The following is a 57,671-nucleotide window of genomic DNA, read 5'->3' on the forward strand; positions in this document are numbered from 1 at the left end:
GTTATTTGCTAATAGCCAACGTACTCACTAGAGATTGACCACTATTTGGTATTTCTGAATCACTCAAAAAAAGACCAACGCAAGGCTGGCAATATTAGGGAAATGATGTGGTTACGAACACAACAGCAATAATCTTACCACAGATAATTCATAACTGATCATATTTCAACACATAACAATGTGTGCTTAGGCTATCTGTTTTTGAATGAGGATAAATAAACATGATTACTTTAGCGGAATGGAATGCAAGGAGGGATAGACCAAGAAGAATGGACACAGTCAGGGGTTGGGTTAGAAATGGGCTAATTCAACCTCCCCCCATCAAGGATGGAAGAGAATATTTAGTTGAAGAGAGTGCAATCAAAGTTAACAGCATTAACGAAGTTAGTCAAAAAAGTATGTTGCTGCAAAGGATAGGCCATGACCAGAATCAGAAAAACAAAAAATCGGGATTTGCCCCCTAACCTATACAAAAGAAACGGGTATTATTCCTATAGGGACCCACGTACACGTAAGGAATACGGTTTGGGTAGAAACAAAGCCTATGCAATTAACGAGGCTATTAGTGCAAATCAGTTATTGATGAAAGCAGAGAAAGTAAAGCCACTAACAGAAAGGATCGACGGGCAGGGAACTGTCTATTTTCATGAGTTTTTAGATAGATATGAGGAAATTCTATATTCCAGAGGTTTAAAAGAGAAAACAATGAAAGATTATAAGCAAAGAATAGGTGTGATCAGAAAAGGATTTGTTGATGCGCCGATTCAAAACATAACCACGAAACAGATTGCAGATTTTCTTTATACCTTTATTCATGAAGGAAAAATAACTACAGCGAAAATATTGAGAATATCTTTGATTGACTGCTTCAAGGAAGCATCGGCTAGTGGTTTAATACAATCAAATCCTGCTGAGCTAACAAAAACACCAAAAATAAAAATTCAGAGAGCAAGATTGTCTCTAAATGACTTTAATACTATTTTGAGTTTAATAAATGACGATCATCACTGGTTGAGTCAAGCAATGAAACTTGCTTTAGTTACTGGGCAAAGAGTATCTGATATTGCAAAATTGAAATGGAAAGATATATATGATGGGAAATTATGGATTATTCAACAAAAAACCGAAACTAAAATAGCAATTCCATTGGATCTAGAAATTGAATGCATAAAATTAATCAATATTTTGACGAACATCAATCAAGTAGCTGACTTTGTTATCACAAAAAATAAAAAACAAATTACAGCAGTAAGAATATCAACCGAGTTTACAAAATTTAGGGATAAAACAAAATTAGCATGGGAAGGATCTCCCCCATCATTTCATGAAATACGAAGTTTATCTGCAAGATTATATACAGAGAAAAATGGAAGTGAATTTACGCGTAAATTATTAGGCCATAAATCAGCAGAAATGACAGCTAAATATCAGGATGACAGACAGAATAGTTGGATTGAGATCTAAAAACATAGTGAGCAGATTGTGAATTATAGCGATAATATCCTTTTATCTATATGATAATAAAGGAATTTAAATTTAGGTAACTATTCCTAAGATAGTTTTGCTCTGTTCAGTTGATGTACGTCGTTTTATAACAAAAATTTTAGCCACCCATTATCCTGGTTTTAATGTGCTCTCTTTTGCTGAGATCACCGAAGGAACTGAGGTCAATATCATAAAAACAATTTAATTAATTCAAGGACTGAATTATGCAAATGGATCTTGCTTCACTTGTCACAGATGCAATCAAAACAATGGGGAAACCGGATTTATTTCCCCAAGGGCATCAACTTAATAATCATTCTACTATCACGCTCGAATTAGAAGAGTTACCTGATATTCATATCGCTATGGTAAATGATTTACCCACCATTTGGGCTAACCTGGGATATATAGAGCCAAATGTTATTCGACAGCTAAGTGAACCCTTATTAGCAACCATTATTAGTAACCATTTGCCTTTTTTTTATCCCGGGCAACCCACTTATTTTCTTAATGATGAAAATATACTTGAGTTACGGGCAACCTTCTCTATCACAGCGCTAGAAAATGCGACCCAATTTGCCGAAGCAATCGACAGTTTTTTTCAATATATGCTCAATATCAATAAATTATTGATTGGTTAACTAGCAATGAACAACAACTTTATGCCCTTTTATCCAGTTGCCTATCCGGTACGCATTCAGGGAAACATTATAGAGGCACCATTAAGAAAAGTGTTTATCGGCGAGGTTTGCTTATTAAAACCCTATCCTGGTAGTTCACAAACGATTGGGCAAGCTCAAGTGATCGCTTTTCACCACCAACAAGCATTACTTAGCTTAATGGGTTCATCCCATGGACTCTCTTTAACGACAGCCATTGAACCCACAGGCCATACCCTTTCTATTCAATTAAGTGAAACGTTATTAGGCACCATGTTAGATGTTGCAGGTCACCCCATCTTACGCTTTGCACCATCGATAGCATTGAATGCTACTAGCTGTCGACGCTCAGTTAATACCAACGCGCCAGATTTCTTAAGTAGAAAACCTATCACTAACTACTTTGCCACTGGTATTCGGGCGATTGATGGGCTATTAACGTGCGGTGTAGGACAAAGATTAGGCATCTTTGCTGCCGCGGGTTGTGGCAAAACTATATTAATGAATATGCTGATCAATTATGCACAAGCCGATATCTTTGTTGTCGCGTTGATTGGTGAAAGAGGCCGCGAAGTTACCGAATTTGTTGATGAATTAAAGCGATCACCACGTGGCAGTCAAACGATTCTTATTAGTTCAACCTCAGATCAGCCAGCCGTTAATCGCTGTAATGCCGCTTTAGTGGCTACCACCGTGGCAGAATATTTTCGTGATCAAAATAAACATGTCGTTCTCTTTATCGATTCAATAACCCGTTATTGCCGTGCCTTACGTGATGTTGCGTTGGCTTCGGGGGAACTACCCGCTCGCAAAGGTTTTCCCGCTTCGGTTTTTGAACAACTTCCCTCACTACTTGAACGGCCTGGCAATACACAAAAAGGCGCGTTAACCGCTTTTTATACTATTTTACTGGAAAATGAAGAAGAACCTGATGCGATCGGTGATGAAATACGTTCTATACTGGATGGCCATATTTACCTTTCTCAATAATTAGCAGCACAAGGACATTACCCGGCCATCGACATTTTACTCAGTACCAGCCGTCTTTTTCAACAAATCACTGAGCAACAGCAGCAAACAGCTGCACGAGATTTTCGTCATTATCTTACCCAATTAGCATCATTAAAACTCTTACAAGAATTGGGGGAGTATCGCGCTGGAGAAAATCATGATCATGACCAACTTATCAATAAAAAAAGTGCTATTGAGCAGTTTTTGCAACAATCGTGGCAACAATCTTATTACTTTTCTCAATCGGTTAAGGAGTTTTATGACATCGTGGCGTAAATTTGAAACTCCGATCAAATTACTACAACAAAAACAAACTAGATTAGCGTCAGCCATCGGCCAAATTAAAAGAGAAATAACCAATGAACAGCAGCGACATCACCAATCTTGTTTTTTATTTACTCAACTAATCGAACAAGCCAAAACATTAGAGCCTGTCGGACAATTAGCCTATAACGCCTTGTTTGACAGTAAAAGGAAGCAAGCGATAGTAAAAGCACAAATTAATCAAGTGCAGACAGAAATAGCATTAATTGAACAGAAGATAGCCCAACTGGATCAACAAAAAAACTTACTTCAGCAACTGCAATGCAACTTGGTAAAAAAAGAGAAAAAATTACGACATTGCTACCAGCAGGCAAAAAAATGCCATCGTTTAAAAACCGCTTCGCAAGAAGAGATACAATTACAGGAATTAGCAATTTATGGTAAATATTGATACTCATCAACGTCAACAGATTATTAGTAATTCATCTTATTTACCAGATAATCTGTGCACTAGTTTTTCTTTATCAGAACGCTATGATGAACAAATAAATAATACCTATTTATCAAAAGAAATTGATGAAAGATTAACTTTATTACAATCCATTATTGTCACCGCGCTACCCACTGAAATAACGCTTTATAATCAAGAGCAAAAGCAACACGACTCGCTCGTGACGGAGTTAATTATCCCTACTAACCTACCTTTCAATAACACTGAAATACCTACAAATTTTTTTTCGACAGGCTATCAACAACATTCAGTGACCGTCAGTAGCGATCAAAAAAGCGATGCCATTAACCAGCAAGCGATAGAAAAACAGATTCAAATCAGTGAATTGGTCGAAAACCAACAAATTTGCGTAAAAATTAAATCCACCATGTTAGCCAAACATCTTGCTGACGATAAACTTGTATCAATTGAGACAGAAACCGTTACTAAATCATTGTTAAACGCTGGGGATACTCATTTGCAAAACCTTAGCCATAAAGTGATAAAAGAAGATGACTTATGGCCAACGATTACAAATGAGTTAAATAACACAGAGCTGGTAGAGCAAGAAAATTGCCAATCCCTTACCGATAGTAATAACTTAGCTAATAGCGACAGTGCATCTCATTTTACTAACTGGCCATCCCTCCAAGTAGCAACCAACTACCAAAGCGACATAACGGCAGAACTTCCGGCCAAAACAGCAACAACTACTATGCCATCTAACCATTCATCGCCTGAAGCAGAATTACGTTATACATTCACTCAATGGCAAGGTGGTACTCATCATGTTGATATTTATCGGATTGCTAATCATCATCTGCAACTTATGGCATCAAATAGCCATGTTATGTCAATACTACAGCGCCACTTAAACGAAAGGGCATCGCCATCAACAGTATCCTTAGCTGACACGCTTAATATCACACTCAATAACAGTGACGAATCAGGTGATGAATCATCATGAAGGGCAAATTATCACTTAGAGCCAGCAGGTATACAGATAAAACTCCGTTATTTCAGGCATTTGCAACGCATTATCCCAGTGAAAAAATTATTACTGATAGCTACTGCTTCGTATTATTGTTACAACAATCGAAATTGCAATTAACCGTTTATCTACCGATTGAGGTTGCACTCCGCCAATACTTAACTATGCTAGCGCCACTGCCCTGGCTTTCGATTCCTGCCAGTTATCTAATTGAATTGTTACAAGAACAACTTACCACTATTTCAATTCCGCAATTAGGTGAATTTCAAATTCAAGTCACTCAGTTTGACTGCCTGCAACAACCGATTGAGGCTATTAGAATAACGAGCTCGTTAGGCCAGATATTGATTGTTGATGCCAAAGGTAGTATGCCGTTAAAGGAGAACGGCTATGCTAACTTACCCTTACAGGTCAGATTTTCTATTGGTTATAGTCGATTAAAACAGCAACTTTTTCGCACTTTACAAACGGGAGATATTTTATTACTGCAACAATCCCAAACCTATCTTAGCGTGGAAACAATACCGTTATTTCACTACACCTGGCAACCTCAAGGAAATATTATGTTAGCTCAACCCATTGTCACTGATCAGGATGATCATAATGCCAGCTCCGAATCCTCTCCAGCTCTTTTTGATTTAAACCAGTTACCGCTGAAAGTGAATTTTATTTTACAGCGCCAAACCTTTAGTTTGAATACAATAAAATCCTGGCAAAGTGGTACACAACTCATTCTTAATAGTGATGCACATTGTGCCATAACTTTAGAAATTAATGGCCAAACTTTTGCTAAAGGGGAATTGATCCAAGTCGGTGAACAACTTGCTGTTGAATTACACACACTGTTATCTAGCGAGCAAGAAGGTTAGCCACCATGACAGATAATCCGGTTTCTATCATCATCCTACTGTCAATTGCCACGCTACTTCCCTTTTTGATTGCAGCAGGAACCTGTTATTTAAAGTTTTCTATTGTGTTTGTCATGGTCAGGAATGCCATAGGGGTACAGCAAGTACCATCCAATATGGTGTTAAATGCAATTGCTTTAATTTTGTCACTGTTTATCATGGCACCATTGGCCAAAAATTTTTATCACTATACTGTCAATTATCAAACAGAAAATCCCCATGCTTTTACTGATCCAGTGTTACTTGATCAGTTTTTAGATGAAAGTTTACAGGATTATCGTCAATATCTACATAAATATGCCGATCCAGAACTGATTAAATTTTTTGTCGCCGCGCAAGAACGTGTTCCTCAACCAGAAAACCAAATCGATAACTCGCTAGAAAATAGCTCTCTTATTCCTCTATTAGCCGCTTATGCCCTGAGTGAAATTAAAAGCGCATTTATTATCGGCTTTTATCTTTACTTACCTTTTGTGGTCATTGACTTAGTTGTATCAAGCATTCTACTCGCTTTAGGCATGATGATGATGAGCCCTATTACCCTATCGGTACCCATTAAACTGGTATTATTTGTCGCTATGGATGGTTGGTCTTTATTATCAAAGGGGCTTATTTCGCAATACTTAGATTTTATGGCAGTCAAATAATATGGACATGAGTTATGCAATGAGTAAAGGACTTTATCTGATCCTGATCCTGTCATTATTACCTGTGCTGGTCGCTACCGCTATTGGCTTGATCATTGGGCTATTACAAACCGTCACCCAAATCCAGGAGCAAACATTACCTTTCGGTTTAAAACTAGTGGCCGTTTTTATCTGTTTATTAATGCAAGCTAGTTGGTTAACGGAAAAAATTATCGCTTATGCAACTGAAATGTTTAATCTTGGTTTCAGCGCAGGGATCTGACCGCAATGATGAAACTTTATTTAGCGCTACAAAATTCATTACTCAATTATTTACTAATTTTTGCCCGTCTGGCGCCACTGTTTTTTATGTTGCCTTTTTTAAGTGATCGCATACTAACCAATTTATCCTTAAAAGGGATTATCATTTTATTACTTACCCTTTGTTTATCACCATTGATAGTCATCCCAACATGGCAATCAACCAGCCAATTTATTGCGTTATCCGTTGTTGAACTATTTATTGGTTTAACTATGGGCATCTTAATGGCTACACCTTTTTGGCTAGCCTCAGCGATAGGTGAATTTATTGATAACCAAAGGGGAGCCAGTATTGGTGATATGCTTGATCCAACGACTGGCTCTGAATCTTCCTCACTCGCGTCATTAATCAATATGTTCTGTGTTGCATGGTTTCTCAATCATGGCGGCATGATTGAATTCGTCGCAACAATAGTCGAAAGTTATCAACAACTACCTATCGGCCGCCCAATTGTTCATGTTGATTTATACGGCTTAGGGAAATGGTTAACCCATTTCATTATGTTAGCAATAACGCTATCAGCACCGATATTAATTGGACTGTTTATGTTAGAAATCGGCTTGGGTCTCTATTCATTATTCTGCCCGCAATTAAATGCATTCTCTTTATCGTTGACCCTTAAAAGTATCGTGGCTTTTAGCCTGCTATTTATTCTGTTTAATACGACGCTACCTCAAACACTTATTTCGGTGCTTCCACCTTCAATTTCATCAATAATTATAGTGGGCAATTGATGGCAGAAAAAACAGAAAAACCAACGGCCAAAAAATTACGTGATTCAGCTAAAAAAGGTCAATCTTTTAAAAGCAAAGATTTAGTCTCCGGTTGTGCCTATTTTGCTGGTACCTGTGTATTAGGGTTTTATCTCGATTTTGAGCAATTCATTTATTTTTATCAGCATATTTTATTACATCCTCACAATATTAATCCGCAAAGTTTTATCAATGCATTAATATCGTTATTTTTATCTATTGTGTTACCAGTGGTATTTATTAGTGCATTAGCAGCCATTATTCCATCACTACTCCAGTCAAAATTTATCCTGGCAACCGAAGCTATCAAGCTGGATTTTAAAAAACTGGATATCGTGCAAGGAATAAAACGTCTCGTGGATAAACGGGCGCTGAAGAATCTGCTTAAGGCATTACTATTTTTAACTATTTTTCTCAGTTGCTGTTATTTTTTTATTCAATCATACCAATCGACACTGTTATTCACCCAACGAAAAACGATTTGGCATATTATCTATGATTGGCGTATTTTAACGCTGAAATTTATCTTGTTTTTTCTGCTATTCTCACTGCCTATTTTGCTTCTTGATGCCCTATATGAATATTTTCTTCATCACAACGAGATGAAAATGGAAAAGCATGAAGTAAAACGAGAATACAAAGAAAACGAAGGTAATCCAGAAAAAAAATCGGCCCGTCGCGGTGCTCATCAAGAACTACTCAACGCTGAAACTAAACAAGCAATAGCACAATCATCAATGATATTAGCCAATCCGACTCATATTGCCATTGGTATCTATTTTGATCCTGATAACAGCATATTACCGCTGGTAGCGGTTCGCATGGCGAACCAATATGCACTGGCTGTACAAGCCTATGCCAAAGAGATAGGTATTCCAATTGTGCGTAACATCAAACTGGCACGCCAAATTTATCAGCGCTACAGATTATACGAAACCGTAGTAAAACAAGATTTACTCGATGTGATTGATATTTTTATCTGGTTAAAGCAGGTAGAAATGGCCGCCATACTAGAAAATACACCAACAGAAGCAATAAACAGTGAGCAAAAGTCTTAATATTTTTGTTAACTTGGCGGATTTTTGCAAGTTAAACCGCTTAAATTCCTTTACTCTGTCATAAATAAAGCGAGAAGATGCTATGGAACAGCAAAATACGATTAACCAAAATGATAATAACACCGATGCTCACCTGGATGAGTACACTGAACTGGTGACAGAAGCCCTCCAGCAAGGTGCCAGCTTAAAGGATTTAGAAGGCATACCCGATGAACTGATGGATGGTGTTTACCGCTTTGCATATGATTTTTATCAACAAGGTAAATTGGAAGAGGCTGAAACCTTTTTTCGTTTTCTCTGCTTATATGATTTCAATAATAGTGATTACATTATGGGGTTAGGGGCGGTTAAACAGCTACAAAAACAGTATGAAACAGCGCTTGATCTCTACGCGCTGGCTTATATACATGGTGATAATGACTACCGCCCAATGTTCTACGGTGGACAATGTAATCTTATTATCGCTGAAAAAGAGAAAGCTAAATACTGTTTTCAGAAAGTTTATCAACATAGTAGCGATCAAGAATTAAAGAATAGAGCGCAAGCCTATCTTGAACTCTTAACAACCTCTCCATCAAATGACGATAATCAAGGATGACCTAAAGATGGTAGAAATTAACCGATTAACAGCTAACAAAGCACACCCGTTTGCTGCTGTAAAGCAAGACGTAATCGCGGATAATAATCTGGTCAACCAATTAACCGCGCTACAAAAAAATATTATTCAACAAGTTAATAGTGTGATTGAAAACGAACAAAAAAAAACGGCCAGTCATAATCAATCTGATAAAAATATACCGATCCTTACTCCACCCACAGATAATTCTTTATCTAGCGTAGATAATAATGCCCAATTACTGTTATTAATGAAACAATATCAACAATTGATCGGTAAAAATGAGATTAAAAATCTACGCGAAAATCTTACCCAATGGAAAATTCAAGCCCAGTTGAATCATCAGATTCAACAAGCCAAAAAAGTTGAACAAATCTACCGGCAAGTTGAAAAAAAGCTCAATCAGCATCGAGATGATTTTATCAACAGTTGGCTACGGGTCGCCAGCGGGCTACATGAACAAACCGAAGCTGATACTAATGCGCTGGCCAACCTATTTGCAAATCAGGGACTCAGTGAGCGATTTAGGCAAGCTATCGCAGGAAAAAATCGCCTCACTGATCGGCAACAGATGAGCAAACTATTAGAGGAAGAGTTTCCATGGCTGAAGTTAGATTTAACTAATGCCAAATTGTCTGTTGATGAACTTAACCAAAAAAAACTTGCCATTAAACAATTTTGCCAAGGCATTGAACATAATCGCCCAAAACCTATCTTTAGTGATAGTACTGGTCAAACCGATAAGAAATGGCGTGATAATGGTATTATACATACACAATGGTATAACGCTGTGCGTTATTCGATGCAGGATAGCAAGCGAACATTATACTCTATCTCTTGCGCTCAAGGCGCTTATAAAAGCCTAGTGCGTGATACAGAAGATCAGCGTGATCGATTGGCTAATCTTAAAAATGACACTGACATCGCCGAGCAACTGAATGAAGCTGAAAAAAGTATTTTCAGTTTAAAGCTAGCCACCTTTAAAACATTAATCGAACTGGAATCGCAGCATCTGCAAGGCAGCGCCAAACTCACTTAACTGATGGCAAAAATGCGTGAACTGCTTGGCTCACTCACATTGGAAAGCATGAGTAGCCAACGAGAAATTTTGCAAGAAATGCAACGCATGATTGAAATCCAGGCAGAAAAACGTGCACAAGATATTGATGAAAAAATTCGTAAAGCAGAAGAAGCCCGTGAATGGATGGCGATTGGCAGTCAAATTTTTTCCTGGTTAATTGCGGCGGTCGGTGTAGTGGCCGCTGCTTTTACCGGTGGTGCCAGTCTGGCTTTAGCCGCTATTGGCATCGCCTTACTGGCTGCGGATACCATCTGTCAGGCAGCCGGTGGTGGCTCCTTTATGAATCAGGCATTAAAGCCAGTCGGTGAAGCCATGATGAAAGTGGCAGAGTGGATCTCTGACTTTCTATGCCAAATCGCGGTTAGTGAAGCTAAATTACATGGAGCATCAGAAAGTGAAATTGCCGAACTGAAAAAACAGGCCAAGGAAATAACCGACATTGTCGCCACGATTATCGTTGCAGTCACAATGGTTGCAGCCGCCATTGGCACAGCTAAATTGGCCAGTGTGGCGGGNAAAATGATCGGCAAAATTATTGCGGACAAGCTTAAACGGGCTCTAAAGCACTTACTGGACAAAATGATCAATAATCTATTGAGTAACTTAGTACGCATCGTCGGCAACGACACCAGCAAAATGATTGCTTTCACTATCAAGCAAGTATTTAACAACTTGCTGGATAAAACCATCAATAATGTATTAATTAAAAATCTGAAAAATAAACTGACTCAATATATTAATGCCTAAATGGTACAAAAAAGCTTAATTGGTCTTTCTGTGATTAATGCTAATTCTAGTGCCGGCTTAAATCTCCACGCTACAAATTTGGAAGCTGACGTTATTAAACGATTAGGCGATTTAACGGTCATTAACCAAATAATGGCTCAACTGGATAAACTGCTTAACCAAGTGATGGATAATTTTGCCAAGGAGATGGAAACCGTCACTGAGTTAATGCGTAAAATAGGCGAAATGGGCAGCCAAAGCCTACATACCGGAAAATATATTACTCATAACTTAAACACCAGGGCATAAAAAGGACTTAATCATGTCAACTATTACTCCTTCAATAACTAAACATTCTGTTTCACCAATAATTACACCGGATGTTAAAAACATCACAGAACCTAACCAAATATCTGACAAAAAGGCATCTCAGATCTTGGCTAGTAAAACAGCGCAACAGCAGATTGAACAAACAACCAAAGAGCAAATCAATCAAACCAATTTACCGCTACTCTCTCTACCAACAGTGGAAAAAGATGCCGAGGCGTTAATCGATCGTTTAGAAAAATCACCGCCTGTGGTAATGAATTTATTAGGTACTAGTGATGTGCAATTACTAGCGTTACTGAATAAGATATCAGCGACATTAAGAGAACTTAATGCCAAAAGCCGTGAAAATGGCGATAAACTTAAAATTGCCACATTACAATCCAGCGAAAAAGTCAAAGACAGTAAATACACCGAAGCGGGTTCATTGTTGACAAGTGCTATCGCCGGAAGTTCTTTAAGTCTAGGAATGACAGTTGCCGGCGCAGGGATCAGTCTTAAAGGGCTAGCGCAAACCACCAGCAACAGTATTGGCAGTCTACAAAATAGCTCATTGATAGCCGGAAATGCCGTTAGCAACTTATCAAATCCAATCAGCCAAATAACTCAACAACCGTTAGCTTCTGGGCAAATTAAAGAACAGGGTAACCAGCGTATTTTAGAAACTGAGCAACAAATTAATAATGCTACAGGCGAAACTCATCAACGGGAAGAAAATATCAATGAAGAGGTAAAGAATAAAATGATCCAAATTCTCAATAAAATGATCGAATATAGCCAACAAACTGTATCCACTATCTCAGGTAATATTAGAGCTTAGGGTTAGCACTTATTCAATGATCAATAACTAGACGAAATTTTTATGATAATTTCAACAAATTCAACACCACAAACTGCCGCATTTTCTACAGAGATAAAGCACAATAATGCTACGCATACAGTTATCAATGCTAATACTTCATTAAATAATAATGCATTAAATAATATTCCATCTATGTTACCACCAGCATTAACTACTTTATTGTCTGAGACAATAGAATATGATCTTGATTTTACTGCTAACAATCCATCTAATACATTGCAAAATAAAAAAAATGCATATCTTTCTGCCGTAGATGATGTGCTAAACGATATAAAAAATGGCAATAGAGAGATAGAAAATGGAACGCAAAATATAATAAATGGAAAAATAAATAAAGATCCAGCACTAATAAAAAAAGGTGAAGCATTAGTAGAAAAAGGTAAGGCTCTAAGAGATAATGGCCAAACGAACCTTGCTCGACTATTATCGGATAAAAATCCTCCCCCGGTTGCCAAAAGTTATTATCAGTCACGTAACGCATCATTACCTACAGCACAACAATTCACACAACAACAGCAAACTTTAGCAGAAAATAATTATAACTCATTAATAGTGGTGTTTAATGATATTCAACAAACTATTAGAGATGCCAATAAGAGTTATCTGCACTGTTATCGCGATATATTTAAAAATAGTATGGAAAAATTTCAGGAGATTAGTGGCTTACTTTCTGATGTTAGTAATTACGTCAGTGAAAGCTCAAAAGATAACTTTATTACTCTTAAACAACAGAAAATGCTGAAGGATTTACGACAATTACACGCTAAATTATCGCAAGAACCGGATGGGATCATTTATCAACAAGAAATTAAATTTATCAAACTGGCGGAAGGTGATTATCAAAAAGTTGGCGATAATAGCGGTGTGCATTACACCGAAACACAAGCATTGGCACTGATGAAAAGCTATCGCCAATCTTTTGAACAAAAAGTTACCGGCACCTTAATGAAAGCGCCAGATTTAGCTCAAATCAATGCGGAAAGTTTAACGCAAGGTATTATAATTAAAATCAAAATTGATCCCAAACCATTAGCGCGTGTTATTCAAGTAGTGGAAAATTTGCAACTACCAGCCACAGATAATCTTGAGATCTCCCAGGCACGTTTCAATCTGATCAACACTGCAATTGATACTACTAAAAAAGATTATCAAGCCATGTTAGATGAGATGTCACAACGTTACAATACGGCCAATGCGAACTATGATAACTTCGTTAAAATTCTAAGCAGTACCATCAATGCTATGCAAGATAGCGCCAAAAGCTTTTTACGTTAATCTCTGCTCTACCCTCATTTCAATAATAAAGAGTAGTTTTTTATGACTACTCTTTTATCCAACCAATTTTTCCAGACTATTATGCTAGCAATAGAACATCAGAGAATAGTTTTGTAGCTTATATTCATAATTTCTCTATAATTAGAGTGTTATATTATTTAAAACGTATAGCATCGATAACATAATTGATTTTTATTCAGGTGTCTGATGAAGGCTTTCATGAAAAATTGAACATTTATCAGGCGATTGTTTATAAAAATTTATTCATATTGGTTTATTAAGAATGCAACTATTTTGCCTAAAATTCTTTTCAGCCTTTACTCTATTTTTATCACTTACTGGCTGCTCGTCATCAACAGCAGAAACAAAACTTACCTCAACCAAAACTGCATCATCTTCACCCACAACGCTGGAAATTCTTAATCGTCATCAACCCGCTACAGAAAAAACGACTGATTTGGTAGATCGTTTTGCTAGCCAGATTTTTACTGAAACAAATCCCCAAGGGATGGCAATCGTTGTTATCGATAATGATCAGATCATAACCCGTTACTATGGTGAAACTGCACCAGGCAGCCGAAAAACCCCTGGTCCTGAGTCACTGATCCGCATTGCTTCATTAACAAAATTGATGACCAGTGAAGTAATGATCAAACTAGAAGCGGATAAAAAATTACGAATTACTGATCCACTACAAGACTATAGCTATCACGGTACGTATATTCCTACTTATAATGGCAAACAGCCAATTCGCTTATATCATCTGGCTAGTCATACCAGCGGTTTACCAAGGGAACAACCTGGCGGTAAAATCGGCCGGCCAGTATTTGTTTGGCCAACCCAAACAAATCGTTGGGCATGGTTGAAGAAGGCAAAAATTAAGTGTTTGCCAGGAACCAAAGCCGCCTATTCTAATCTGGCTTATGATCTACTAGCAGATGCCTTGGCAAAAGCGGCAGGAAAATCTTATAAACAACTTTTTGCCGAAAAAATCACCTTACCAACCGCAATGTACGATACAACTTTTACACCAACTAGCCATCAATGTTCTCGCCTAATGGTTGGTTATAAATCCAGTCCATGTATTAGTACGTTAGCTGCCGCTGGCAGTGGTGGTGTTTATTCAACACCAGCTGATATGCAAAGATGGATGCAACAATTTCTGTCAACCCATAGCCAGGTTAGTAAACAAACCGCTCAACGTGAACAAGCGATCTATTTTGCTCGCGATATGCTTACCGACATTAAAGGGATGGACGTTGCTGGCCATGCCGATGGTATTGGCCTTGGATGGGTTTATATGAATCCACGAGATGGCATTCCTGGCATTTATCAAAAAACCGGTGGCGGTGGCGGTTTTAATACCTATATGACCATGATCCCACAACAACGTATTGGTATCTTTGCTGTGATTTCACGCAAAAAAGGCAGTAAATTTAGTCGGTTAACCCAAGGTGTCAATGATTTAACCGCCGCACTCACTATCAATCACAATAACGACCCTTTCCAGCCAACTAAACAAGATTTTGCAGTAAATCTGGTTAAAAAATTGCTAGAAAGTCCTGATCAGGGCTAAGCCGAACAAGAGGAAATAAATTTTTATCAACATGGTAACGGATTGATAATATACCTAACCATAATGCTAAAGCTCATCATTGCCGCCGCATTAATAATAAAATGCTAAATCCAAGGAATAGTACACTGGGTAACATTGCTGCTATCAGTGGCGGAACACCATAAACTAAACTTAGGCTACCAAAACCCTCATTGAGCAGATAAAAAACAAATCCCCCTGAGATACCGATCAATACCCTTCCCCCCATTGCAACTCTTCGTAACGGTCCAAAAATAAATGATAGTGCCATTAACATCATGACCGCTACCGAAAGCGGTGACAGAATTTTCTTCCACATATTTAATTGATAGACTGACGCTTCTTGCCCGCTCTCCTTAAGATATTTAACGTATTTATATAGTCCTCTTATTGCTAACGAATCTGGCTCCAGAGAAACCACACCTAATTTTTCTGGGCTTAGATTGGTTTTCCAATCCATCAATAAACTTTGTGAGCCAGTAATTTCTTTTTCATTATTAATCAAAGATTTATCTACTTGTGACAAATGCCACTGGTGAGTATCAGAATTATAGCGACCTGAAGCAGCAAAAATAACCGCTTGCAGTTTCTTCTGTGCATCAAATTGGTAGATGGAGATTTCTTTTATTTCATTTTTATCGATAACACGCTGAATATGAATAAAATTATTACCATCTTTAGCCCATAAACCACTATCTGTCACCATTAACGAGCGACCGACAATTTTTTCCGCCCGATAGTTACGCGCCCACTGCTCTGCCGCAGGTGCAACCCATTCACCAATCACCATCGTTAGGATCACTAAAGGGATCGCGGTCTTCATCACTGACATCGCAACCTGTAGGCGAGAAAAACCAGCCGCCTGCATCACCACCAATTCACTACGGGTTGCCAGAGTTCCTAAACCAAGTAATGCGCCTAACAGCGCCGCCATCGGAAAAAAAACTTCAATATCTCTGGGAACGGTTAATAAAGTAAAAATCCCAGCACTCCAAGTGGTAAAGTCGCCATCACCGACTTTTCTCAATTGCTCAACAAATTTAATAATGCCCGATAATGACACCAACATAAAAAGAGTCATTAGGATCGAGGAGAGAATAGTACGCCCAATATATTTATCTAATACACCAAACATCAGGCGCCTCCTTTGGAGAACTTAGCACGTAGTCGACGCATCATAACGGTATCCCAAATATTTAATATGAGCGCTAATAGCAGAAAAGCCGCATTCACTAACCACATGGTTATCTTGGGATCAATTTCACCTTTTTCTGCATTAGAGTGCAACGTACTTTGTAATAAAAAGAAAATTAAATAAAGCAACATAGCCGGTAACATACTTAACACTCGTCCCTGTCTGGGGTTAACTTCACTTAATGGCACAACCATCAAAGCCATAATTAGTACCGCTACCACCAATGTTAAACGCCAATGAAATTCCGCTTTTGATTCAGCATCTGTGGCATGCCACAATTGCAACATATCCTTTTGCTCGATTTTATCGCCTGTCACTGCCGTTTCTTTATGATCGATCACCGCTTCATAATCTTTAAAATCTGTTATGCGGAAATCGCGTAATAACGCAGTACCTTCATAGCGAGTTCCTTTATCTAATACCACAATTTGATTACCGTTTTGATCCTCTCGGATACGTCCAGTTTCTGCAATGACCACCGAAGGGCGCTGGTTATTAGCCGGGCGTAATTGTGCCATAAAGACATCAGTAAAATTCTTACCTTTTACATTACTAATATACAGAACAATATTTTGATCCTTGGTGGTTTTAAATCGTCCCTCAACCATATGAGCTAAACTAGGATTGGCTTGCGCATCGGCTAATGCTTGTTCTTGATATTTTGCCGACCAGGGTAACATCCATGCTACATTGACTGCCGCAATGAAAGCGGTAAATAATGCCAGAATTAAAGCCGCTATCACTAATACCTTTTTACCTAAGCCACAGGCATGCATAACAGTAATTTCACTATCGATATAGAGTTTACTGTAAGTCATTAACAGTCCAAGAAACAGACTTAATGGCAAAATCAATTGTGCCATTTCAGGGATACCAAGCCCCAGCAGAGGAAAAACTAAATCGGAAGGAATATTTCCCTGAACCGCTGAACTTAATATATTGATTGTTTTTTGACTAAAAAAAATTAAAATCAGGATAAAAAGTATTGCAACTTGACTTTTCAGCGTTTCCTTAACTAAATATCGAATTATAATCACACTAATTACACCTGTGGAAAACTTGTTTTTTGCAGCAAAATAGCTAACTTCATCGTATAGTTACAGTTAAGTACAATATTTTGGTTTTCTTAATGGTTACAATGTATCATGATGATAAATGTAGCATTAACTATTGGATCAACCAACAGAATATGCTTAGTCGTAATCTATTACTATCGGTAAACCATTGGGTTAGTTTAACATAAAGCAGCTATTTCATAAGGTAAATTTATACTGTTCGTTAATTTTAGCGATAGTATCAATCTTTGTCTTTAAAATTCAGGAGAATGCATGGAGTTTAGTGTAAAAAGCGGTAGCCCAGAGAAACAACGTAGCGCCTGTATTATTGTTGGCGTATTTGAACCTCGCCGCTTATCCCCTATAGCCGAACAACTGGATACTATCAGTGACGGCTATATCAGTGCCTTACTACGCCGCGGAGAACTGGAAGGTAAAGTCGGCCAAACGCTATTACTTCACCATGTTCCTAATATATTATCTGAACGTATTCTGTTAGTTGGATGCGGTAAAGAACGTGAACTCGATGAGCGTCAATATAAACAGATTATCCAAAAAACAATTAATACCTTAAATGAAACCGGCTCAATGGAAGCCGTCTGCTTTCTAACTGAGTTGCATGTAAAAAGCCGCAATAATTATTGGAAAGTTCGCCAAGCAGTCGAAACTGCTAAAGAAACGTTATATGTATTTAACCAACTCAAAAGTAATAAGTGCGAGCCACGCCGTCCCTTACGTAAAATCGTCTTTAATGTCCCAACACGCCGTGATTTAGCCAATGGCGAGCGCGCTATTTCGCACGGCCTTGCTGTCTCTATAGGTATTAAGTCAGCAAAAGATCTAGCTAATATGCCGCCCAATATTTGCAACGCGGCCTATCTAGCTTCACAAGCACGTCAGTTGGCCGACAATTATCAAAATCTTACCACCAAAGTGATCGGCGAAGAACAGATGAAAGAGCTGGCGATGAATGCCTATTTAGCTGTCGGGCAAGGCTCACAAAATGAATCGCTAATGTCAGTTATGGAATATAAAGGAAGTAACGATCCAACGGCTAAACCGATTGTGTTGGTCGGTAAAGGATTAACTTTTGACTCTGGCGGGATTTCTATTAAGCCATCCGATGGCATGGATGAAATGAAATATGATATGTGTGGAGCCGCTACTGTTTATGGCGTTATGCGCTTTGTTGCTGAACTAAAATTACCGATTAACGTCATTGCAGTATTGGCTGGCTGTGAAAATATGCCGAGCGGTAAAGCGTATCGGCCTGGTGATATTTTAACTACCATGTCGGGCCAGACAGTGGAAGTCCTCAATACGGATGCAGAAGGAAGACTAGTGCTTTGTGACACACTAACTTATATAGAACGTTTTGATCCTGATGTGGTAATTGATGTTGCAACTTTAACCGGAGCCTGTATCATTGCCCTTGGTAATCACTATAGTGGATTAATGTCAAATCATAATCCTTTAGCCCATGAATTACTTAATGCTGCTAAGCAAGCGGGCGATAAAGCATGGCGTCTACCTCTGGCTGAAGAGTTTTATGAGCAGTTAGATTCAAACTTTGCTGATCTTGCCAATATAGGAGGACGCGCGGGTGGTGCAATTACCGCTGGTTGCTTCCTAGAACGTTTTGCCACTAAATATCACTGGGCACATTTAGATATTGCAGGAACAGCTTGGCAATCAGGAAAAACAAAAGGAGCAACAGGCCGTCCTGTGGCATTACTTGCTCAATTTTTGTTAAATCGTGCTTATATAAACTGTGACGAATAATTGACCAGTGAATTTATAATAGGGTATTGTAAACAATACCCTTTCATAAGCGTAATGCGATGAAAAAAGCAACTTTCTATTTGATAGAGCAGCTATCTTCACAAGCAGAACTTGAAAGTCATGAATGGTTAGCCTGTCAGCTAGCAGCAGAAAACTGGCGGATGGGTAAACGGGTTTTAATTGCTTGTGAAGATCAAATTCAAGCCGAAAAATTGGATGAAATACTTTGGCAAAGAGAACCTCATCAATTTGTCCCGCATAATTTAGCAGGTGAGGGCCCTCGCTATGGCGCGCCTGTTGAGCTTTGTTGGCCAACAAAACGCAGTAGCTCAGCCAGAGATATATTGATAAATCTACAATTAACATTCGCAGACTTTGCCACAGCATTCCATGAAGTGATAGACTTTGTACCAATTGATGAACATTTGAAACAGTTGGCGCGCGAACGATACAAAACTTATCGCAGTATGGGTTTTAATTTGATCATGGCAGCACCACCAACAACTTAATAAATAACGACGCAAGATGGAAAAGAAACCCGCAAATCAAACTCAGTCTGAGCCATCGCTCGACAAAACTTATCAGCCAGCGGCAATTGAACAACCTTTATATGCACACTGGGAAAAAAATGGTTATTTTGCACCGCATGGTGATAACAGCAAACAGAGTTTTTGTATCGTGATCCCACCGCCAAATGTCACGGGTAACCTGCATATGGGGCACGCTTTTCAACAAACAATCATGGATACCTTAATTCGCTACCAGCGCATGCAAGGAAAAAACACGCTTTGGCAAAGTGGAACAGATCACGCGGGGATAGCCACGCAGATGGTTGTTGAGCGTAAAATTGCCGCGGAAGAGAATAAAACTCGTCATGACTATGGCAGAGAAGCGTTTATTGAAAAAATATGGCAATGGAAAGCAGAATCAGGCGGTAATATTTCTCAGCAAATGCGACGACTGGGTGATTCTGTTGATTGGCAACGTGAACGCTTTACCATGGATGAAGGCCTCTCCAAAGCAGTAAAAGAAGCATTTATTCGGCTCTATCAAGATGATCTTATTTATCGCGGCAAACGATTAGTCAACTGGGATCCTAAACTGCATACCGCTATTTCTGATTTAGAAGTTGAAAATCGAGAAGTTAACGGTTTTATGTGGCATTTACGTTATCCCCTGGCTGATGGTGTAAAAACGGCGGAAGGCCAAGATTACCTGGTTGTTGCTACTACTCGACCAGAAACCATGCTTGGTGATACGGGCGTGGCAGTTAATCCCGCCGATCCACGCTACAAGAATTTAATTGGCAAACAAATTTTACTACCTTTGGTTAATCGTCGTATTCCTATTGTCGGTGATGAACACGCCGATATGGAAAAAGGCACCGGCTGTGTGAAGATCACCCCAGCGCACGATTTTAACGACTATGAAGTGGGTAAACGTCATCAGTTGCCAATGATCAATATTTTCGATTTCAATGGACATATCCGCCAACAAGCTGAAGTATTTGACAGCGCTGGCAACCCTAGCACGATTTATACAACGACAATCCCTGCATCCTACCAAGGAATAGAGCGCTTTGCTGCTCGTAAGGCAATGGTAAGCGAATTAGAAAAACTAGGATTATTAGTTGCCATAAAGCCACATCAACTTACTATTCCTTATGGCGATCGTGGCGGCGTTGTTATTGAACCTATGCTGACTGATCAATGGTACGTTCGTACTCTACCATTAGCAGAACAAGCCATTGCGGCGGTAAAAGATGGCCGTATTCAGTTTGTTCCTAAACAGTATGAGAATATGTATTTTTCCTGGATGCAGGATATCCAAGATTGGTGTATTTCACGCCAATTATGGTGGGGGCATCGAATTCCCGCTTGGTATGATGAAGTCGGTAATGTCTATGTCGGTCATGACGAAGATGAAGTTCGTCAAACGAACAATCTCAGTGCTGACATTAGTCTACATCAGGATGAAGATGTATTAGATACTTGGTTCTCTTCCGGTCTGTGGACCTTCTCAACATTAGGTTGGCCAGAAAATAGTGAAGCGTTAAAAACTTTTCATCCCACCGATGTGTTAGTTAGTGGCTTTGATATTATCTTTTTCTGGATAGCCCGCATGATCATGCTGACGATGTATTTCATCAAAGATGAAAATGGCCAAGGGCAAATTCCTTTTAAAACCGTCTACATGACAGGCCTGATCCGGGATGAAGAAGGGCAAAAAATGTCAAAATCCAAAGGCAATGTCATCGATCCGCTCGATATGATCGATGGTATCTCCTTGGAAGATCTAGTGACGAAACGTACTGGCAATATGATGCAGCCCCAATTAGCTAAAAAAATTGCTAAACGTACGCGTAAAGAATATCCGAATGGTATTGAAGCACATGGTACCGACGCTTTACGCTTTACACTGGCAGCATTAGCATCGACCGGGCGAGACATCAATTGGGATATGAAACGCCTTACTGGTTATCGCAATTTCTGTAATAAACTGTGGAATGCGAGTCGTTATGTCTTGATGAATACTGAAGGACAAGATTGTGGTCAGCATGGTGGAAAAATGATTTTTTCGCTGGCTGATCGCTGGATCATGGCAGAATTTAACCAAACGGTAAAACTGTATCGTGAAGCACTAGATTCTTATCGCTTTGATATGGCTGCCAATATTTTGTATGAATTTACCTGGAACCAATTTTGCGATTGGTATTTAGAACTGTCTAAGCCCGCGATTCATAAGGGAAATGAGGCAGAAATTCGTGCGACACGTTATACCTTGATTGAAATACTGGAAAACTTATTACGGCTGGCGCATCCTATTATTCCATTTATTACCGAGACTATTTGGCAGCGGGTGAAAGTGGTTAAGGGCATCTCACAAGACACTATCATGTTACAACCTTTTCCAATCTTTGAGGCCAACAAGGTTGATGAAGCCGCACGCCATGATTTGGAATGGATCAAAGAGCTCATTAACGCTATACGAAACATTCGGGCAGAAATGAATATTTCACCCGCCAAGTCATTAGATCTGTTATTACGCGGCGCTAACCCTGCAACAAAACGACGTGTGACAGAAAATCTGAATTTTATTCAAGCGATGGCTCGTCTTAGCTCAATTACTATTTTGGCTGAACTGCAACCAACCCCCCTTGCTGTGACTAAACTGATAGATGGCGCGGAAGTGTTGATCCCAATGGCAGATTTAGTCGATAAAGATGCCGAATTAGCACGGCTAGATAAAGAGCTGGATAAACTGGCCAAAGAGATAGCAGCGATTGAAAACAAATTAGCTAATGATAGTTTTGTCGGCCGAGCACCTGCTGCGGTTGTTGAAAAAGAGCGTGAACGCTTAGCAATTCAATTAGCAGCAAAACAGAAACTGACTAATCAAAAAGCAACTATTAGCTCACTATGAAGAAGTAACAACACTACTACCTAATGTAGCAGTGTTGTTTACTCACAAACTTACTCTAACCATTACTTACTCAGCTTAATCCGCATTATCAGCTGATTAATAATTCTTGTCCACTCTAACAATTTGATTCTAATGTAATGCTTTCGGTTCAACGGGCTTTTCTTCTGCATCATCATAATTAGGATCTTCAAAGAAGGTACCCCAACCATCGTAGTTAATACCAATTTTTTCCGTTAACATCATCAATTGCACAACTTGTTTATTAATTAATTCTGCATCAAGTGCACTATCTCGATAGACATCACAACACATCAATACCGTACCATCTTCAATTTCTAGCTCTTCAGCATCGTGCACTTCATAACCTAATTTAAATGCCACTATTGCCGCTTTTTCCAATAATTTAAAATCTTTGGACGAAAAGTGATGTTCAATTTCATACAGAGCGTTCGGATCACTACCATCTTCCAACAATTCTTCAATGATTGAATGCGTTTCTGCTCGCTGCTCTGCGACGGCTTTTTTATCTAGTAACAAATTTTCTGTGGAAATTTGCTGTTCTGATAAGGCTTTTTTAAACGACGCCAACTCTTCAACTGAAAGGTAATGCTCTATTTCATAAAACACATTAGGATCACTGCTATCCGTCGCTACATTTTCAACATCCAAACGGGTATCTTCCTGCTGTTCTCCTAGTACTTTTTTATTAACCATGTCGCGCTCCCTCTGTATTAATATGACAGTAACTTTTGCATTCTCCCATAGCCAACGAAGGAGAGCTACTATTACAACAAAGAAATTTATACACAGATTGATTTGGATTTTTTATGATCATGCTTTGAATCTAAATTAAATATAAAAAAATGAGTAAAATTACCAAGTTATGTTTAATGAATGACTATGCATTTATAATTATTTGAATGAATATGAACAAAAAAAGGTTGATTAATAAAATTGTTTATTGATTAGTAAATAATCAAAAACAGATCATCAACCAAATTATTAATGGCTAAGCATTATAGAGTTAATTTTGCCAAAATCGGCCTCAATACGATTAGCAAAAATTTTTTTGTTAGGTTGCGAAAAATTTTATTTATATTCAATACATTATATTTTAAAAAAATTTTATCAATTTTCTTTCCACAATCACTTGCTATACTGACAGAGCGGCGTATAATGCGCCCAAATTTTTGTGGGAGAAAAAATGCATAACCAATGCTTAAAAGAATCAATATACGCATTGCTGCCAATGGGCTATTTAGTTATTGCATTTCATCCTCGACTAACCCTATTTATTCAAGCCCCTCAATGAGGGGCTTTTTTTTGGCATAACAATTAGATATGGCACAAAGAAAGGAGGAACAACACGATGGTTAATCCGTTGTATCTTCGAGACATAATCTCGATTAATGATTTAAAACGTGAAGATCTACTCGCTGTACTTGAGGTTGCTACGTCACTAAAACAACATCCCCAACCGGATTTGCTAAAACATAAAGTGATCGCTAGTTGTTTCTTTGAAGCTTCCACCCGTACCCGCCTCTCTTTTGAAACCGCTATTCACCGCTTAGGGGCTTCTGTGGTGGGTTTTTCCGATAGCAATAATACTTCGTTAGGTAAAAAAGGGGAAACCCTGGCAGATACCATATCGGTTATTAGCCAATATGTTGATGCCATTGTTATCCGCCATCCACAAGAAGGTGCATCACGTTTAGCAGCTCAGTTTGCAGGAAAAATCCCGGTCATAAATGCGGGTGATGGTGCCAATCAACATCCTACACAGACACTACTTGATCTATTCACCATTCAAGAGAGCCAAGGCAGCTTAAATAATTTACATATTGCGATGGTTGGTGATCTGAAATATGGCCGAACCGTTCATTCATTAACCCAAGCGTTATCAAAATTTGACAATAATCATTTCTATTTTATTGCACCTGAAGCTTTAGCCATGCCGGCCCATATACTACATCTGTTAGAAGAAAAAGGGATAACTTATAGCTTACATGACAACATAGAAGCGGTGTTGCCAAAACTGGACATTCTATATATAACACGAGTACAAAAAGAGCGTTTAGATCCTTCCGAATATGCCAATGTTAAAGCCCAATTTATTTTAACCAGCCATGAATTAGCCGCTGCTAAATCTGGCATGAAAGTTTTACATCCTCTACCACGTATTGATGAAATTACTACTGATGTTGATAAAACATCCCATGCTTACTATTTTCAGCAAGCCGGTAATGGTATTTATGCACGACAAGCACTTTTAGCGTTGATACTTAACAAAACCATTAATTTCTGAGGCATACAATTATGGCAAATAACCACAAATTACAAGTGGAAGCAATTAGCTGTGGTACTGTTATCGACCATATCCCTGCCCAAATGGGTTTTAAATTACTTTCGCTGTTTAAATTAACGCAAACTGATCAGCGTATTACCATAGGTTTAAATCTACCTTCTAATCACTTAGGTAAAAAAGATCTGATCAAAATTGAAAATACCTTTCTCACACCCGAACAAGCCAACGAACTGGCAATGTATGCTCCCTATGCCACCGTTAACTGTATTAAAGACTATAAAGTGGAAAAAAAGCTATCAATTAGCTTACCTGAACAAATTGATGCTGTTTTGATCTGCCCTAACAGTAATTGCATTAGTAACAATGAGCCAGTCAAGAGCAGTTTTAACGTGAAACAGCGGCATAATGAAGTCATTCTGACATGCAAATATTGTGAAAAAACCTTTGATCGACATGCGGTAATTAATAATATGTAATGCGCTATTATATAACCCCTATATATGTAGACCACTAAGATAGTGGTGCTAGTAAATTGATGATTAACTTTTAGACTACAAGGTAATGAATAACTTATGTCATACGAAATCAAAACTGAAAACGCGCCAGCAGCTATCGGCCCTTATGTGCAAGGTGTTGATCTTAGCAGCATGATTATTACATCCGGCCAAATTCCGCTTGATCCGAAAACCGGTGAAATAGCTGACGACATTACTGCTCAAACAACACAGTCACTGGAAAACATTCAAGCTATTGTGGAAAAAGCGGGTCTCAGTGTGGCTAATATTGTTAAAACTACCGTTTTTGTTAAAGATCTGAATGATTTTGCGAGCGTAAATGCCACTTATGAAGCTTTTTTTAATAAACATAATGCGCCTTATCCTGCTCGTTCTTGCGTCGAAGTTGCTCGCTTACCAAAAGATGTTCGCATTGAAATTGAAGCGATAGCTATTCGTTAATAAATTTCACTCACTTTGGTATTATGGTTAATAAAACTTAGTCAGCGCCAATGATTTAACCATTTACTTAACTAAATCTTTATAGAAACCTTTTCTATAAAGATTTTGCCACAATTAACCACTTAAACCTCTCCGTTGTTATTAACATTTAGCCAAAAAACAAACAACATCCAATTTCTTTGTTTTAGATCAATAAAAGTCCTGCTAAATAAACACCAGGCACTATATATTGTGCTTTAATATATAGTAAAGCACTATATATAGAATTTATAGACAGATTTATCCACAAATTAATGCTGCATATTTAATTGTGATTTAATTGTGGATAACTATTAGAGGAGCCTATTGTGAAAACAGTAGTTATTAAACGCGATGGCTGTCAGGTCGTTTTTGATAAAAATCGGATCAAACAAGCCGTCATGCGTGCAGCCACTGCCAATGGGATATGCGATGATCATTATTGTGCAGTTGTCGCCTCAGTCGTCGAACAACAATTAGGCAACCGTCAAACCGTTGATATTCATGAAATCCAAGATGCGGTTGAAAATCAACTGATGGCAGGTCGTTATTAAGATCTGGCCAGAAATTATATTGCCTATCGCCATGATCGGGATATTGCCAGAGAACAACGTAGTCGCCTCACTCACGAAATTCGTGGCTTGATTGAGCAAAGCAATGTTTCGTTACTCAATGAGAATGCAAATAAAGATAGCAAGGTAATTCCAATTCAACGCGATTTATTAGCCGGCATTGTTGCCAAACATTATGCTAAACAACATATTTTGCCGCGTGATGTCGTTATGGCACACGAACGTGGTGAAATTCACTATCATGATCTTGATTACTCACCCTTTTTTCCAATGTTTAACTGTATGCTTATCGATTTGCAAGGGATGTTAACCAAAGGTTTTAAAATGGGTAATGCTGAAATCGAGCCACCAAAATCGATTTCAACCGCCACCGCCGTCACGGCACAAATTATTGCTCAAGTGGCCAGCCATATTTATGGTGGTACAACCATTAATCGTATCGATGAAGTCTTGGCTCCTTTTGTCCAGGCGAGCTATAAAAAACACTTAAAAATTGCCAAAGAATGGCAAATTGCCGACCAATTGGGCTACGCTGACAGCAGAACAGAAAAAGAGTGTTATGACGCTTTTCAATCACTAGAATATGAAGTCAACACACTGCACACCGCAAATGGTCAAACACCTTTTGTTACCTTTGGATTTGGCTTAGGAACCTCAAAAGAGTCGCGATTAATCCAAAAATCGATCTTACAAAATCGTTTAGCTGGACTGGGTAAAAATCGTAAAACCGCGGTATTCCCAAAATTAGTTTTTGCTATCCGTAAGGGGATCAATCACCAATATGGTGATCCAAACTACGATATTAAGCAACTAGCATTAGAATGTGCCAGCAAACGGATGTACCCAGATATTCTTAACTATGATCAAGTAGTAAATGTTACTGGCTCCTTCAAAACTCCGATGGGTTGCCGCAGTTTTTTAGGCGTTTATGAAGAGCAAGGCCAAGTATCCATGAAGGACGTAATAATCTCGGAGGGATCAGTATTAACTTGCCTCGGATAGCCATTGAGGCTAAAGGTAACGAACAACAATTTTATCAAATCCTAGATAGCAGATTGGCAATTACCAAAAAAGCGCTGATGACGCGTATCGCCAGACTGGAAAATGTCAAAGCGCGTGTCGCACCCATACTCTATATGGAGGGTGCCTGTGGCGTTCGTTTACAAGCGGAAGACAATATTGCTGAAATCTTCAAACGTGGTCGTGCATCGATTTCTTTAGGTTATATCGGTCTGCATGAAACAATCAATGCACTTTATGGCACGCAAAAACATGTTTTTGATGATGAAACTCTGCGGCAAAAAGCCTATCAGATCATTAAACATCTGCGGGCAGCAACCGATCGCTGGAAAGCAGCAACTGGCTATGGATTTAGCTTATATAGTACTCCCAGTGAGAATTTATGTGACCGATTTTGTCGCTAAGATATGGCTGAATTCGGTTTAATCGACGGTGTTACTGATAAAGGATATTATACTAATAGTTTCCATCTGGATGTCGAAAAACAGGTCAATCCTTACGATAAAATTGACTTTGAAGCACCTTACCCAGCGTTAGCTAATGGTGGTTTTATCTGCTACGGTGAATATCCAAACTTACAACATAACTTAAAAGCATTAGAAGATGTCTGGGATTACAGCTATCATCATATTCCCTATTATGGTACCAATACCCCGATTGACGAGTGCTATGAATGTGGATTTACCGGTGAATTTGCCTGTACTAGTAAAGGGTTTGTCTGCCCATCTTGCGATAATCATGATCCAACCCGCGTTTCGGTTATTCGCCGTGTTTGTGGTTATCTTGGTAGCCCCGATGCCAGACCATTCAATAGCGGTAAACAAGAAGAAGTTAAACGACGCGTTAAACACTTAAAAAATGGTCAACTTGGATAACATTATAAATTATCATCGATATTACCCGGTTGATGTGGTTAATGGCCCAGGAACACGTTGTACGTTATTTGTCGCAGGTTGCCTTCATCAATGTAGAGGTTGTTACAATAAAAGCACCTGGAAAATTGACTCAGGTAAACCGTTTACCCAAGCAATAGAAAATCAAATTATCACTGATCTGCAAGATCAAAGGATCGTTCGCCAAGGACTTTCTCTCTCTGGCGGCGACCCACTGCATCCACAAAATGTAGCAGCAGTTTTACAACTGGTTAAACGCATCAAATTTGAATGCCCAGATAAAGATATTTGGCTCTGGACCGGTTATACCCTTGACCAATTAACCGCTAATCAACGCGCCGTCGTTAACTATCTTGATGTATTAGTCGATGGTAAATTCATTCAAGCGCTTCATGAACCCAATCTATTATGGCGAGGTAGTCATAATCAAGTGATCCATAAATTAGGTTAAGTGTCACGATGCCAAATCAGTTTAGTGCCAAAACCTAACTTATTATTGACCATTTTGATCTGTTGTAAAGATAATTGCCAGATAGGAATACTGGCCGCCATAGCAACCGGAAATCGCCGATTATAATTTTGCCTGGCGTGCTGTTCTTGTTTGCCAGTCAGCGAATGGACTTTACCAATAAATTGTATCCCTTGAATGTTGGCTATGGTTTTGCTTTGACAACAAATAGTTCCGGCTAAAATTGGGTTTTTAAGCATTAACTCACCATGACGAGTAGTCGTTTCGGTCAGAAAATATAATGACATCGTTTGAGCTTTGAAGGTATAAAAACAGATGGCCGGCCAACTATCTGATTGAAAAGAGGTGAATAGTGAAAAAACATGCTGACGAGAAAGGTATTGTTGCATAATAGCCATTGATGATTGATCAGCAAACATAGTGGATAATATCTCTCCTTAAGTAAAAACACGCTGAAAAAATAATTATTCAGCGTGTTTTTATCAAAAATTAAAGCTGCTATCATCATCCGATAATTTATACTGCCAATTATCTATAGACAGGCGCAGTAGTTTGGCTATTACCATAGATTCTAGCATTAGCTTGTACTTTATTTTGTGTATAAGCTAAAAAGGTAACACGATAAATAGTTGCTCCTTTTTTGGTGGCTTCTTCAGCTAACTGCTGAACGGCACTAGTAGGCGTTTCTCCCGCAGCTACTGAGACAATTCCTATTGACTGCTGAGCAGGGGTTTCTATTACTTCTTTTGCCTGATCTGCCATTGCACCAAATGACAACGTACCTAAAACCAAAATTAAAGCAGCGGGTAATTTTTTCATCATAAACTCCTTAATTGATTATTATCATTCAGAAATATTATTGGTTATTCCTGTGATATAGATCATAGTATAGGCACTACTTAAAATTTTGGATTAGTTTTTTTTGTTGCTATCTTTCAAAAAAAATGAATAACATACAAAAATAATTGTTTTAACTTGGTTAAAATAGCGTTTATACGCCTTATTAGGGTAAATCATCACGACAAAATCAGTAGAGAATTTTTTATTAACTTAATTAAAAATCTAATTTAATCAATCCAATATGACGAAAAAGCCTTGGTCAATTTACCTGATCAGAAATAGACAAAATGCACTTTATACTGGCATCACCACAGATATTACGCGCCGCCTGCAACAACATCACTTAGGCAAAGGCGCTAAAGCGTTAAGAGGAAAATCGCCTCTTTTGTTAGTATACCAATGCCAGCTAGCCTGCCATTCAGACGCCTTGTCCCTAGAATACCAAATAAAACAATTAACCAAAGTACAAAAAGAACAACTTGTCGCAGACCAGCCTTTAGATTTGGCTAGTTACCTTGCCCCATTAGCACTCATCAAAATAAGACGAAAAATTAACTAGCCCTGCATAATCGGCTAACTTACCATTATCTAACGCATAAACTTGAAAATAGGCCTCCATTCCAGGCCATTTACATACAAGCCCATGCGGCTTAGCAAGCGTAAAACCAAAACGACGGTAATAATTAGGATCGCCAACCACCACTACCGCTTTATAGCCAAATTCATTTAGACTATCTAATCCGTCATAAACCAATTTTGCCCCAATACCTTGTTGCTGATAAGCGCTATCAACGGCTAATGGCGCTAATCCGACCCATTGACACTGCTTATCACCGTTGACATCGACTAAAGTAAAGCCGATATAACCAATAATTTTTCCTTTATCATCAGTAGCCACCATTCCCAATACGAATAAACCGTCCTCACGCAATTTTTGTACCAAATCAGCTTCAGCACCGGTGGGAAATGTTTGACGTAATAATTGATCAATGCCTGGCGCATCAACCGGAATTTCAACACGAATTAGCATGATAATGCACGCTCTTTATAATCAATATTTTCATTTTGTACTAGTTTAATCAAATCAGCTAATTGCAATAAACCAAAGCGTAAAATTGCTGGCATTGTCTCTAATTCAAAGGCATCCAACAGGTTTTTTACATACAGACCAAGCTCTGTATCTCCTTCTATGCGTAAGCGACGTTGGAAAAATAAGGTATCAGGATCTTCTTTCCGCGCAGCAATTAAAACTAAATCATTCGCTCCACTGCAAAAACTGACATCTGCATGTTGATCTTTACTGACGATGATCTTACCTGCCTGCTGGCTAATATACCAAACAAGCTGCACATCAATAACCTCAACTTTAAGCCATTTATTGTGCAAAAAATCCAGTTCACCATCGTTTAGTGCCTGCTGAAATTGCCAGCTTAATAATTGCTCCAGAATTTGACGTTCTAAGATAAAAGGCGTAACTTTTAAAGGTAAACACATCAATTTAGGTCCTTGCTGGATAAGCTGCTGGCGAATTTTCTTTAACACGATCCAAATTCCTCTTACACTTTTATGATATATCTTTAAGCATTAATGACAATTATCCATTCTGCCAAATTATTAATTAATATCTTTGAACCCACATCAAAATTTAACCAACAATCGATTAATACCATTCAGTTTTATGCTCCATCTAGCAAAATCAATTCACAAAAGAAAGTAATCTGGTTTAAGTCAAAACAACAATATTACACCTTGACTACAATCGATAGACATCTAACTATACGCTAGGATCACCTATGGAATTATGTCCGGCAGGCAATCTACCTGCTTTAAAAATAGCTGTCGATAATGGCGCTGATGCAGTCTATATTGGATTTAAAGACGATACTAATGCACGTCATTTTGCTGGTTTAAATTTTAGCGAAAAAAAATTAGTTGAAGCAGTCAAATATGCTCATGATCATGCTTGCAAATTACATGTTGCTATCAATACTTTTGCTCACCCTAACGGTTTTAGTCGCTGGCTATCCGCCGTTGATATGGCTGCGGAAATCGGTGTTGATGCCTTGATCCTAGCTGATCTGGCTATCTTAGAATATGCTGCTAATAAATATCCCCATATTGAACGTCATGTTTCTGTTCAAGCTTCAGTGACAAATATTGCGGCGATTCAATTTTATCAGCGTAATTTTGCCGTCCAACGAATTGTTCTTCCTCGTGTTCTATCATTACATCAAGTCAGACAGTTAGCCCAAACTAGTCCTGTCGCATTGGAAGTTTTTGCTTTCGGCAGCCTTTGTATCATGGCAGAAGGACGCTGTTATCTTTCGTCTTACCTGACAGGAGAATCACCAAATACCGTAGGTGCTTGTTCACCTGCCCGATTTGTACGTTGGCAACAAACCGATAAAGGTATGGAGTCACGTTTAAATGATATTTTAATCGATTGCTATTCGAATAATGAAAATGCGAGTTACCCAACTCTTTGTAAAGGAAGATACTGTCTCAATGGAAAAAAATATCATGTATTAGAGGAGCCTACCAGCCTAAATACACTGGAATTGTTACCAGAACTGATGCTGGCAAATATTGCCGCTGTCAAAATTGAAGGCCGCCAACGCAGCCCAACTTATGTTGGCGATGTGACCCATATCTGGCGACAAGCTATTGATCATTGCAAAAATGATCCTAAAAAATTCATCACCAATCAAAAATGGATAAATGTATTGGAAAATCTTTCCGAAGGTCAACAAACCACCTTAGGTGCTTATCATCGTAAATGGCAGTAGGATAAGGCGAAAAAATGAAATATTCCTTAGGTTCAGTACTTTATTATTGGTCAAAAGAGACATTAATTCAGTTTTATCAACAAGCGATTAATAGTAGCGCCGATATTATTTATCTCGGTGAAACGGTTTGTAATAAGCGTCGGCAAATGCAAGTAGCTGACTGGCTTGAACTGGCAAAAGAAATCACTTTGCATGGCAAACAAGTGGTAATTTCTAGCTTGTCTTTATTACAAAACGCGGCCGAACTTAGACAAATCGCTAAATTGGTCGATAATGGTGAATTTTTAGTGGAAGCGCACGATTTCGGTGTGGTTAATCAGCTTATTGAGCAAAAAATACCCTTTATGGCAGGTTATGGGCTCAATTGCTACAATGCTTATGCATTACGACTACTCTATCGCCAAGGCATGATACGCTGGTGCTTACCAATTGAACTTTCTCGTGATTGGTTACAAGATCTGCTTTATCAATGTGAACAGCTAGGATTTCGCCACAAGTTTGAAGTCGAAGTATTTGGCTATGGGCATTTACCACTGGCACTATCAGCTCGCTGTTTTACTGCCCGCTCAGAAAATCGCCATAAAGATAATTGTGAGACTTGTTGTGAAAAATATCCCCAGGGCAGAAAAGTTTTTTCCCAGGAAAATCAATTGCTCTTTACCCTTAATGGTATTCAGGCGCAAAGTGGCTACTGTTATAATCTAGGCAATGAACAAACTTCAATGAGCGGATTAGTCGATATTGTCCGCATCTCTGCCGAAAATCTAGATTCACTCACCATTTTGGAACAATTCAGAGCTAATCAACAGGGTGAGTATCCACTAACATTAACTAATGATTTAGATTGCAACGGTTATTGGCGACGTGCAGCCGGTTTATCTCTTATAGCATAAAAATTAAGAACGTTTTTTTCTTCTCAATAAACAACGGACATGGTGGCTGAACTGGCGCAGTTCACCACTACGTAGCATATTGATCAATATGCCCAGTAATGCATAAATTGTGCCTAATATTAGCATCATCACAATATCAATACCCACGTCAGATAAACTTAAATCAAGTTGGTTAATACCTGCTATCGCTTTTATTGCCCATGTTGAAGGTAAAGAATAAGCCACCATTCTTACCCAATCCGGCATTGCTTGTAATGGCCAAATAGCGCCTGAAATATAAAATACCGGCGTAGTTAGAAAAGCCAGTGTCAGATGAATCATTTCGACACTACGTAAAAATTCGGTAACAAACTTACCTAACCCCAAAACCGCCAATAAAAACGGTAAGGTGACGATCAAAAGCTGATAAAGTGGCGCTTCTTGTCGGTAACCTAATACCCAGGGCCAGAGCGCAAAAAAGATGGCCGACAGAAATAACCAAATGGGCAACAATGCTGACCATGCACCTAGATAAACAGCAGCAGAGACTTTGCCGTTTGCCACTTTGTGAACGTCAATATAGGCTTTCACACAAGCGACTAACAGTGAGTGTTGTAATAACATGACCAATAAACCTGGAAAAACAATTGCAGCGAAGCTCGGGCCTGGATTGAATAGAGGTTCTGTTATTCCTTTAATGGGTGTTAATAATGTACTAGCCTGTTGATCAGTGAACCATGCATTTCTTAGCCGTTGGATATTATACTCGTTTAACAGTTGAAGATAAGCGGAGGAAATTTCTTGCTGTATTTGTCCACTAGCAAGTCGATTAGTACCATCACCATAAACCGGTACGGTAATATTTTTACCATTTAGTAAACTTTTCTCAAAATCGATAGGAATAAGAATAATGGCAAACAATTTTCGTTCTCGCATATCAGCTCTGGCGCTGGCCAAATTATCATAACTGTGTAATTTTATTTTCGGTATTGTATTTAATCGGTCCATTAGTAAGCGACTAGCAGCGCTATGATCTTGATTAATAATCGCTACCGGCAAACCCCACAATACTGGCCGAATGTAAACCAAACTCATAATTGATAACGAAACCAACAACAATAACCACATAGGCTTTGCCAACATGCCAAGTAATACCCGATAAAAGGTTATCAAATATTGCTTTATCAAAATGCCTCCTGCACTCTTAGCCTTGTTAACAGGCGATTACGAATCAAAAAAGCGCAAATAACTGGATAAAGGAGCAATGTTAAACAGACTTGTATGACACGTAGCAAAGAAACTTCTCGTAGAAGAATATCAAACATCACATTTAATGCATGGGTAAGCGGTTGAATATTTGCAACGATCTGCGCGGGCCAAGCCGTTGCCATTATTGGCATGGCAAAACCGGAAAAAGCCAATGCAATACTGACTAACATGCCGATCAAACTATAAGCAGTAAAAATACTTTTGGTAAAAACAAACAGCAGCATACCGATACTTTGAGCAGCCGTTACATAAAAAAAGCCTACCAAAAAAAGGTAAAATGGGTTACCGGCAACCCTGGCGTCGAAGAAAAAAGAGAGTGCAGCAATTTCAATTAATAATAAGGTGGTAAAAAAAAGGGTGTAAGGCGCCAATTTGCCTAATAACGCACTGATAAATGTTTTGTGGGTTAATAATGCCGTTCCCCGCGACATAACATAGATAGTACAAGTGATAACAAACAGTTGTAACATATGGATGGTAGCGGCAAATTGCTGATAATAGATATAGTTTCCACTAGGATTAAACAAACTATCATAAGATAGCGTCACTCTGGCTAGGGGAGGTATATTACGCCCCATTGAAGAGGCTAATATCGGACGATATTTTGCATTCAGTTAAGCGATTACCCCTCTAAAATCTTGAATGGCATAACTACCAGAAGCATAAAATAAGGCATTATAATACATTCTGACTGTCGGTTGCCGACCTGTAAGAACATCCTTTTCAAAATGATAAGGAATGTAGAGTAAAGCATAATCTTTAGCGCTGCCTAAACGTAATAACGAAGTATTAAGTGTGCCATCAATCGCTTTAATATCAGCATGTGGCGCTGCATTTAAATGACGAATTAACTTTTTTGACAATAGACTATGGTCATGATCAACGACTGAAACTGGAAGATTTAACAAGGTTCCTTCAGAAAAGTTAGCGCTTACTAATATAAATAGCAGTAATGGGAATATCCAACTTAGCCAATGTAGGATCGGGCTACGAATAGCAATCTGGATTTCTTGATTAAAAGCAAACCTAAAATTAGGCCATATCGCTTTTATGGTCATAAAAACACCTATTTATCCCAAGCCCATAGAGCGCTCATTCCAGGACGCAACCCTTCAACAGCCTCTAGTGGATAAAGGCGTACTTCAAATGTTCTTAAATCAAAATCTCCTGTTGCTCGTGTTGCACGTTTAGTTGCATAGTCTCCCATCGGGGCAATATAGCGTACCTCCGCTGTAATAATTTTGTCTTGCAAAGCAGGAACACGTATCGATACCTTATCGCCTTTACGAACATAAGCCATAATATCTTCGCGTAAATTATAGATAAAGTAGGCCTGCGGTAAACGAACAAGTGTTAGCAATGGGCTATTGGCATTAAATAATTCACCAACTTCAGCCGGTATGGGGCCAACTTCACCATCAACCGGCGCTTTAACATGTAAATCATCTACTTGCACCTGTAACTCGATCATTTGTTGCTCGGTTTGTCGTAATGCAGCGGCATATTTATTCCGCAATTCAATACGATCACCATTTTTCGCTTCATCTAATTGCGCCTGAGCGCTATTTACCTGATGAAAAGCAACATCTTTAGCCCGACGTGCTTTATCTAATTCATTAGCCGAAACATAGCCTTTACCCGATAAATTATTCAATCTTATATATTCGTTATTTGCATTGGTATACTGAGATTGAGCCTGTTTTAATGCCGCTTGAACATTGCGAATGGTCTCTTCGCGAGTACCATTTAAGGATAAATCAAGTTGCGCTTTAGCTTGATCACGTACTGCGCTCAATGCCGCTAGTTGCGCTTGCAATTCCGGGCTTTCTAAGGTGATCAATAATTGGCCTTTTTTTACCATGTCACCGCGTTCAATATGATGCTCAATTACGCGTCCCCTTGCTTTATAGGTCACGATGACTTCAGGCGCATCCACTTCCCCTTGTAATAACAGGTGCTTATTTTGTGTATAAAGTAACACTGCAATCGCAACAACGATCAGCATGATTAGCACTAAAAATGATATTCTTCTTTTCATATTAACTTTAATATACCTTAACTATTTTACGTGCAACTATACTGTTTGCAATTAACAAACAATTTAGTATGCGCTTTTAAAATGTAAGTTGTTAATAAATTCGTGCGCTAAATAGCATTAAAACAGACGATATACCTTTACCACAGCACAATCTAATCTTTACCCTAGGCATATTTTGGCTGGTAACCATTCAATTTTAGTCCCGCTCATGCAGTTATGCGATACCATGAAATGTGTTTTTTACAGGATTAACTAGGTATGTTTTTGATTTATTACTATTATTACTCCAACAAATATGTGTTTTATTTAATTATTGCCTGGATACCGGAATCATTGATTTTAAAACACGATGCTAACTGTTTTGCCCGTAACAACAGAGCGAGCACCAAGAAGTAAGATGTAAAACAGATGCGGCGACCTGTGTTGGAGTACGGAACCACCGCTCACCACAGAAACTATGAGGTGTATAGTCACGATGGCCTAGAGGCAATTGTGGAGTAAAAACCCAAACAGCTAAAGATAAAGCGGCAAAATCCAGACACTATACAGTGGGTTATTCACCTAACCGCGGTAAACCCAACCCCAGTCCACAGATGGTAATTAGCGGTAACTGGCTGAATAAATTAGGGTTTACTGTCGGTAACCACTACACCCTCACCCGCCAGGCCGGACAACTTATTATCCAGCTGGCTGAGGGGGAGTGAGGGCGGTTAAGGGAGAGCCCAGTGTGCGTTGGGTCTCCTACCATTAATAAAAGTTATCATCTAATTGCCCTTCAGATTTTAATATATCTAAAAATCTTTTATAGGCAGTTTCATCTAGCTCAAGTAAATCATCTAATAATGACTCTTGGATTAAAGCCCAATGATACACACCAGAACCAGCCCCTTCATTTTGGAAGTAAACCAACTCACCATTCAGTGTTGGTTCAATTAAATTAACTTCTGACAAGTCATAAACAGATAATCCTCCATACCCTTTGGGTAAGCCAAGACATAGTGATTTATTATTTATCCAATAAATAGCAAACACATCAATAAATTCACCACTTGGTTCTTGTATTTTCATTTAACTTTATCCCTTATTGTATCTGCAACTTGTTTCGGATCTTGTTGAATCCTTTGAGATGTAATGATTTTCATATCATATGCTTTACCAGTAGTTGAATTGTACTGATAGTGTATAGTTATTGTTTGACCATCAGGAAGTCTATGTTTTGCCTCCATTTTTTGGAAACCTGCTGATGTTGGAAAACGAGGATCATTATTTAATCCAGGTAACTCTTTACCTTGCAATGGCTTGGATTGAACTGATTTCCAAAATGTTTGTTCATTTAGATCTCTCGGTACTGCTGTTTGCTGACCGGGTTTAGCCGTTGAGATTTTGTCTGCATTCTTAATCAACTGTTTATTATAAACAGAGTTAGCTTCCTTTTGACTGAGATCTTTTGCGTTTTTAGAGTTTCCACCTATTTTTTCTAAAGCTTTTTTCTCTGCTTCCACTTTAGAAGTATTGGTTTGTTTACCGGTTGTTCCCTTACCACCTTTTCCACTTCCTCCATTTATCATAGCCGGAAGTGTTGTTGCTATCATTTGTGCCGTTTCAGCATCGAACCCCATTGCTTCAAAACGCTTTGTCCAGCCATATTCAACAGTGATACCTTCCGCTTCCATGCCCAACATATAGGCTGCAGGTATATAATTACGAAACTCATCAGCCAACGATTTATCTTTTGCAAGGTTCTTAATCGTTGTATCAAAGGCTTCCCATTGCTCAACCAGGTAACCATATTTTTGCTGGCACTGTTCAGGTGATGTCGAACAAACAGCCTTGATTTCTTCCTGTTGACGAACATTGGTATCCACCATGTCTCGAATAACTTTCTGACATTCATCACCAACACAAGTCCTTGCTTTATGAGCAAAGTTTTCTAATTGATTGGTGCTTAAAAAGTTATTCTCAACCGACGCCTTCCCCGCCTGAGCTGAGTTTACTGCACTTTGGCTATCTCCTCCAATCGAACCGCCGGCAATAGCTGCCGATAGGCTGGCAAATGCGCTGACGGTCGATTTTTCGTCTTCTGTCAGTTGGCTAACCTGTTTCTTATACAGGGCGACCGACAACATACCAACCGCTTCCGCTGTCATTGCGCCCAGGGACTGGGCGCCTGCATTTTCATTTTTTGCCAACGCTAATGCAACGTTAGCAATTCCATGGGCGGCCAAACGACCGGCTTTGTTATCTTCTCCAATATGCTGGCCGATTTGATTGGCAATATAAGGGGCACTGGCATTCGCCACCGCTTGGCTCACATCACCATTGGCCAGGCCTTGAATTAAGGCGGTGCCCGCCTCCACGATGCGGCGGTTAGTGCCGCCGACACCCCAGCCTGAACTATTGATTGTTGCCTTGATCGCCTGCTCATGAAGGTAGTTATCAATTGCACTATCACTGACCGTTTTGCCTTGCTGTTCGAGCGCCTGTTTAGCCTCATTACGCTGCTCTTTTGTCGGCGGGCTGGTATTTTCATTCACCGCTTGCGTCGCCCGAATAGTGGCTTCCGTCACCGCGATATCGGTGATCTGCTGACCTAACTCTCATAGCAGCTGATTTCGTTCGATCCGTTTTTGCGCTTGCTGTTTGTCAAAAATCGGTTTCAGTTTTACATGCGCCTTGTCCACATCACGGCTTAAATCCGCCACTTCCTGTTGCTGCTTGTCCTGGTCACGAATAATGAGTTGGCCTTCCGACACCGCTGAGTGGGTGGTATTGCTCGCTTTGCCTTGGTTATTCATATTGGTCAGCAACGAACCCGCTGCATTGGTGACAAACTGCTCACCCAGCGTGGCACCACCTGAACTAAAGCCGCCACTTTAGCTATCCACCTTATATTCAGCGCGGTTTTTGCTAGCGCCAAAGCCCAATGTGCCGGTGTCGAGTTTATTTTTAGCCACCTCGGCCGTGCTGCCAATCACCGCACCATCCAATTGCGTGTGCTTGCCCACCCTAATAACAAAGCCGCCTTGACCGGCATTGATAGCGGTTTATTTATCAACCGATTGGTAATCACTGTGCAGCTCGCTTTTGTTGGCATACACATTCAGTGAGCCGCCGCCGCCCTGGCGAATACTCGCGCCCAGGCTTGAACGGGTCTGTTGGGCAGCATATTTATCGATAAGTTGTTGGCTAGTTAACCTCAGGTTACCACCAACATCCACTTTAACCGTTTCACCGCTCACTTGCGCACCGGTTAATTTAGTGTCCTGACCACTTTCAATCGTCAGCTGCTGGCCGGCATTGAGTTGACTATCAGTGAAAAACTGGCTATTTCCTTTTTCAAACCCTTGGCTTTTATTAGCCCCAACGTTAGCACTCCAACCGTCTGTGCCATAGCCAATACCCATCGACAGCCCTTGACTGGCGTTTTTACTATTTACTTTTTGCCGATTGCTGGCACTTTTCAGGTCGATATCATTTTTGGCCATCAGGCTAATGTTTTTATCCGCAGCCAACTGACTGCCTTCAACCATTAAGTGCCCTTGGCTGTTTTCTTTCCTACCCGTTGCCGTCAGTGTAAGATTGTCACCCGCACTTAAACGGCTACCCGACGCCGTGTTTTGCTCTGTTATGGTGGTGGATTGTGACGAGTGGCGACCATAAGACAGATTGATAGCCACAGCAGGCATTTTACCTTGTGCTGCCGCCAGGCGAGCCGCTTGTCCGGCCTGAATGCCTTGTAACCCTGCTTTCATCGCTTTAAGGGCAGCCAGTTGGCTATCCTCTTCCTGTTTAGCCGATTTTGCCGTGCGCACCATGCTATCAAGGGCACTGCCAGTTGTCCCCCCCAATGAAAGTGTTAAACCACTGGCTTGAGTAGTTAGCCGGCTGATATCGGTGCGGCTATTTTCTGCCGCAGTGATAGTTACATCGCTGCCGGTGACAGTGATATCTTTTGCTGCCATCAGTTCACTGCCTGCAATCGTCCCTTGCGCGCCCGCAGTTAAGCTTACATTACCGGCCATACTGCCTATCACGCTGCCTTTTTTCTGCGTGCTATCCGTATCGTGAGTGATTTTTTGCCGGTTTGCGCCTAAAGTAAAACCCATCCCCCCAGTGCTCATTAAACCTGAGTTGTGGGTTTTCGATATATCGGTTTCATGCAACGTTTCATCTGACGTGCTCACATTGAGTTGAGCACCCGCCTTTAGCGTGACGCTGTTGGTGCCAAATAGATTGCTAGCATGAATATTTATCTCATTGCCCGCCGTCGCATTGATAGAATGACCACTAAAACGGCTACTAATGGCGCGGCGTTCAGTCAGTTGATGGTGCTTTTCGGTGGTGGTGCTCGATAAAAATCCTTTATCGGTATGTTTACTGTGCTTGGCATAGTCGCTGCTTGCAATACCTGAGGTGATATGGATATCGCGCCCGATATTGAAAGAGAGCGCTCCACCGCTCGATAGATTGGCAGCACGTGCTGATAAATCCTGCCCGGCCGATAAGGCTAAATCGCCTTGCGTTTGGATATGGGTGCCAATTTCCGTGGCGTTTTCACCCCGGTAATAGTTGTTGGAATTGCGCGTATAATCGAAAGCTGAACGCACATTACGGGTAGCTAACTGAATATTTTGCCCGGCCTGAATATCCGTTTTGCCATCCGCGCCCAAATTAGCAATTTGGCTGGCAGTCAGCTTGATGTCCTGGCGGGCTTTTAACGTCAGCTGACCATTATCACCCGTTACATAAATACTGGCTGGGCGATCTAACCATGACGATTGGCCATCGCCAAGCTGCGCTGTTTCACTACGAATATCACCGCCGGCAGCTAATGAAACGCGGTCTGCGGCGCCAATTTGGCCGCCCAGGTTGTGAATATCTTTCAATGCCTTAAGCTGAACTGTTTTAGCCTGCATACGCCCACTGTGATGGATAGTTTCACTTTGCAGATCAGTCAATTGACGACTAGCAATTTCACCACTATTTAGCAGCTTAGCGGTGATATCGGCAGAAACATTGCCTCCTGACAGCAGTGCTCCATTGCCATTTAAATCCCCCTGGCGAGCGCGCACATACAGCTGTGGAACACTGACCTTCTCAATACGTCCATCTGGCAACAGCACCTCTTTATTAACCATCCACACCATGTCACTGGTGAGATTAGCCATTTGCGCTGACGATAAGACAATACCCGGTGTCAAATTATACTGCTTACCATAAGTCACCCCGCTGGTCAGGAGCGCTCGGTATTGCTGTTCATCACTTTGGTAGTTAGCCAGTCGCCGTTGACCGGTAAGTTCCATCAGTTGCTCGCGCACTAAACGCTGCTCATAATAACCATCGGCTAACCGCTTATGCAGCTGCGAGTGAGTAACAACCTCGATACTCGATAACCATTTTTTATGGTGGGTAAAACGGGGATCAGTTTCAATCAGATATTGGCTGTCGCTATCGGGTGTCAGCTTAAACAGGCTGTTATCTGGCAGTTTTATATTTGGCTCTATGGTTTTGATCACACTAGCCAAAATCGTTGGTGATGAGTCAACGGATTTATCAGTAGTAAAATCAACTTTGCTGCTGATTGCTGGCAACTGAATGACGGCTGTCTGCTGAGCCGGCAGATCCAACGGTCTGTTTGGCTGATCTTTTAAGGCTTGCTGAGCAATATTAGCAACAAAATGCGGCGGCAGATCGGCATCAGCAGTCGCATCTGTTTGTTCAGTCAGTTTATTTACCTTAACGGCATCTAGCTGGGGCTTGTTAATCTCTCCGGCCTGTTCCGTCACTTCAATTAGATTGAATGATAAACTTTGTTCGCTATTGACACCTTGATATTGAGAGCGATTACTGCGCGTTTTCCATTTACCGCCACCTTTATAACGATAGATAGTATCACCCTTTTCAGCGATGCGAAGCACACCCTGTGTTTCTTGGTTATTGAGTTCTTCACCGGTTAAAATCAAATTTTGCCCAGCCACTACTCGTGAATTTTCATTGTTAAGTTGCTGGCCATCCACGGTGAGATGCTTGCCACTTGTGATCAACGCAGGATCACGGTTAATAAGCTGCGTTTTATCAGTGATACGCTGATAGTCATATTCATAGAAATACTTGGTCCAGTTACCATTTTCAAACATGCGCCAGCGGTTAGAACTTTCATAATCAATCCCCACATCTGGGTTTAATGTGCCATCATCATTAATAGCATGACGAGTTTGATTACCATTACGTGGCGCAATTTTGTAACGTCGGCCATTACCAAAATCAAACCAATTAAAATGTTCACGACTCACTTCAAGCGGTTGATCAGAAAATTGTAAATGGATATCTTTATTTTCCAGCCGCTCAGTGGCTAATATCAGATCACCGGCGGCTTCAATATTAGCACTGTGGTTTTTGACACTCTGCGCGCGGCCGGTAGCCTGCAGTTGGTCATCTAATGCCTGGCCAATCACCAGATCACCATCGCTATAAATCAGCGCATGGTCGCGGTTTAATAAGTCAACAACCGCAATATTGACTGCATTGCGTCCGGCAATGACAGCAGATTTGTCTGCCTGTTTATCATTAATCAGGCGCGAAACAGCAAGCGCGAGCAAATCACCGTAAATTCTACCGCTGCCGATGTTATCGAGGGATTGGGCGCTGATATGGATTAATCCACCATTAATTAAGCCGCTATTACGCATATTGCCACTCACGCTAATATGGCTCTTTTGCCCATTGATTTCGCCTGACAGGTTATTAATCACCATTGGGCTGGTAAGCAGTAAATCACCTAAGCTGGATAATAAGCCATGGTTGCTAAAACCTTGTTTAAAGTTGGCCACCAGGCGCTCACCGGCTTGAATATAGCCTTGATTTTCAAACCATTGACTTAGGGAAAGGGATAACTCTTTTTGCGCGCTAAGCTTACCCGCGCCGGCTAATTGGTTAGCGATGATGGTTGCCGAGCCATCACTCACCATGACGCCTCGCTGATTGGCTAAGCGCAATTTTTGACCCTTGCCATCATCACTGATATTCAGTTGGCTACCGACCGATAGCATGCCTTGGCTATTGTCCAGCTGTTGGCGGATAATAGCATCTAGCGTTTGAGCAGCACGCACTACACCATCTTGGTTATGCAAACTATCGCTATCGAGTGATATTTGCTGGCCTTCGATCCCTTTGCCCGCCTGGGCTGTGGCTAGGTTAGTTATTTTTTGACTGCTGATAAGCAATTTTTTATTCGCTTTGAGCCAACCCTGGCTATTATCAATCTGCGTTTGTGCCCATAACGCCACATGATTAAGCCCCTGGATCACCCCTTGAATGTTGTTTATCGCTTGCCCATGAATAGTTAAATCTGCAGCAGATAAGATTTGGCCTTGCTGGTTGTCGATATTCTGCTTGATGGATAGCGCTGTATTTTGCTGTGACTTGAGCAGCCCTTGGCTATTATTTAGCGCTAACCCGTTTATATTCATTATTGATTGGCTCAACAGGGTGCCGTTTTGGTTATCAATACGCAGTGCATCAATTTTCAGTCCCTCCTTGCCCTGAGTAATTGCCTGTGAATTGATAAAATCACCCAATTGCAATTCAACCTGTCCTTTCCCCTCCAGAATGCCTTTTTGGTTCAATAGCGGTTGTTGTTGCGTATCGATTGAAAATGCATTGGCAGAAAAGATTTGCCCCTGTTGGTTATCAAGCAGTAAGGTAATTAACTTCGTGGTCTGTGCGCCTTGGATCTGTCCATGCTGATTGCTCAATTTGCCACTTTCGAGCGATAAACTACCACCACTTAAGATCCCGCCGGTTGCCTGGCTATGGTTATTATTAATTAGTTGTCCGTGACTATTAAGCCGCAATTTTTTAGCCGCTTGTATTCGCCCTTGTACATTTTGGAGCTCACCGATTTTGGCATCCAAGGTATTGTCGGCGATAATTTCTCCCTGGCGATTATCAACCCGCTTTTGCTGCGTATCTAACGCGATGTCATGAGCCTGAATATGTCCTTGATAATTGATTAATTCGCCGATCTTTAAGGCTAGTCGTTGGCTGGCAAAGATACCTTGCTCATTTGTTTTAGCCAGATTGGTTAAGGAATGCCCATGGGTATCAAGAGTGATTAATTGCCCTTTAATAGTACCTTGACTGTTGTCAAACTGGGTCGTGTTCAGCTTGATGTCTGACTGACTAGTCACCAGACCTTGGCGGTTATCTAACCCTTGACTGTCTATATTCAGCCGTTGCCGGGCAAAAATGCGGCCTTGTTGGTTTTTCAACACGCCACTATAAATAGATAAGCTGCCTTGGGCATCAATACCTTGCTGATCACCCGTTTGGCTATTGCTCAGTTGCTGACCGTGGGTATCAATCAGCATGTTACTGCCTGACTGAATAACACCTCGCTGATTTGCAAGCTTACCCGAGTGTAAGGTGAGTTTTTGCAGAGCATGCAACGTGCCTTCACTATTATCAAGCTGTTGTTGATGAGTATTAATATCAATGTTGGTTGCTTGTAGATGCCCCTGGTGGTTGAACAGTGCTTGATTACTCATCATCAATAACTGTTCAGCAGTAATCAAACCAGCCTGGTTATTGATATCCTCATTAATGATAAGCTGCAAGTCCTCCCGCTTAGTGATCAATTTACCTTGCAGGTTATCCAGCTGTTTGGCTTTAATCACAAATGAACCATTAGCACTGATATCCCCAGCACGATTGGTCAACTGCTGAGCAACCTGAATTAAACCTTGCTGTTCGCCCAGTTGGGTTAAGCTCGCTCGGTTATGGTTCAGGCTATTGACTATAAATTGGATATTATCAGCCTGAGTATTCGCTCGGTCAGATCAACCTCTGTAGCAGTTAACCGCAGCTGCCCGCTGGATGAAATTTTACTACGCCGTCCTTGCAGTACCTGAGTCTGAATTAGCATGTCTGCTTGTTTGCTAATTAATTTTCCATCATCGTGAGTCAGCGCCAGGGTATTTAAAAAAACATTTTTTTCACCAATCAAGCTGCCTTGGCGATTATCAATACTTTGTCGAGCAACCACGCTTAATGCAGCCGTTTTTGCAGCAATGATTGTCCCTTGCTGGTTTTCAAGTTTATTAATATTAAGCGTTAGATCACCTTGGCTGCTGATATTGCCTGATTGATTATTTAAGGTTTGGCTCAGTGTGATCTGTCCTGTTTCTGCACCTGTTTGCCGCATCTTCCCAGCTTGATGTGACAGGTTTTGCCCTTGAATAGCAATATTTTTAGCTTGCGTTATTGCTTGATCGAGGTTAATTGATTGGCCGTTTAATTTTAGTGCGCCATTCGTTTGGAGCTCACCCTGTTGGCCGGTAAGCAGGTTGGCTTTAATGTGAGTAGCATCCTTGCCAGTAGCAATTAGGTGGCCATGCTGGTTATTCAGTATTTGGCTATCAATATCCAACTTACTAGCACGGATCAACAGACGACCCGATTGATTATTCAGTTCATTAACTACTATATTGGTGTCGCCTGCCAGACTGATTTCCCCCTGCTGGTTGTGCAAGGTACGGGTGTGCCACCGATTATCAAATCTGCGTTGTTGAATTAATTTACCTTGTCGGTTGTTGATAAACTCAGGGCTAATTAACACTATTTGCTTGGCAACAAGCTGACCTTTTTGATTATCAAGCCCTTTTTTCGCCGTCAATAGCGCTTTATTATCAACCAAAATATTGGCTTGTTTTGTGTCAATATTTGCTTCGGTTGCAGTCAATATCATTGCTTTCGCTTTGATAGCGGAGCCAGATAAATCAACTGAGCTGCCAGTCAGCACAATATTTTGTTTAGCAACGATAGTACCTTGTAGTGCAACTGTTTTTGGGCCTTTAACCATCAGTGAGCCCGCGGTGGTTAATTTCCCTTTGCTATCCACACCGGCAGCAACGAATGTGCCATAATCGCTGTTGATCCACTCAGCATGGGCAACAATATTTTCACCCGCGACGATTTGGCCTTTCTCTATGTTGTTAATCGCATTTTTAGCGGTTAAATTAATATGTTGCTCAGCCATTAGTGTGCCGCCGTTAGCAACAATTTGCTGGCTTTTGATCGCTAAATGTTGGTTGCCGATGATAGCCCCCACATTAGTAATTTTACCATCAGCAGATAAGGAAATATCGCCCGCCTGAGCAGCAATATGGCCGGCATTACGCACTCCAACGCCATGCTCTGTGCCGCGCATGGTTATCTGGTTAGCATACATACCCCCGAGTGCGGAGACATCGAGAGCAAATTTAGGTCGTTCATCCTGCGCTGAATGATCGGTTTTAAGGATCGTTTTGCCATCAGCAGCGAGCTGATTTTTACCTGTGGTGATCACCAGATCTTTAGCGTGTAATTTGGCATTAATTTTTACTGAGCGAGCAATTAAGGCGGTGTAGTTAATATCATTGCCGTTATAACCTTTTCCAGCAATATTTATATTGCCTTTATCAACTGCGAAACCTTTAACTTTGCCATTTTCTATCAGAGTCTTACCCGCTGATAGTAAGGATTGGTCGGCGTTGATAAAACCACAGCCATTACAGGTAATCCCTGCCGGGTTAGCAATAATGACATCCGCTTTTTTACCCGCAACTTCAATAAAACCATTGAGCTGGCTTGGATCACGGCTATTGACTTCATTCAAGATGATTTTAGCTTGCCCTTTTGCCAACCAATCATTACCTTGAATGATGCCAGCAAGCTGAGTATTCACATTGGTACTGCTGTTATTGAGGATCGCACCTTTATGGTCAACATCAAATTGACGGTATTGGTTGCGTGAAACGCCATCACGGTTGGGTGTCTGGATGTTGATTTGCGGTAAGCCATTTTGGCTGTTGACAATCGTTGGCTGCTGGTTATCCGGTGCATTACCATCTGCTTGAATAGTAGAGGATTGCACATTAAAACTCACCATGCCGAAAGTTAACCATAATGAGGTGGTGATGGATTTAATGACCCAACGCAGACGGCTACTTGTGGCTTTTTCGATGGAATTTTCTGTTTGGTTTACCGGATCGGTACGGTGACCAGTGATAATGTCAGCAACGACCATCACCATTTGGCGCGCGACATTAAAAATTAAACGATAAAATAATTTATTCATCCTAATTAGCCTTAGTAATTCCAGTTTACAGAGAAAGCCAATGTCGCCGGATCGGTTTTAAATCCATCCGGTTTAGAAAATGGTATACCAACAGAGAAGTCATAGCTCAAATTGGCAGGGCTTATCGCGCCACGCAAACCGATAACGCCTCCTGCAAGGTGTGTACCGAGGTTGAGATCAACCCCTTTTCCTCCAATTTCACCATAATCAGCTCCTAGATAGAGCTCCTGATCCGGTATTGGTCTTACCCAAGACAGGCTGTTACGTATTGTCCAACCCCTATCCGCACTCAACGTGCGCTCACCATCAAAACCGCGAACTGTCCAGCGGTTACCGATGTTAAACTGGTCTTGTGGGGTGAGTGGGGTGTAACTAATTTGGCGTAAATATTGGCTGTCAAAGCGCAAGGAGTGGCGGGCAAGCTTAAAGGGGACACTGGCTGACGCTGAAAATTGCATGACTTTAGCGAGTGCCGTTGCATAATCCTTTGAATCACGCTCACGAGACTCTTCAAACGCCGGCATGGCGCCAAACCAGCGTATGCCATGTTGATAGTTCACACTCGCCGTTAATGTCGCTTGCCCAACATATTGCTGATGATTAAATGCCAATTTCCACCAAGTCGTCCGGCGTTTTTTGTTTTTCAATTTCGGTATCATAAATCAAGTTACGCGTTTCGCGTAAATTCACATCATACGTCACTGTCGTTTTGGCAGTGGCATCGCGATAGAGCACATTGCTTAATTGCAGGCTGAGGCTTTTGCTTTTACCCCGATATTGAATATCATCACTGGATCCGGCAATTGTTTGGGTATATTTATAGTCACTCACGGTGGTGGCAAACTGCCAATAACCAAATGGTAGCGAGTAATGAGCGCTGTAGTTAGTGCTGTCTTTACTGCTCGAAAAGCTTAAATCACGCGTTGCCGCAATATAGAAAAGATCACTTAGCGATGTTGGATTATTGAGCGCCAACATCACACCAGCCTGGTGTTTGCCCGTGCTTTTTGCCCCCGTGTTATCCATCCATGCACTGGCATGCCAGAAACGTGATTGCTGACGCCTGATGACAATTTGAGTTTCTCCAGGCCCATCGCCCGGCACCATTTCCAGTGTAGCTTGTACGGTCGATAGACGTTGCAAGTTTTCTAAACCTTGCTCCATGTCACGTAAATCCAATAAATTACCTCGACGGGCAGGCATCGCCGTATATAAGTTGGTGTATTTTGATGAGTCTTCTGTCAATAGAATCTTTTGTACTTTCCCTGGCATCACCACCAGTTTCAATACACCAGAGGATAAATCTTGTTCTGTCACCAGTACCCGAGTGGTTATCCAACCATGGCTGATTAAGCGATTTTGGATATTAGTGACAAGTAAATTAATACCCTTCACGCCGAGACAATGGCCGATAGCTTGATCCGCTAAACGTTGCACGGGAACCCAATGCGGTAACGCCGCTTGCCCTGTCACGCTGACTTGTTCAAGCCTGAAGCACGGTTTTTCATCTGGAAACAGTAATGTGGTTTTAACCATCGGCACAGACAAATGTAGATCCGGTGCCCTGGCTGCCAATTGCTGTTGTTGAGCTTGTTGCTGCTGCGCCTGCTGTTGCAACAACCTATCTGCATTCTCAGGCTTTAGGTGTGAAGCTGACGCGGCGAAAGGGGGTAAAACAACGAGAGAAAAAAGGCGATATTTCAATAAATTCCGTTTCATAGCTTCCTATATTCGCTTTATTCAATTGTAACGTTATTTTTAACATCCTGTTAAGTTGATAAGAATAATATAACGAAATAATATTTATCAATAGATGATATTTAATTTCATCTATAAAGATAAAATTGACATCTTTTAGCATAAGTCTCTTAATACCCTTTACCATTGTAACGCTTTGCGTTAACGACGCCCTGATAAGCATTTGTTCAGAAAACGGAATTTAAAACATGCTAACGCCTTTGCCTGGTAAGTGGCTGCTTTGTCAATTACCTTGCAATCGTCGGGGGATATACATGAAAAGTCGGGCTATCGCTGCTGCTGTTTTTTGACCACGACACTTTTGCTGAAAATGGTCAGGCAAAATTAGTATTATGTAATGGTCAACCTATTCCGATCAGTCGTTGCTATCTAAAAAGCCTTTAAAGAGGGATTAGAATTATGTTGATTTGGTTGATGTCGTTTTAATAAACAAAAAAGCTGAATTCAATTGAATTCAGCTTTTGGCGTCACATAAGATATTAATCTTATTACATTAGATATTGTGATTACTACGACGACGTAATCCAGCGTTATTATGTCCTTCATTACGTCCACGGAACTGTTCACGCTCACTACGACGTTCGTTACCAAAGCGACGTCCTCGCTCACGTAATTCACCACCATTGCGTTGTCCATTACCACGACGTTCAAATGGTTGTGCTTCACCTAACAATTGCATTTGCATTGGCTTATTCAAAATACGTGTACGTGTCAAATGATTAAGTAGTTCATTTGGCATTCCTTTTGGTAACTCAATCGTTGAGTGCGAGGCAAACAACTTAATATTACCAATATAACGACTACTAATATCCGCTTCGTTAGCAATTGCACCGACAATGTGGCGAACTTCTACGCCATCATCACGACCAACTTCAATACGGTACAATTCCATATCACCAACATCACGACGCTCCCGACGCGGACTACGCTCCGAAGTACCATTACTATTACTGCGACGACGCTCATCACGCGAATTAAATTCACGTTTTGCGCGACGCACAGGATCAGGTGGCAATATTAACGGCCGATCCCCTTGCGCCATTTTTAATAGCGCAGAAGCTAAAGTTTCCATATCCAGTTCATCATTAGCAACTAATTTAGTCAGTAACGCTCGATATTTCTCTAAATCACCACTTTCTAGTTGCTTTTGAATATTTTCAGCAAATTTAGCTTGGCGACGTTCACTTAAAACCGCCGCACTGGGTAACTCAACTTCGGTAATTGGCTGCTTCATGGTACGTTCTATATTACGTAATAGTCGACGTTCACGATTATCCACAAACAAAATAGCGCGCCCAGCTCGACCTGCCCGACCAGTACGACCAATTCGATGCACATAAGACTCAGCATCCATTGGTATGTCATAATTGACAACTAAACTAATACGTTCAACATCTAGACCACGTGCTGCAACATCAGTGGCAATTAATATATCAAGGCGACCATCTTTTAAACGCTCTAATGTTTGCTCACGTAGCGCTTGATTCATATCGCCATTTAGCGCTGAACTGTTATAGCCACTACGTTCAAGCGCTTCAGCAACCTCTAATGTGGCATTTTTAGTGCGCACAAAAATAATTGCCGCATCAAAATCTTCTGCTTCCAAAAAACGAACCAATGCTTCATTTTTACGCATACCATAGACAGACCAGTAACTTTGGGTAATGTCTGGGCGCGTCGTCACACTGGATTGAATGCTGATCTCTTTTGGAGATTTCATAAAGCGACGGGTAATACGACGGATCGCTTCCGGCATGGTGGCAGAAAACAGCGCCGTTTGATGCTCGCTTGGGATCTGGCTCATGATATTTTCAACGTCTTCAATGAACCCCATACGTAACATTTCATCCGCTTCATCAAGAACCAAACCACGTAAATGGGATAAATTTAATGTCCCTCTTTTCAAGTGATCTAATAAGCGACCTGGTGTTCCCACTACAATTTGTGGGCCTTGTCTTAGTGCGCGTAACTGCGAATCGTAACGCTGCCCACCATAGAGTGCGACCACATTGACTGAACGCATGTGTTTGGAAAATTCACCCATGGCTTCCGCAACTTGTACGGCTAACTCCCGCGTTGGTGCCAACACTAAGATTTGTGGGGCTTTCAATGTGATATCTATATTATGTAAGAGCGGTAAACTAAAAGCTGCTGTTTTACCACTACCGGTTTGTGCCATACCTAATACGTCACACCCATCTAATAAATAGGGGATACATTGCTGCTGGATTGGCGATGGTTTTTCATAACCAAGGTCATTTAGTGCAGAAAGAATTGGTGTTGATAAACCTAAATCAGCAAAAGAGATTTCAGTCTCATTAGTCATGTAAAAGTGCCTCATTCATTATGGCGGCCAGTTTACATAACTCTGCGAAAAAAATTTCGGTCATTTTCATTTAAAATGTGAACTGGCTCAAATTATGTTATTAAACGAACAACAAGCCCTCATCACAATCGATGAAGACTTAAAAAAAGCAGTGATGATATGTTCGTCGCTACTGTTAGCCTGATTCTGAAAGGTCGTCTTGTGCCTGACCTAACAAAGCCAGTTCCAACAGAGCATAGCGGTGCTCAACAAAGCTATGTGCATTGCTAGCTACCGTAAGCTTGAATAACGCTATAGCGCTATCATTATCCCCCAGACTTAGGTAATGTTTACCTAAATAGAAGTTAGTTTCACTAAGATGCTCAGCGAGCGAAGTGTTATCTGTTGAATTCTCTTTTAGACGAACCATCAATGTTTTTTCACTGATTTTGCCTAAATAGAATTCAACTACATTCCAGCCCCATTGCCCTTTTTCCGCTTGGTTATAACGAGATAACAAATTGGCTAATGCCATTTTTGGTTCTATCTCTTTCTCCACTAAATAAAGCCATAAGCTGCGGAAAGGATCATTTGGATCTTGTCGATAATACGCCAGCAGATCACCCTGCGCCAATCGATATCTTCCACCATAATAGAGTGCAATACCTCGATTCATGCGCGCGAAATTGTAAGTTGGATCAAGCTCTAAAACAGAATCAAACGCTTCATAGGCAGCATCAAAATTGCCTGCCTGTGTAAAATATATTCCAAGGAAATTAAAAACTTCCGGAATATCAGGACGTATAGCTAGCGCCATAGTAAAATCATTGCGCGCTAACGCCCTTAATCCGAGACTATCATACAATACACCGCGTTCATATAAAAGCTGTGCGTATTCATCATCGGATAATGACCGGCTTGCAAGGATCTGCTCCATACGAGCCAATATTACTTCTTGTTGCAATGTGGGTTGCAACGGGATAGCAAAGACTTCATTTTTACGCCAGTTTCCGCTGCTACAACCGACAATAAAAACAATAGCAGCAGTATAGAGCCAGCGCAGAAAAGAATTCATTACCTTCTCCCAAAGACAGAAACTAATCAATATATCCCGTCAATCCCCACAATTACCGGAGACTCAGTTAGCAAAAAACTGAGTAGGTGCTCTTTTTACAGGACACCGAGCCTTACGTCAAATTATTCTGCAGAAATTTGTGTTTCTGTTTCAGTCGGCTTTTCAGTAGAAACCGCCTCTTTAATACTAAGGCGAATACGACCCTGCCGATCAATTTCCAGTACTTTAACCGGTACTTCCTGACCTAACTGTAAGTAATCAGTAACTTTTTCAACACGTTTTTCTGCTATCTGAGAGATATGCACCAATCCTTCTTTGCCACCACCAATGGCAACAAAAGCACCAAAGTCAACAATACGTGTGACTTTGCCCTGATAGACACGACCAACTTCAACTTCTGCGGTAATATCTTCAATACGGCGAATAGCCGCTTCTGCTTTAGAACTATCAGTTGCCGCAATTTTTACCGTACCATCATCATCAATTTCAATCGTAGTACCGGTCTCTTCAGTTAATGCTCTAATGACAGAACCACCTTTTCCTATCACATCTTTAATCTTATCAGGATTAATGTGGATGGTATGAATTCGTGGAGCAAACTCAGAAATTTCCTCACGGGGACGATTAATCGCTTCTTCCATAACCGTTAAAATGTGTAAACGAGCCCCTTTTGCCTGATTTAATGCAACTTGCATAATCTCACGCGTAATGCCCTCAATTTTGATGTCCATTTGCAGAGCACTAATACCTTCACGGCTACCTGCGACTTTAAAATCCATATCGCCTAAATGATCTTCATCACCTAAGATATCGGAAAGCACAACATAATCATCGTTTTCTTTCACCAATCCCATGGCAATACCAGCCACTGCAGCTTTAATTGGAACACCGGCATCCATCAATGCTAGTGATGCCCCACAAACGGAAGCCATAGAAGAAGAGCCATTAGATTCGGTAATTTCAGACACCACACGTACAGTATAGGGAAACTCTGATTGGTTCGGCATAACCGCCAATACACCACGCTTAGCCAAACGCCCATGGCCAATTTCACGACGTTTTGGCGAACCGACCATGCCCGTTTCTCCCACTGAATAAGGAGGAAAATTATAATGGAATAAGAAACGATCGGTATATTCACCCATAAGTTCATCAATAACTTGCGCATCACGCTCAGTACCGAGCGTAGCCGTGACCAATGCCTGAGTTTCTCCGCGCGTAAATAACGCTGAACCATGGGTACGAGGTAATACGCCAGTACGTACATCAAGAGCACGTACCATGTCTTTTTCTCGACCATCAATCCGCGGTTCGCCTTTTAACACCCGAGTACGGACAACTTTTTTCTCTAAACCGGAGAGAATGTCGTTTATTTCAGCAACATCTATAGATTCATTTTCTGCCAAAAGTGTATTAGCAACATCTTCTTTGATCGCATCAACGTTAGTGTAACGTTCTAGTTTTTCAGTAATACGATAAGCATCACCCAACCGCTGTTCAGCTAATTCAGCAATACGGCGATGTAATTCTTCATTAATCGCTTCTGGCTGCCAATCCCATTTTTCTTTACCCGTTTCGGCCGCCAAGGCATTGATATTCTCAATCACGATTTGTTGCTGTTCGTGACCAAAAACCACCGCACCTAGCATCTGCTCTTCCGTCAATAAATCAGCTTCAGACTCTACCATTAGTACCGCACTCGACGTGCCGGCTACCACTAAATCTAAGCGACTGCTTTTCAATTCATCAACGGTGGGATTTAAAACATATTGGTCATCAATATAACCAACGCGCGCTGCACCAATTGGACCATTAAATGGAATACCTGAAATAGATAAAGCAGCAGATGCGCCAATCATAGCAACAATATCTGGATTCACTTGTGGATTAATGGAGACAACCGTAGCAATAATTTGTATCTCATTGACAAATCCCTCTGGAAACAAGGGACGAAGTGGACGATCAATCAGTCGGGCAATCAGTGTTTCACCTTCACCAGGACGACCTTCGCGACGAAAAAAACTACCGGGAATTCGACCGGCAGCATAAGATCGTTCCTGATAGTTAACGGTCAGTGGAAAGAAATCCTGCCCTTCTTTCACTTTTTTCTGTCCAACAACAGTGACAAATACGGCTGTATCATCCATATTAACCATAACCGCAGCAGTCGCTTGACGCGCCATCATACCCGTTTCAATTGTGACGGTATGCTGGCCATATTGAAATTTACGAACAATAGGATTAAGCAAAATAATACCCTTTTAATAGCTGTTTATTTATATAACAACACCAATATTTCCCTTCTTGCTACATCCTCACGACTAATGACAATACTGAATATTTTTATTCATCTTGTGAATATCAGCATTCTCATTAGCCGCGCGAACCGGTTGTAGCTAAAGAAGCTCACTTTATTTAGAAATAAATTGGCAAAAATCTATTTCCTAAAATTATTTTGTAAGTGTAAACCAATTCTAAAATTTTTTACGCTTTCTAGCAGAAAAGGGGCCTCTGGCCCCTTTTCTTTTGAAACCAACTAATCAGCGACGTAATCCTAAGCGCTCAATAAGTCCGGTATAACGAGCAACATCTTTACGCTTCAGATAGTTCAATTGCTTACGACGCTGAGCAACCATTCGCAACAGGCCTCGACGGCTATGGTGATCTTTCTTATGCTCTGCAAAGTGATCTTGCAAATGATTGATTTGTGCAGTCAATAGAGCAACTTGAACTTCACTAGAACCCGTATCATTTTTATCACGACCATAGTCCGCAATAATTTGCGCTTTTGCTTCAGTACTTAGAGACATAAAATAACTCCAGATTTTTCATTAAACATAAGGAAAGCCGATCTCTAATTCAGCCTTCCCGAACAAATGCTCACCTATTTTACGCTTCAATCAATCATAACGCAAGATAACATCTAAATCCTAGCAGACACTTTCCACGACTAAACGACGAGGCGCGATCCTATTTTGTTCATCGATCTCAGCAATACCAATAAATTTATGGATATTACCTTCTGTTACTCGAACTTTATTACCTTCGGGAAGCTGATGATTAGCAACAACCGCTTGCCCTTGTTTAAAATAGGTTGCAACAAGCGATGAAATATTGACTACCGGAAAATGACTAACCGCTGTATCGATAGGTAGTAATAAAGGATCTAATTGTTCCTCCAGAGAAGTTGTTCCTAATTCCACTTGCTGCTTAAGCGTATATAATTGCTCTAACGTTACCATACGTTCACTAGGATAAGTAGCTACCTGTAAGCGCCTTAGATAAATCACATGAGCACCACAACCCAACAATTCACCTAAATCATCAATAATAGTCCGTATATAAGTCCCTTTTGAACAATGAATGGTTAATTCCAGTTCATTCTCTTGCCAGCGCTCAAATTGTAAATCATAAACAGTAATCGGGCGGCCTTGACGTTCAATAGTAATACCTTGACGGGCATATTCGTAAAGCGGTTTACCCTGATATTTAAGCGCAGAATACATAGACGGTACTTGGATTAAATTACCACGAAATTTATCTAATGCCTTATCAAGTTGCCGCTGGGTTATTTCGATCGGACGTTGACAAATTATTTTGCCATGCGCATCTGAAGTATCAGTACGCTGCCCTAAACGAGCAACAACACGATAGCGTTTATCCGAATCAAGTAAAAATTGTGAAAATTTTGTTGCCTCACCCAGACAAATCGGTAACATGCCGGTTGCTAAAGGATCAAGTGCTCCGGTATGACCTGCTTTTTTAGCATTAAATAACCGACGTACTTTTTGCAAAGCATCATTAGATGAAAGTTCTGCCGGTTTATCTAATAACAATACCCCGTGAACTTCGCGACCTCGACGACGCCTCATTACTTCCTCTCTTTATCTTTAGCGGTATGACGGCGCTTTTCATCATCACGGATCACGTTGCTAACTAAATTAGACATACGCATACCTTCAACCAAAGAGTTATCATAAAAAAAAGTTAATTCAGGAACAATACGTAAACGCATTGCTTTACCGAGCAAAGAACGAATATGTTTCGCCATATCGCCATTCAATACTTTGATACCATTTTTAACCATATCTATTTCATGTTCTTGATCTGATATGTTTAAAAAAGTCACGAACACTTTGGCATAAGCCAGATCACGAGAAACCTCCACTCCTGAAACAGTAGCCATTTTAACGCGTGGATCTTTAATTTCTCGATGCAAAATAATGGCGATCTCTTTTTGTATTTCCTGGGCAACACGCTGAGCACGACCAAACTCTCTTGCCATTATGACATCTCCTCACAGGGTAAAACTAAAATATAATAACCATTCATTATTATATATATATCAGAAAAATAAAATTCAATAGTTATATCTATTTGATTTTTATATAAAATAAATAATAACTGTTAAACATTATTTATCATCATAAGAATTAATGCCACCGCAACTTTCGATAACCAATATGCACTATTTGAATGCTTATCTATAACTCTTTAGTTAAAAGGCCATAACTGATGTTATGGCCTTTTAATAAGCAACAGTAAAGGAGGTATTAATTATCAATAGAACGTTTCACTTCAATGACTTCAAATACCTCTATCATATCACCAACACGGACATCATTGTAATTCTTCACACCAATACCACATTCCATACCATTGCGAACTTCGTTAACATCATCTTTAAAGCGACGTAATGATTCTAATTCACCTTCATAAATAACCACATTATCCCGTAATACACGGATAGGGTTATTACGCTTAATTATACCTTCAACAACCATACAACCAGCAATTGCACCAAATTTAGGTGATTTAAAGACATCACGCACTTCCGCTAAGCCGATAATTTGCTGTTTATATTCAGGCGCCAACAT

At 40.3% G+C, this 57,671-nt stretch carries 51 protein-coding genes and 4 pseudogenes (1 of these 55 running past the window's edge); 30 read left to right on the top strand and 25 right to left on the bottom strand.

Annotation, left to right across the window (positions count from 1 at the left end; genetic code table 11):
* Positions 1–269 precede the first annotated feature (269 nt).
* The 18 genes and pseudogenes from H1X92_RS00970 to ampH all read left to right on the top strand — a co-directional run bounded on the left by H1X92_RS00970 (position 270) and on the right by ampH (position 15,029).
* A complete protein-coding gene (locus H1X92_RS00970) occupies positions 270–464 on the top strand; it encodes an excisionase (RefSeq protein ID WP_233458106.1) in 195 nt (64 codons plus the stop codon).
* Positions 421–1,464 (top strand): tyrosine-type recombinase/integrase, encoded by a 1,044-nt coding sequence (locus tag H1X92_RS00975; protein WP_180558461.1) that lies wholly within the window; start codon positions 421–423, stop codon positions 1,462–1,464. Before H1X92_RS00970 ends, H1X92_RS00975 begins: the two co-directional genes overlap by 44 nt.
* Before the next feature lie 245 nt (positions 1,465–1,709).
* Positions 1,710–2,126 carry a type III secretion protein gene (locus H1X92_RS00980; protein ID WP_180558462.1) on the top strand — a complete coding sequence of 139 codons (417 nt, stop codon included), beginning with the start codon at positions 1,710–1,712 and terminating at the stop codon, positions 2,124–2,126.
* A 6-nt stretch (positions 2,127–2,132) separates the two neighbouring features.
* Positions 2,133–3,431 (top strand): annotated as a pseudogene (sctN, locus tag H1X92_RS00985) (type III secretion system ATPase SctN).
* A complete protein-coding gene (locus tag H1X92_RS00990) occupies positions 3,415–3,870 on the top strand; it encodes a hypothetical protein (protein ID WP_180558463.1) in 456 nt (151 codons plus the stop codon). Before sctN ends, H1X92_RS00990 begins: the two are co-directional and overlap by 17 nt.
* Entirely contained in the window at positions 3,857–4,876 is a 1,020-nt protein-coding gene (locus H1X92_RS00995) for a SpaN/EivJ family type III secretion system needle length determinant (protein WP_180558464.1), read from the top strand. The genes H1X92_RS00990 and H1X92_RS00995 overlap by 14 nt, the downstream gene beginning before the upstream one ends.
* Positions 4,873–5,769 carry a type III secretion system cytoplasmic ring protein SctQ gene (gene sctQ / locus H1X92_RS01000; protein ID WP_180558465.1) on the top strand — a complete coding sequence of 299 codons (897 nt, stop codon included), beginning with the start codon at positions 4,873–4,875 and terminating at the stop codon, positions 5,767–5,769. The genes H1X92_RS00995 and sctQ overlap by 4 nt, the downstream gene beginning before the upstream one ends.
* A 5-nt stretch (positions 5,770–5,774) precedes the next feature.
* Positions 5,775–6,455 (top strand): EscR/YscR/HrcR family type III secretion system export apparatus protein, encoded by a 681-nt coding sequence (locus H1X92_RS01005; RefSeq protein ID WP_180558466.1) that lies wholly within the window; start codon positions 5,775–5,777, stop codon positions 6,453–6,455.
* A 1-nt stretch (position 6,456) separates the two neighbouring features.
* Positions 6,457–6,717: a type III secretion system export apparatus subunit SctS gene (gene sctS, locus H1X92_RS01010; protein WP_180558467.1), complete on the top strand. Its 261-nt coding sequence runs from the start codon at positions 6,457–6,459 to the stop codon at positions 6,715–6,717.
* Positions 6,718–6,722: 5 nt separating this feature from the next.
* Entirely contained in the window at positions 6,723–7,490 is a 768-nt protein-coding gene (sctT, locus tag H1X92_RS01015) for a type III secretion system export apparatus subunit SctT (protein ID WP_180558468.1), read from the top strand.
* Complete coding sequence (locus H1X92_RS01020; protein ID WP_180558469.1) at positions 7,490–8,566, top strand: EscU/YscU/HrcU family type III secretion system export apparatus switch protein; 1,077 nt, start codon at positions 7,490–7,492, stop codon at positions 8,564–8,566. Before sctT ends, H1X92_RS01020 begins: the two co-directional genes overlap by 1 nt.
* An 82-nt stretch (positions 8,567–8,648) precedes the next feature.
* A complete protein-coding gene (sicA, locus tag H1X92_RS01025; protein ID WP_180558470.1) occupies positions 8,649–9,164 on the top strand; it encodes a type III secretion system translocator chaperone SicA in 516 nt (171 codons plus the stop codon).
* A 7-nt stretch (positions 9,165–9,171) separates the two neighbouring features.
* The gene (locus H1X92_RS01030) at positions 9,172–10,221 is read left to right on the top strand and encodes a hypothetical protein (RefSeq protein ID WP_180558471.1); all 1,050 of its coding nucleotides are present in this window, start codon (positions 9,172–9,174) and stop codon (positions 10,219–10,221) included.
* A gap of 12 nt (positions 10,222–10,233) precedes the next feature.
* Entirely contained in the window at positions 10,234–11,010 is a 777-nt protein-coding gene (sctE, locus tag H1X92_RS01035) for a type III secretion system translocon subunit SctE (RefSeq protein ID WP_180558472.1), read from the top strand.
* Positions 11,011–11,298, top strand: a complete 288-nt coding sequence (locus tag H1X92_RS01040; RefSeq protein ID WP_180558473.1) for a deoxyhypusine synthase family protein — start codon at positions 11,011–11,013, stop codon at positions 11,296–11,298.
* Positions 11,299–11,311: 13 nt separating this feature from the next.
* Positions 11,312–12,136, top strand: coding sequence for a hypothetical protein (locus tag H1X92_RS01045; RefSeq protein ID WP_180558474.1), 825 nt, complete (start codon positions 11,312–11,314; stop codon positions 12,134–12,136).
* A 42-nt stretch (positions 12,137–12,178) separates the two neighbouring features.
* Complete coding sequence (locus H1X92_RS01050; protein WP_180558475.1) at positions 12,179–13,453, top strand: IpaD/SipD/SspD family type III secretion system needle tip protein; 1,275 nt, start codon at positions 12,179–12,181, stop codon at positions 13,451–13,453.
* A 283-nt stretch (positions 13,454–13,736) separates the two neighbouring features.
* A complete protein-coding gene (gene ampH / locus H1X92_RS01055) occupies positions 13,737–15,029 on the top strand; it encodes a D-alanyl-D-alanine-carboxypeptidase/endopeptidase AmpH (protein ID WP_180558476.1) in 1,293 nt (430 codons plus the stop codon).
* A gap of 76 nt (positions 15,030–15,105) precedes the next feature.
* On the opposite strand, the gene lptG is transcribed toward ampH, so the two are convergent.
* Both lptG and lptF read right to left on the bottom strand, forming a co-directional pair.
* A complete protein-coding gene (lptG, locus tag H1X92_RS01060) occupies positions 15,106–16,182 on the bottom strand; it encodes an LPS export ABC transporter permease LptG (RefSeq protein ID WP_180558477.1) in 1,077 nt (358 codons plus the stop codon).
* Positions 16,182–17,279, bottom strand: a complete 1,098-nt coding sequence (gene lptF, locus H1X92_RS01065) for an LPS export ABC transporter permease LptF (RefSeq protein WP_180558478.1) — start codon at positions 17,277–17,279, stop codon at positions 16,182–16,184. Before lptF ends, lptG begins: the two co-directional genes overlap by 1 nt.
* Positions 17,280–17,570: 291 nt before the next feature.
* On the opposite strand from lptF, the gene pepA reads away from it, so the two are divergent.
* From pepA to H1X92_RS01080, 3 genes are read left to right on the top strand one after another with little or no spacing between them, the layout of a single operon-like run.
* Entirely contained in the window at positions 17,571–19,079 is a 1,509-nt protein-coding gene (pepA, locus tag H1X92_RS01070; RefSeq protein WP_180558479.1) for a leucyl aminopeptidase, read from the top strand.
* 59 nt (positions 19,080–19,138) lie between these two features.
* Positions 19,139–19,588: a DNA polymerase III subunit chi gene (locus tag H1X92_RS01075; protein WP_180558480.1), complete on the top strand. Its 450-nt coding sequence runs from the start codon at positions 19,139–19,141 to the stop codon at positions 19,586–19,588.
* Between the two features lie 16 nt (positions 19,589–19,604).
* Positions 19,605–22,502 (top strand): valine--tRNA ligase, encoded by a 2,898-nt coding sequence (locus H1X92_RS01080; protein ID WP_180558481.1) that lies wholly within the window; start codon positions 19,605–19,607, stop codon positions 22,500–22,502.
* A 129-nt stretch (positions 22,503–22,631) separates the two neighbouring features.
* Here the strand turns inward: H1X92_RS01080 and rraB are convergent, their stop codons facing one another.
* Positions 22,632–23,039: a ribonuclease E inhibitor RraB gene (rraB, locus tag H1X92_RS01085; RefSeq protein WP_225507440.1), complete on the bottom strand. Its 408-nt coding sequence runs from the start codon at positions 23,037–23,039 to the stop codon at positions 22,632–22,634.
* Positions 23,040–23,871: 832 nt separating this feature from the next.
* Between rraB and pyrB the strand changes: the two genes are divergently transcribed.
* From pyrB to nrdG, 5 genes and pseudogenes are all read left to right on the top strand, one after another.
* Positions 23,872–24,807 carry an aspartate carbamoyltransferase gene (gene pyrB / locus H1X92_RS01090; RefSeq protein ID WP_180558483.1) on the top strand — a complete coding sequence of 312 codons (936 nt, stop codon included), beginning with the start codon at positions 23,872–23,874 and terminating at the stop codon, positions 24,805–24,807.
* A gap of 11 nt (positions 24,808–24,818) precedes the next feature.
* On the top strand, positions 24,819–25,283 hold the full coding sequence (pyrI, locus tag H1X92_RS01095; protein ID WP_180558484.1) for an aspartate carbamoyltransferase regulatory subunit: 465 nt from the start codon (positions 24,819–24,821) through the stop codon (positions 25,281–25,283).
* A 96-nt stretch (positions 25,284–25,379) separates the two neighbouring features.
* The gene (locus tag H1X92_RS01100) at positions 25,380–25,763 is read left to right on the top strand and encodes a RidA family protein (RefSeq protein WP_180558485.1); all 384 of its coding nucleotides are present in this window, start codon (positions 25,380–25,382) and stop codon (positions 25,761–25,763) included.
* A gap of 347 nt (positions 25,764–26,110) precedes the next feature.
* Positions 26,111–28,248, top strand: a pseudogene (gene nrdD / locus H1X92_RS01105) (anaerobic ribonucleoside-triphosphate reductase).
* Between the two features lie 4 nt (positions 28,249–28,252).
* Positions 28,253–28,717: an anaerobic ribonucleoside-triphosphate reductase-activating protein gene (gene nrdG / locus H1X92_RS01110; RefSeq protein ID WP_180558593.1), complete on the top strand. Its 465-nt coding sequence runs from the start codon at positions 28,253–28,255 to the stop codon at positions 28,715–28,717.
* Here nrdG and H1X92_RS01115 read toward each other — a convergent pair.
* Positions 28,714–29,154, bottom strand: coding sequence for a YhbP family protein (locus H1X92_RS01115; protein ID WP_180558486.1), 441 nt, complete (start codon positions 29,152–29,154; stop codon positions 28,714–28,716). The genes nrdG and H1X92_RS01115 overlap by 4 nt on opposite strands.
* A gap of 109 nt (positions 29,155–29,263) precedes the next feature.
* Positions 29,264–29,557 (bottom strand): YdgH/BhsA/McbA-like domain containing protein, encoded by a 294-nt coding sequence (locus tag H1X92_RS01120; RefSeq protein WP_180558487.1) that lies wholly within the window; start codon positions 29,555–29,557, stop codon positions 29,264–29,266.
* A 259-nt stretch (positions 29,558–29,816) separates the two neighbouring features.
* Between H1X92_RS01120 and H1X92_RS01125 the strand changes: the two genes are divergently transcribed.
* On the top strand, positions 29,817–30,134 hold the full coding sequence (locus H1X92_RS01125) for a GIY-YIG nuclease family protein (protein WP_180558488.1): 318 nt from the start codon (positions 29,817–29,819) through the stop codon (positions 30,132–30,134).
* On the opposite strand, the gene H1X92_RS01130 is transcribed toward H1X92_RS01125, so the two are convergent.
* Together H1X92_RS01130 and ubiT are read right to left on the bottom strand one after the other, a co-directional pair.
* Entirely contained in the window at positions 30,099–30,605 is a 507-nt protein-coding gene (locus tag H1X92_RS01130) for a GNAT family N-acetyltransferase (protein WP_180558489.1), read from the bottom strand. The genes H1X92_RS01125 and H1X92_RS01130 overlap by 36 nt on opposite strands.
* On the bottom strand, positions 30,599–31,117 hold the full coding sequence (ubiT, locus tag H1X92_RS01135) for a ubiquinone anaerobic biosynthesis accessory factor UbiT (protein WP_180558490.1): 519 nt from the start codon (positions 31,115–31,117) through the stop codon (positions 30,599–30,601). Before ubiT ends, H1X92_RS01130 begins: the two co-directional genes overlap by 7 nt.
* Positions 31,118–31,368: 251 nt before the next feature.
* Between ubiT and ubiU the strand changes: the two genes are divergently transcribed.
* Together ubiU and H1X92_RS01145 are read left to right on the top strand one after the other, a co-directional pair.
* Positions 31,369–32,361: a ubiquinone anaerobic biosynthesis protein UbiU gene (ubiU, locus tag H1X92_RS01140; protein WP_180558491.1), complete on the top strand. Its 993-nt coding sequence runs from the start codon at positions 31,369–31,371 to the stop codon at positions 32,359–32,361.
* A 14-nt stretch (positions 32,362–32,375) separates the two neighbouring features.
* Positions 32,376–33,254, top strand: a complete 879-nt coding sequence (locus H1X92_RS01145) for a U32 family peptidase (protein WP_180558492.1) — start codon at positions 32,376–32,378, stop codon at positions 33,252–33,254.
* A 3-nt stretch (positions 33,255–33,257) separates the two neighbouring features.
* Here H1X92_RS01145 and H1X92_RS01150 read toward each other — a convergent pair whose 3' ends face one another.
* The 3 genes and pseudogenes from H1X92_RS01150 to H1X92_RS01160 form a co-directional block, all read right to left on the bottom strand.
* Positions 33,258–34,418: an ABC transporter permease gene (locus tag H1X92_RS01150; RefSeq protein ID WP_180558594.1), complete on the bottom strand. Its 1,161-nt coding sequence runs from the start codon at positions 34,416–34,418 to the stop codon at positions 33,258–33,260.
* Positions 34,418–35,560: pseudogene (locus H1X92_RS01155) on the bottom strand (ABC transporter permease). Before H1X92_RS01155 ends, H1X92_RS01150 begins: the two are co-directional and overlap by 1 nt.
* An 8-nt stretch (positions 35,561–35,568) precedes the next feature.
* Positions 35,569–36,540, bottom strand: coding sequence for an HlyD family secretion protein (locus H1X92_RS01160; protein WP_180558493.1), 972 nt, complete (start codon positions 36,538–36,540; stop codon positions 35,569–35,571).
* A gap of 548 nt (positions 36,541–37,088) precedes the next feature.
* On the opposite strand from H1X92_RS01160, the gene H1X92_RS01165 reads away from it, so the two are divergent.
* Entirely contained in the window at positions 37,089–37,244 is a 156-nt protein-coding gene (locus H1X92_RS01165; protein WP_180558494.1) for a SymE family type I addiction module toxin, read from the top strand.
* Positions 37,245–37,287: 43 nt separating this feature from the next.
* Here H1X92_RS01165 and H1X92_RS01170 read toward each other — a convergent pair whose 3' ends face one another.
* The 15 genes and pseudogenes from H1X92_RS01170 to infB form a co-directional block, all read right to left on the bottom strand.
* Complete coding sequence (locus H1X92_RS01170) at positions 37,288–37,608, bottom strand: hypothetical protein (protein ID WP_180558495.1); 321 nt, start codon at positions 37,606–37,608, stop codon at positions 37,288–37,290.
* A complete protein-coding gene (locus H1X92_RS15680; protein ID WP_233458107.1) occupies positions 37,605–39,107 on the bottom strand; it encodes a VENN motif pre-toxin domain-containing protein in 1,503 nt (500 codons plus the stop codon). The genes H1X92_RS01170 and H1X92_RS15680 overlap by 4 nt, the downstream gene beginning before the upstream one ends.
* Positions 39,108–39,137: 30 nt before the next feature.
* Positions 39,138–39,335 (bottom strand): hypothetical protein, encoded by a 198-nt coding sequence (locus H1X92_RS15685; RefSeq protein ID WP_225506840.1) that lies wholly within the window; start codon positions 39,333–39,335, stop codon positions 39,138–39,140.
* A 5-nt stretch (positions 39,336–39,340) separates the two neighbouring features.
* Positions 39,341–39,511 (bottom strand): hypothetical protein, encoded by a 171-nt coding sequence (locus tag H1X92_RS15690; protein WP_233458108.1) that lies wholly within the window; start codon positions 39,509–39,511, stop codon positions 39,341–39,343.
* Positions 39,512–39,584: 73 nt separating this feature from the next.
* A complete protein-coding gene (locus H1X92_RS15695) occupies positions 39,585–45,257 on the bottom strand; it encodes a hemagglutinin repeat-containing protein (RefSeq protein WP_233458109.1) in 5,673 nt (1,890 codons plus the stop codon).
* Positions 45,258–45,334: 77 nt separating this feature from the next.
* Entirely contained in the window at positions 45,335–47,656 is a 2,322-nt protein-coding gene (locus H1X92_RS15700; protein WP_233458110.1) for a two-partner secretion domain-containing protein, read from the bottom strand.
* A gap of 11 nt (positions 47,657–47,667) precedes the next feature.
* Positions 47,668–49,375 (bottom strand): annotated as a pseudogene (locus tag H1X92_RS01180) (ShlB/FhaC/HecB family hemolysin secretion/activation protein).
* Between the two features lie 532 nt (positions 49,376–49,907).
* Complete coding sequence (locus H1X92_RS01185) at positions 49,908–51,740, bottom strand: DEAD/DEAH family ATP-dependent RNA helicase (RefSeq protein WP_180558496.1); 1,833 nt, start codon at positions 51,738–51,740, stop codon at positions 49,908–49,910.
* The gene (gene yrbN / locus H1X92_RS16155; RefSeq protein WP_135678145.1) at positions 51,733–51,810 is read right to left on the bottom strand and encodes a protein YrbN; all 78 of its coding nucleotides are present in this window, start codon (positions 51,808–51,810) and stop codon (positions 51,733–51,735) included. The genes H1X92_RS01185 and yrbN overlap by 8 nt, the downstream gene beginning before the upstream one ends.
* Positions 51,811–51,915: 105 nt before the next feature.
* Positions 51,916–52,794, bottom strand: a complete 879-nt coding sequence (nlpI, locus tag H1X92_RS01195; RefSeq protein WP_180558497.1) for a lipoprotein NlpI — start codon at positions 52,792–52,794, stop codon at positions 51,916–51,918.
* 122 nt (positions 52,795–52,916) lie between these two features.
* Positions 52,917–55,043: a polyribonucleotide nucleotidyltransferase gene (pnp, locus tag H1X92_RS01200; protein ID WP_180558498.1), complete on the bottom strand. Its 2,127-nt coding sequence runs from the start codon at positions 55,041–55,043 to the stop codon at positions 52,917–52,919.
* Between the two features lie 291 nt (positions 55,044–55,334).
* On the bottom strand, positions 55,335–55,604 hold the full coding sequence (gene rpsO / locus H1X92_RS01205; RefSeq protein WP_180558499.1) for a 30S ribosomal protein S15: 270 nt from the start codon (positions 55,602–55,604) through the stop codon (positions 55,335–55,337).
* Between the two features lie 120 nt (positions 55,605–55,724).
* A complete protein-coding gene (gene truB / locus H1X92_RS01210) occupies positions 55,725–56,666 on the bottom strand; it encodes a tRNA pseudouridine(55) synthase TruB (protein WP_180558500.1) in 942 nt (313 codons plus the stop codon).
* Positions 56,666–57,079 (bottom strand): 30S ribosome-binding factor RbfA, encoded by a 414-nt coding sequence (rbfA, locus tag H1X92_RS01215; protein WP_180558501.1) that lies wholly within the window; start codon positions 57,077–57,079, stop codon positions 56,666–56,668. The genes truB and rbfA overlap by 1 nt, the downstream gene beginning before the upstream one ends.
* A 268-nt stretch (positions 57,080–57,347) precedes the next feature.
* Positions 57,348–57,671 carry the 3' end of a translation initiation factor IF-2 gene (infB, locus tag H1X92_RS01220; RefSeq protein WP_180558502.1) on the bottom strand. 2,367 nt of this gene lie beyond the right edge of the window, so only the last 324 of its 2,691 coding nucleotides appear in the window; the start codon falls outside the window, past its right edge — the gene reads right to left on this strand; its stop codon occupies positions 57,348–57,350.

Origin of the sequence: Arsenophonus endosymbiont of Apis mellifera, from assembly GCF_903968575.1 — a bacterium.
GTDB classification, from domain to species: domain Bacteria; phylum Pseudomonadota; class Gammaproteobacteria; order Enterobacterales; family Enterobacteriaceae; genus Arsenophonus; species Arsenophonus apicola.

Coding starts and splice junctions, on each gene's coding strand:
- H1X92_RS00970 (WP_233458106.1), top strand. CDS start 270: ATGGACACAGTCAGGGGTTGGGTTAGAAATGGGCTAATTCAACCTCCC.
- H1X92_RS00975 (WP_180558461.1), top strand. CDS start 421: ATGACCAGAATCAGAAAAACAAAAAATCGGGATTTGCCCCCTAACCTA.
- H1X92_RS00980 (WP_180558462.1), top strand. CDS start 1,710: ATGCAAATGGATCTTGCTTCACTTGTCACAGATGCAATCAAAACAATG.
- H1X92_RS00990 (WP_180558463.1), top strand. CDS start 3,415: ATGACATCGTGGCGTAAATTTGAAACTCCGATCAAATTACTACAACAA.
- H1X92_RS00995 (WP_180558464.1), top strand. CDS start 3,857: ATGGTAAATATTGATACTCATCAACGTCAACAGATTATTAGTAATTCA.
- sctQ (WP_180558465.1), top strand. CDS start 4,873: ATGAAGGGCAAATTATCACTTAGAGCCAGCAGGTATACAGATAAAACT.
- H1X92_RS01005 (WP_180558466.1), top strand. CDS start 5,775: ATGACAGATAATCCGGTTTCTATCATCATCCTACTGTCAATTGCCACG.
- sctS (WP_180558467.1), top strand. CDS start 6,457: ATGGACATGAGTTATGCAATGAGTAAAGGACTTTATCTGATCCTGATC.
- sctT (WP_180558468.1), top strand. CDS start 6,723: ATGATGAAACTTTATTTAGCGCTACAAAATTCATTACTCAATTATTTA.
- H1X92_RS01020 (WP_180558469.1), top strand. CDS start 7,490: ATGGCAGAAAAAACAGAAAAACCAACGGCCAAAAAATTACGTGATTCA.
- sicA (WP_180558470.1), top strand. CDS start 8,649: ATGGAACAGCAAAATACGATTAACCAAAATGATAATAACACCGATGCT.
- H1X92_RS01030 (WP_180558471.1), top strand. CDS start 9,172: ATGGTAGAAATTAACCGATTAACAGCTAACAAAGCACACCCGTTTGCT.
- H1X92_RS01040 (WP_180558473.1), top strand. CDS start 11,011: ATGGTACAAAAAAGCTTAATTGGTCTTTCTGTGATTAATGCTAATTCT.
- H1X92_RS01045 (WP_180558474.1), top strand. CDS start 11,312: ATGTCAACTATTACTCCTTCAATAACTAAACATTCTGTTTCACCAATA.
- H1X92_RS01050 (WP_180558475.1), top strand. CDS start 12,179: ATGATAATTTCAACAAATTCAACACCACAAACTGCCGCATTTTCTACA.
- ampH (WP_180558476.1), top strand. CDS start 13,737: ATGCAACTATTTTGCCTAAAATTCTTTTCAGCCTTTACTCTATTTTTA.
- lptG (WP_180558477.1), bottom strand. CDS start 16,182: ATGTTTGGTGTATTAGATAAATATATTGGGCGTACTATTCTCTCCTCG.
- pepA (WP_180558479.1), top strand. CDS start 17,571: ATGGAGTTTAGTGTAAAAAGCGGTAGCCCAGAGAAACAACGTAGCGCC.
- H1X92_RS01075 (WP_180558480.1), top strand. CDS start 19,139: ATGAAAAAAGCAACTTTCTATTTGATAGAGCAGCTATCTTCACAAGCA.
- H1X92_RS01080 (WP_180558481.1), top strand. CDS start 19,605: ATGGAAAAGAAACCCGCAAATCAAACTCAGTCTGAGCCATCGCTCGAC.
- pyrB (WP_180558483.1), top strand. CDS start 23,872: ATGGTTAATCCGTTGTATCTTCGAGACATAATCTCGATTAATGATTTA.
- pyrI (WP_180558484.1), top strand. CDS start 24,819: ATGGCAAATAACCACAAATTACAAGTGGAAGCAATTAGCTGTGGTACT.
- H1X92_RS01100 (WP_180558485.1), top strand. CDS start 25,380: ATGTCATACGAAATCAAAACTGAAAACGCGCCAGCAGCTATCGGCCCT.
- H1X92_RS01115 (WP_180558486.1), bottom strand. CDS start 29,154: ATGTTTGCTGATCAATCATCAATGGCTATTATGCAACAATACCTTTCT.
- H1X92_RS01120 (WP_180558487.1), bottom strand. CDS start 29,557: ATGATGAAAAAATTACCCGCTGCTTTAATTTTGGTTTTAGGTACGTTG.
- H1X92_RS01125 (WP_180558488.1), top strand. CDS start 29,817: ATGACGAAAAAGCCTTGGTCAATTTACCTGATCAGAAATAGACAAAAT.
- H1X92_RS01130 (WP_180558489.1), bottom strand. CDS start 30,605: ATGCTAATTCGTGTTGAAATTCCGGTTGATGCGCCAGGCATTGATCAA.
- ubiU (WP_180558491.1), top strand. CDS start 31,369: ATGGAATTATGTCCGGCAGGCAATCTACCTGCTTTAAAAATAGCTGTC.
- H1X92_RS01145 (WP_180558492.1), top strand. CDS start 32,376: ATGAAATATTCCTTAGGTTCAGTACTTTATTATTGGTCAAAAGAGACA.
- H1X92_RS01160 (WP_180558493.1), bottom strand. CDS start 36,540: ATGAAAAGAAGAATATCATTTTTAGTGCTAATCATGCTGATCGTTGTT.
- H1X92_RS01170 (WP_180558495.1), bottom strand. CDS start 37,608: ATGAAAATACAAGAACCAAGTGGTGAATTTATTGATGTGTTTGCTATT.
- H1X92_RS15685 (WP_225506840.1), bottom strand. CDS start 39,335: ATGAATAACCAAGGCAAAGCGAGCAATACCACCCACTCAGCGGTGTCG.
- H1X92_RS15700 (WP_233458110.1), bottom strand. CDS start 47,656: ATGAATAAATTATTTTATCGTTTAATTTTTAATGTCGCGCGCCAAATG.
- H1X92_RS01185 (WP_180558496.1), bottom strand. CDS start 51,740: ATGACTAATGAGACTGAAATCTCTTTTGCTGATTTAGGTTTATCAACA.
- yrbN (WP_135678145.1), bottom strand. CDS start 51,810: ATGAAAATGACCGAAATTTTTTTCGCAGAGTTATGTAAACTGGCCGCC.
- nlpI (WP_180558497.1), bottom strand. CDS start 52,794: ATGAATTCTTTTCTGCGCTGGCTCTATACTGCTGCTATTGTTTTTATT.
- rpsO (WP_180558499.1), bottom strand. CDS start 55,604: ATGTCTCTAAGTACTGAAGCAAAAGCGCAAATTATTGCGGACTATGGT.
- truB (WP_180558500.1), bottom strand. CDS start 56,666: ATGAGGCGTCGTCGAGGTCGCGAAGTTCACGGGGTATTGTTATTAGAT.
- rbfA (WP_180558501.1), bottom strand. CDS start 57,079: ATGGCAAGAGAGTTTGGTCGTGCTCAGCGTGTTGCCCAGGAAATACAA.